The following is a 56,640-nucleotide window of genomic DNA, read 5'->3' on the forward strand; positions in this document are numbered from 1 at the left end:
AAACCAACAGAACGCGGCATTCGACATACCGGACCGCCAACCATCAAACTACAGAGACGAGCAGCTTAACTTAGCGGTATTGCCACTCGGGTGGCCGGTCGCAGCCGGGAAAGCTGCAGCCTTTGTCTCTGGCGATGAGTGCGGCGCGAATGGTGGCTGTGACGGTTCGTTGTTCGCGCCCGACGTCGAGGGGCTTGCCTTCGCTGTTGAGCACGATGGGTGTGATCCCAGCGTCGCAGGCAAGCTGGCGAATGGCTTGTGGTGTGATGAGTGCCCCGAAGTCGCCTCGGCCGAGTCCGATCTGGTCGCGGAGTTGTTCGTAAGAAATCGTGATCGCGAGGTGTGGCCGTCGTCCGCCGTCCTGCGGGAGTGTGTCGCTGTTGAGGATGCGGTGGGCCAACTCGATGAGTGCGTCGGCCCACCTGCGTGCGGCTGATCGGTCGTCGTCTTTCCCGGCGGGTTTCGCCAACGGCGAGAGCGCGGCTTTGAGAACTTCGGCGCACTCGGGTGACAGCCGCCCACGTAGGAGGATGGTGCCGTCGATGTCTTCGACCATGGAGAATTCCATGCGCTTACGGGCGGCTTGTTCTTCCAGGACAACCTGTTCGAGTTGCAGGTGTGCTCGTGTTCGGAGTGCGATCTTGCCGAGTGTCACGGGCTCGAACCGGGTGGCTTCCTCCACCAGCAGTTGCTCGACCTCGGCGTGATGCCCGGCCGGAAGTTTGTCGATCGTGGTGCGCACAACCTGCACGTGATCGCGGCTGATCACCCCCTCGGCGAGCGCTTTCGCCGCGAGGGGTAGCTGTGCCTCGATCGGCTGCCCGGTCAACGTGGTCGACCCGAACAACGCGTTCGCATCAGCCACCCTTCGCCGCGCATCAGCGGGTGAGATCCGCACAGCATCCCGCAAAAACGACGCCGTGGAGTAGCACCCCATTTCTTTCGCAAGACCTAGCTCATCGATTTCGTGAACGACCTGGAGCCGTTCGTAGTCGAGCTGCCGCGACTCGGTTTCGATTTCGCGTAGCCGCTCGATTAGTTGTTGTCCCCTCATACTTGTATTCTACCGAATTCGATCGACCACTATGGGGTGAACAATAGGAGCAAGGTGGCGGCGCGGAACAAATGGGGCAGGCCCCCGGCCTGCCCCATGTTCGCCTGCCGTTAGGGCCGATCGAGGCTCGCAAGTCCAGGGCGAACCCCGCCAGGGGTGAGTCGGCGAAGCCGACGCCGAAGGCGCCCTTGACTTGTGAGTATCGGCCCGCACAATTCCGCGCCGCCACACCCCAAGCCCCCACGACGGTGCGACTCGCAATCACGACGGTGGGACTCGCGGTGCAGAGCGTGGAACTCGCGGGTGCAGGGCGCGGGACTCGCCGATGCACAGCGCGGGACTCGCGCTAGTCCAGCCGGAATCCGTACGGGAGTTCGAGGCGGTGGCGCGCGAGCAGCTCGGTATCGGCGAGCAGCTCACGAGTCGGCCCGTCGGCGACCACCACACCGTCGTCGATCAGCACGCTGCGCGGACACAGCTGCGCCGCGTACGGCAGATCATGCGTGACCATCAGCGTCGTGCGGTCCAGCCGCAGCAGCACCTCGGCCAGCTCCCGCCGGGCGACCGGCTCCAAGTTAGCCGACGGCTCGTCCAGCACCAGGATCTCCGGGTCACAGGCGAGCACAGTCGCGAGGGCCACCCGTCGCCGCTGCCCGCCGGACAGGTGCATCGGCGAGCGGTCGGCGTGCTCGGACATGCCGACGTCGGCCAGCGCGCCGGCCACCCGCGCGTCCAGCGCCTCACCGGTGACGCCGAAGTTCGCCGGCCCGAACGCCACATCCTGCCGCACGGTCGGCATGAACAGTTGATCGTCCGGATCCTGGAACACCACGCCCACCCGCCGGCGGATCTCCCGCAGGTGCGCCTTCTCCACGGTCAGGCCCGCGACCTCGACCGTCCCGGAACCGCCGGCAAGCACGCCGTTCAAGTGCAGCACGAGCGTGGTCTTGCCGGCGCCGTTCGGCCCGAGCACGGCCACCCGCTCGCCGTGCTCCACCCGCAGGTCCACCCCGAACAGCGCCTGCCGCCCGTCCGGATACGCGTAGGCCAGCCGGTGCACGCGCAGCGCGGGCGGCCGGCGGTTCAGCCCGCCCACAGCGCTCCCACGAGCATCGCCGCCGCCAGACCCGCCGGCACCAGCCCGGCCAGCCAGTCCACTGTGGACACCCGAGGCGGGTTCGGCTCCGGCATGGCGCCCGTCCACCCGCGCGACAGCATCGCCAGGTGCACTCGCTCCCCCCGCTCGTAGGTGCGCACGAACAGCGTGCCGATCCCACGCGCGGTCGCGCCGACCTGCCAGAGGAACCGGGGATCGTGCCCGCGCGCGATGCGGGCCAGTCGCATCCTGCGCGCCTCGGCGGCGATCAGCTCGACGTAGCGCAGCATCAGGGTGGCCACCGTGATGATCAGTTTGGGCACACGCAATCGTTGCAGGCCAAGGAGAATCTCACTCGGCGAGGTGGTCGCCGCGAGGGTGAGCGAGGCCAGCACGCCGAGCGTCCCCTTCGCCACGATGTTCCACCCGGCGAGCGCGCCGTCCACCGAGACGCTCACCCCGAGCATGTCCGTCCGCGTGCCGCCACCGACGAACGGCAGCAGTACGGCAAGCGCCACGAACGGCACCTCGATCAGCGCGCGCGGGGCGAGCCAGCGCGGCGGGATCCGCGCGATCACCCACACGCCGGTGAGCACCACGAGATACGCCCCGAACGCGGCGAACTCGGTGCGCGGCGTGGCCACCACGCACACCACGAACAGGAACGTCGAGACGATCTTGATCTGCGGCGCGAGGAGGTGTGCGGACGTGTCGCCCGGTCGGTGCAGAGCGTGCGCGCTCATGTCTCCGAGGACGGTTCTGGGCGGTCGGATCGCTTGCGCAGCAACCAGAACAGCCCACCGGCGACGGCGAACGTGGCCACCACGCCGACCACTCCGGCGAGGCCCGTGAGCCCGTCGGACCCGCCCGGCTTGTAGTCGGCCATCGGCCCGTCGGCGAGCGCGTGGTCCTTGGCGGACTGCGCGACGCACTGCCCGTCGAGCTGCTCCTTGCCGTCCACCTCCGACACCGTGCAGCCCTTCTGGGTGGCGTGGTCGAGCCCGTCGGGGTCGGAGTCGGCCAGGTAGGACACCGCGCCGGCGAGCACCAGCGCGACGAACGCGAACCCGGCGAAGAACACCGTCAGACCGCGGCGTTTGGCGTCACTCATGCCGTGCTCCCTCGCGGATCTCCAGCGGCTTCTCGTTGCCGCGCAACAGGTACACGAGATCGGGCCGGACCGAGGCGACCGCGCCGACGGTGAGCGCGGTGATCACGCCCTCGCCGATCCCGATCAGACAGTGCACGCCGAGCACCGTGCCGGCCACACCGCCGAACGACACGCCGCCCGCGTCGCCGCCGATCGCGAACTCCAGCACGAAGCCGGCCGAGGCGACCACGGTGTTCACGAAGGCCGCGACGAACGCCACCCCGACCAGACCGGCGCGGGACCGACGGGCGAGCCCGCGCAGGGCGACCGCGACCACGTATCCGACCACAGTGCCGATCAGCGCCATGTTGGTCACGTTCGCGCCGAGCGCGGTGAGCCCGCCGTCGGCGAACAGCAGCGACTGGATCACCAGCACGATCGTCACGCACAGCGCGCCGACCCACGGTCCGACCAGGATCGCGGCCAGCGCGCCACCCAGCAGATGGCCGGAAACCCCTGGCAGCACGGGAAAGTTGAGCATCTGGGCGGCGAACACGAACGCCGCGACGAGTCCGGCGAGTGGTGCCGTCCGGTCGTCGAGGTCGCGTCGTGAACCCGCCATGGCGACCGCGACGCCGATCACCGCGACGGCCCCGAACAGGACCGAGGTGCCGGCGTTCAGCAACCCGTCGCTCATGTGCATGGCTAGAGGTGACATGCGCTCAGGTTAGTTGCCAGCATGGGGCTGTCACCAGATGCTTGCAACTGCCTACGAATAGTTCTCCCCAAGCAGGGCGTGACGTCCTATGTTGGAGTGGTGGAGCACACGTCGATGATCAACACCACCGAGCTGTACTCCCTCATCGCCGGGCAGCCGGCCTTCACCGAAGGTCCCGAGTACGAGTCGCGAAACCCGGCTCGGCCGAGCGATCTGGTGGCCAGGGTCCGGCTCGCGCCGCCGGAGGCCATCGAGCAGGCCTGCCGCACGGCCAAGACCGCACAGGCCGACTGGGCACTGGTGCCCGCGCCGGTCCGCGGCCGCATCGTGGCCAACCTCGGACGGCTGGTCGAGGCCAACAAGGAGGCACTGGCCGCGCTGGTCACCCGGGAGAACGGCAAGCCACTGCCCGAGGCGCTCGGCGAGGTGCAGGAGATCGTCGACACCTGCGACTTCTTCCTCGGCGAGGGCCGGCGGCTCTACGGCCAGACCGTGCCGTCGGAGATGCCGGACAAGCAGCTGTTCACCTTCCGCGTCCCGGTCGGCGTGACCACGGTGATCACCGCGGGCAACTTCCCGGTGGCCGTGCCGTCCTGGTACCTCGTCCCCGCGCTGCTCTGCGGCAACGCGGTCGTCTGGAAGCCCGCGGAGTACGCGTCGGCGAGCGCGCGGGCTTTCGCGGAGCTGGTGTGGCGCGCCGGGCTGCCGTCCGGGGTGCTCAATCTCGTGTTCGCGACCGGCGACGACACGTTCGAGGGCCTTTCCCGAGCACTCGAAGCCGGTGTCGTCGACAAGGTCGGATTCACCGGCTCGACCGCCGTCGGCGAGCGGATCGGCGAATTGTGCGGCCGGCACCTGCAGACGCCGTGCCTGGAACTGGGCGGCAAGAATCCGATGGTGGTCACGCCGCGGGCCGATCTCGACCTGGCCGTCGAAGGCGCGCTGTTCTCCGGTTTCGGCACTGCCGGCCAGCGATGCACCTCGCTCGGCACGCTGATCGTGCACGAGGACGTGCGCGACGAGTTCGTGGACAGATTGGACAAAGAGGTCAACGCCGCGGTGATCGGCGAACCGACCGGCGACGTGCTGTACGGCCCATTACTCAACGACCGGTTCGCCGAGTCGTTCGAATCGGTTCTGGGGTGGATCGACGAGCACCACACCGTGCGCGGATCGACCGGAATCGGGCGCATCACCGAGGACAACCCGCGCGCCGGTTTCCAGGGCGACCTCAGTGGTTTCTACTACCACCCGGTCATCGTGGACGGCGTGCGGCGGACCGATCGCCTGTTCCTCGAGGAGACGTTCGGCCCGCTGGTGTGCCTGACCACCTATCGGGAGCTGGACGAGGCGATCGACCTCGCCAACGCGTCGGGCTACGGCCTGTCCTCCTCGATCTACACCTCCGATCCGGCGACCGCGTTCCGTTTCCGGCAGCGCGTCGGCGCGGCGATGGTCAGCGTCAACAACTCCACGTCCGGTGCGGAGGCACACCTGCCGTTCGGCGGAAATGGACGCTCCGGCAACGGAAGCAGGCAGTCCGGTGTGTGGGTTCTCGACCAGTTCACCCGATGGCAATCGATGAACTGGGATTTCTCCGGGAAGTTGCAGAAAGCTCAACTCGATGTGGCGACGGTCGAGCCGGATTTGTCCTACCGGCTGCCAGACCGATTTGTCTGATGCGTGGTGGCGAGGCGTTCGCAACATCTGACGGGCGCTACGGGTCGGTAACCGTTAGTATTCGAACGGTGATCCCCGCCCACCACGTGCGCAGAGGTGCTCGATGCGCCGGGAGTTGAGCAGCCGTGGATCCTTTGGTGCGCTATTACGACATCTCAGGGTTGCCACCGGGTTGTCACAAGAAGAATTGTCGGAGCGCTCCGGGCTGAGTGTTCGCGCCATCCGGAATCTGGAAAGCGGTCGCACGAGCCGGCCGTACGGCCGTTCGGTCCGCGCCCTCGCCGACGCACTCGGCCTCGACGAACCGGCGCGCGCCGAGCTCCTGTCCGCGGCACACAGCCACGTCGCTCCGAGCACGCAGGAAACGGAGCCAACGACCGTGTGGCAGACACGTCCGGCTCAGCTGCCCGCCGACCTGCCCGACTTCACCGGCCGCGAGCAGCTGGTGACCGAGCTGCGGAACTGTCTGGTCGACGCGGGCCGGACGGTCCCGGTCGCCGCGATCACCGGAGCCGGCGGGCTCGGCAAGACCGCGCTCGCGGTGCACGTCGCCGGCCAGGTGGCCGAGCACTTTCCGGACGGGCAGCTGTTCGCCCAGCTGCGCGGGACCTCGGCCGAGCCGCTGGCGCCGTCCCGGGTGCTGTCCCGGTTCCTCGGCGATCTCGGCATCAACGCGCAGGCGCTGCCGGTGGACGAGGCGACGCTGGTCGGGCTGTACCGCACGCTGCTGTCCGGCCGGCGGGTGCTGATCGTGCTGGACGACGCCGCCGACGCCGGCCAGGTCCGCCCGCTGCTGCCGGGCAGCCCCGGCTGCGCGGTGCTGGTGACCACCCGCAACCGTCTCGCCGATCTCGAGGCCGGGCGGCCGAGAAGCCTGCAGGCGCTGGACGATCGCGAGTCCGCGGAGCTGTTCCACACGATCGTCGGGCCGGAGCGCGCCGCCGCCGAGCCGGCCGCGGTGCGGGAGATCCTGCAGGTCTGCGGCGGGCTGCCGCTGGCCATCCGGATCGTCGCCGCGCGGCTGGCCTCCCGCCCGACCTGGACGATCGCGGGGCTCGCCGCCCGGCTCGCCGACGAGCGGCACCGGCTGGACGAGATGAGCGTCGGCGACCTGCACGTGCGGGCCAGCTTCGAGGTCAGCTACACGGCCTTCGCGATCCGCAACCGGGTGGTGGTCACCACGGCAGCGAGCCTGTTCCGGCTGCTGGGTGTGTGGCCGGGCGTGGACATCAGCGTGCCGGCCGCGGCGGCACTGCTGGACTGCCCGGTCGCGGAGATCGCGCCGGCGCTGGAGGAACTGGTCGACGCGAGCCTGATCGAGTCGGCCGGCGACGACCGGTACCGGTTCCACGACCTGTTGCGGCTCTACGCCGCCGAGCGCACGCGCCACGAGGATCCGGCGACCACCCGGCGGGACGCACTGCGCCGCCTGTTGACCTGGTACCTGCACACCGCCGCCGAGGCGATCGCCGTCATCGAGCCGGCGCGCAGAAAGGCGCGGGTCGATCCGGCCGAGTTGCGGGCGATGGGAATCGAGAAGCTGACCTTCGCCGACCACGATTCCGCGCTCAATTGGTGCGAAACGGAACTCGACAACATCGTGACGGCCACAAAATTGGCGTCGTCCGACGGATTCCACGAAATCGCCTGGCGCCTGCCGACCATAATGTGGCGATTCTTCCAGCGCCGATCGCACTGGACGGAATGGTTCGAGACGCACCGCATCGCGCTGGACAGCGCACGGCGGCTGGGAAATCGTTCGGCCGAAGGCTGGCTGCTGAACTATCTCGGCAGCGCACATCTGCAGAAACACGAGGCGGCCGAGGCCGAAACGTGCCTGCTGCAGTCCCTGGAGATCGTCCGCGAGGTCGGCGAACGGCATGCCGAGGCGCGCACGATGACCAACCTCGGTGCGGTCGCATTGCAACGCGCGCACTGGGACGAGGCGATCGACTGGCTCAACCAGGCACTCGCCGTGTGCAAGGAGGTCGGCGACCTGTTCGCCGAGGCGGCCACCCGCAGCGTCCTCGGCGACGCGCTCGGCCAGACCGGCGAGATCGAGGACGCGCTCGCGATGCTGGAGGCGAGCCTCGACATCCGCAGCAGGATCGGGCAGAAGGCCGGCCAGGCCGACAGCCTCGACCTGCTCGGCGACCTGCACCGCCGGATCGGGCGCCCGCACGACGCGCTGGGTTATCTCAAGCGGGCGCTGACGCTTCGCGAGGAAACCGGGGACCGGCATGGGCAAGCGATCTCGTTGAGTAATCTCGCGCAGGTGCAGTTGGCGCTCGGCGCGCCGAGAAAGGCCGCGGCCAACTTTCACCGGGCGGTGGCCATCCAACGCGAGATCGGGCACGTTCCCGGCGAGCGGGAGATCCTCGGCAAGATGGCGGCCATCCCGCCTCGGGCCGGCAAGGACTGACCCCGTCGGCGCGTTCTCCAGTGGTGCACTAGGTATTCCCTAGGTGTCCCCTACCTGGTGTCACCCACACCGGCACAACGACCGGCACTGTGCACTCAGGCTGCCGGCAGAGTTCCCCCTGAGTTCCTGGCCACCACCCCTGTGAACAGATTGGCTTAATGGTGTGCGTTACACAGGGGTCATCTCCACGAAACCACGAAAGGTGGCTACGTCACAGTGGACAGCGATAGGGCCGTTGTCGACTATGTCGGCGTCGGAATCGGACCAGCGAACCTGAGTTTGGCCGCTCTTGCGGAGGGGGTTCCTCAGCTCACTGGTCTGTCGTTCGACAAGAAGAAGGAATTCCGGTGGCACCCGGGCTTGATGCTCGAAGGCGCCACGATCCAGGTGTCACCGGTGAAGGACCTGGTCACACTCGTCGATCCGACCAATCCGTCGTCGTTCCTCGCGTACCTCGCCCATCACAAGCGGCTGTACCGGTTCCTCACCGCCGGCTTCGACTGCGTGCTGCGCGCCGAGTACGACGATTACTTCCGGTGGGCCAGCAAGCGACTGCCGGGGCTGCACTTCGGCAACGCGGTGGACTCGGTCGAGTTCCTCGACGGTCCCGGTGTCTTCGAGGTCACCACCTCGTCGACCAGCGTCCGCACCCGCAACGTCGTGCTCGGGGTCGGCCTCGCGCCGGCGACACCTGAGCAGTGCCGGCCGCACCTCGGCCCGACCATGATCCACGCCAGCGACTACCTGAACGTCCGGTCCGGCCTCGCCGGGAAGAACGTGCTCGTCGTCGGCGGCGGTCAGACCGGTGCTGAGATCTTCCTGGACCTGCTGAATCTGGACGGCAGCGGCGCCGGATCGGTCACCTGGGCGAGCCGGCGGTCGAACTTCTTGCCGCTGGACGACTCGCCGTTCATCAACGAGCTGTTCTTCCCGAACTACATCCAGCATTTCTTCGCGCTGCCGGAGGACATGAAGTCCACGCTGCTCAATCAGCAGACGCTGGCCAGCGACGGAATCGACATGGACACCTTGAACAAGGTGTACAAGCGGCTGTACGAGATCCAGTGCCTGCACCGGCCGGGGCCGACTTCGTCCCTGATGCCCGGACACGAACTGGGTGCGGTCGTGAACAACGGCCAGTACTGGCAGGTCGATCTCCGCAACAGCATCTCGGGCGCGGTCGACGCCGTGACCGCCGATGTCGTCATCCTCTGCACCGGATACCGCTTCGCCATTCCGAGTTTCCTCGACCCGGTGCGCGACCGGCTGGCGACGACCAACGATCTGCTGGACATCGACGAGAACTACGCCGTCCACTGGGACGGTCCGCGCGAGAACCGGATCTATCTGCAGAACGGTGCCCGGCACACCCGCGGCATCGCCGATCCGAACCTCAGCCTGCTCTCCTGGCGCAGCGCGAAGATTCTCAACGACATCCTCGGATATCCGCTGTACGACACCGAGAGTTGCGACTCGGCGATCGACTGGGAAATGCAGAAGCCCGCCACGTCCCTGTCGGAATACCGCGGCAGCGCCGCCTGACCCGGACCACGGAGGCCACCGATGACTGCACCATTTCTGCCCGAGGAACCATACGCACCCGGACTGTCGGTCATTGAGGTCGACTTCGCTCGATCGGCCACCCAGGGCGCGCCATTCCAGGCCACCAGGATCGTCGTGGACCCTGGCGCGCACTCCCCGGTCGACAAGCACGCCGTCACGGAATGCTGGCTCGCATCGACCGGGACCGCACGCATGACGCTCGGCGACGAGGAACTGACGCTGACACCCGGCGACATCATCGCCATCGCTCCGCACGTGCCACACCAGGTATTCAACGAATCAGACGACGATTTCGTCTTCTTCTCGGTGTGGTGGGACGCGAACAAGGAGCAGGCCGTTGAAGCCGGCGAAGGTTGATCAGTTCGACCTGGTCGTGGTCGGGGCGGGAATCGTCGGCACGATGACGGCGTTTCTCGCCACCGATCGGCGGCCGGACGCGCGGGTCCTGCTGGTGGACCAGGGGCTCGTCGGAAACGGCGCGTCCGCGTTCTCCGCGGGATTCGACGTGCCGCTCGTCGGGTCGGAAGACCACCGCGAATTCGTCCGGCGAGGTACCGCGATCTACGGCGAACTCCGGGAGAGCATGCCGGATCTGCCGGTGCGGCAGTTGGACGTCTTCGCCGTGGTCGACGCCGGTCGGGTGGCCGCACTGGAAAAGCGCGTCGAGGGAACCGAATTGCGGCCGGCGACCGACGACGAATCGACACTGGTTCGGGAGAACTACCCGGATCTCGTCGTTTCCGACGAGCAGACGCTCCTTCGCATGACGGCCGGCGGATACTGCGGTTCGGTGCGGACGGTCGCGGAACGGCTCGTCGCCGTATCGCGGAAGTCCACCGGATTCGCCTCCTGGGCCGGAATGCGGGTCGCCGGTGTCTTCGGCCGGGACGAGACGACGATGCTGCGGTTCGGCGGCGGCATCGAGGTCGCCGCGGATCAGGTGGTGTTCGCCACCGGACCGTGGATCGCCGACGGCTGTGCCGGCATCACGAATACCGGAATACGGGTCAAGAAGGTGGCGGCGCTGCACATCGAACGCCGCCCCCGGCCCGACGCGCCGGCTCTGCTCTTTCCCGACGAGGACGCTTTTCTCCTGCCGCTGCAGGCCGAGGGCCGGTGGTTGTTCAGCTTCGCGTCCCGCGAATGGGACGTTCGTCCTCGCGAAGAGGAATTGACGATCGACGACGACGACCGGCGCCGCGCGTTCGAGACGCTGCACCGGTACGCGCCGTCGTTCGCGCGGGCCGTGCGCGGCGGCCGGGTCTGGTGCGACGGCTACAGCGTCGACCGGGTCCCGCTGATCCGGCGGGTCACCGACCATCCCCGCGTGGTGCTGGCCGGTGGGTGTTCCGGTTCCGGTTTCCGCCTCGCGCCCGCGATCGCCGAAAAGGCCCTCGAATTGTCGGGGGCCCCAGCCATGCCCAACACAGCCACGCCCGACACAGCCATGACCAACACGAGTGACCAGGGAAGTCCAGAATGATCGCGCCATGGGAGCGAGCGCAGAATCGCCGCCGCCACCTGATCGTCCCGCTCATGCCCACCCCCAACGGGAGACTTCACCTCGGACACATCGCCGGCCCATTCCTGCGTATGGACGTGCTGGCGCGGCATGTCCGGCGGCGCGGCGACGACGTGGCGGTGATCTTCGGCACCGACGCGTACGACTCCTACATTTCGCTGTCCGCCCAGAAGGACGGCGGGAATCGTTTCGACATCTGCCAGCACTACCACGCACTCATTCTCGACGACCTGGAGAGCATGAATATCCAGGTCGACGCGTTCATCAATCCGCTGGAGCCCGAGTGGCGGGAGTCCTACCACCAGTTCCACCAGGGGTTCGCGAAGCACCTGATCGACAAGGGGCAGGTCGAGATCGTCCGCGAGAAGGTGCCATACAGCCCCGCTGACGGCCTGTACATGGTCGGCGGATTCCTCTCCGGCCGGTGCCCGGACTGCCTCGCCGAAGTGGCCAACTACCTGTGCGAACGCTGTGGCGGGCACCTCCGCCCGGAGTCGCTGCTCTCGCCGCAGCCCCGGTTCAACACCGGACCGATCGAATGGCGAACGGTGGAGAGCGTCTTCATTCGGATTCCGGACAAGCCAGAACTGCTGCCCAGGCTCGTCGACGCCGGAATTCCGCCGGACCTGATCAACCGGGTCGGCGAGTACATGCAGCGACACGGAAACCTGGTCCGGCTCACCACGCCAGGCACCTGGGGCGTGCCCATCGACTCGGAGGAGCGCGTTCTCTTCTCCTACACGTCGCTGCTGCCCTATTCGCTGTACTGCGGCCAGGTGTACGCGGAAATGAATTCTGTCGACTATCCGTTCGCCCTCGATTCCGACGTGCTGACGACCGCGAGCTGTGGCACCGACAACCTCGTCTCCGGCCTGGCATCGGTGCTCGGCGGCGCCATGGCACACGGCGACGTGAAACCGTTCGACCGGCTGCTCCTGAACCATTTGTACAACCTGGAGGGCCAGAAGTTCTCCACCAGTCGCGGCCACGCGATCTGGGTGAACGACATCACCAAGGTGCCCACCGTTCCGGTCGATTCGATCCGCTACTTCCTCGCGCTGGTCAATCCCGAGGACGAACCGGCGAGCCTGAATGTCAGCGAGTTCATCGACACGCACAACAACGACCTGGCGACCGCGCTCACCGCGAAGGCGGAGATCGCGGCCGGCAAGATCCGCCAGGGGATGACGCCTGAGCACACCATCGGCGGCACCATGGCGACCGAGTTGGCGCTGCTGTTCGACCGGCAGGAGAAGGCGCTCGACGCGCACCACGTCTCCACCGCGACCGCGGCCCGCTCGATTCGGGAATGGGTGCACAGCACGCCGCCGAGCAATTCCGAAGACGCCTACTGGTGGCTCAAGGGGCTTGCCCTGCTGAGCTCGCCGATCATGCCGGACCTCGCCGGCGAGTTGTGGCGCAGCCTCGGCCACTCCGGCGAACCGACGCTCGCCCACTTCCCCATCCGCACGGCGCCGTGGACGCCGGCACTACCCACGTTCACCACGATCAGTCGCGCTGACCTCGCGTCATGCCTGCCCGAGTCGCTGAACAACGCCGACCTCGCGGAGTCCGTATCCGAGAAGACGGGAGCGACCAGCGATGTCTGATCAGCAGTCGGCACCGGAAGCACCGGCAGCGGCACCAGAACCGGCGCCGAGCAGGCAGCGGCGCACCGGGTTCTTCGTGCTGTACGCCGGCTGTCTGGCGATCGCCGGCGCCTACGGGCTGACGCTGCTGTTGCCCGCGTACGTGAAGTCCACCGGAGGCAACGAGGCCGACGCCGGTCTCGTCTACTGGTGCGGCGCGATCGGCGCGGTGGGCTCGCTGGTCATGGCCGGCCGGCTCGCGCAGCGGATCGGGCCCAGCATCGCGGCCGCGATCGGATCGGGTTGCTACGCCGTGGCGACGCTCGCCATCTCGCTGACCGCGTACCAGCCGGTGGTGCTCGGCGCCGGCGTACTGCTGGGCACCGGGTGGGCGCTGTTCTTCACGGCCGCCCCGATCGTCATCTCCTCCTGGGTGGAACCCGAGAAGCGCGGGTTCTACTTCCTCGTGCTGGCCGGCTTCAACGCGCTCGGCATGGGCATCACGCCGGTGATCGGCAACCGGCTGGTCGGCTCCGGGGTGGAGTACCGGACGGTGTTCGGACTGGCCGCCGCGCTCAGCGTGGCGTCGGTCGTGGCATTCGTGATTCTGGTCCGCGGCAACAATCGTTCCGAGGAACGCCGGGAGAACGGCACGGCAACGCGCGAGGGCAGTGTTCTCGGCCCGATTCGTGAGGTCCTGACCTCGCCGGCGTGGCCGTTCCTGCTGATGGTTCTGCTCGGCGCGTGCGTGTTCACCGCGATGAACACGTACCAGACCACGTTTGCCGACAGCCGCGGCCTCGACTCGGCGTACTTCTTCATCTCCTACACCGCGGGCGTCATCATTCCGCGGTTCACCGTCAGCAAGTGGATCAGCAACGGCGATCCGGCGCGCACCTCGGCGATGTTGCTCGCCGGAATGTGCGCCGCGCTGATCATCTTCCTGTTCGTCGGCGACAACGTGGCGGTCTACAGCATCAGCTCGGCACTGCTCGGTGTCACCTACGGTCTCGTCTATCCGCTGATTCAGGCGCAGGCGGCGAACAAGGTCTCGGCCGACTTGCGGCACTGGGCGCTCTGGTATTTCAGCCTCGCCTATTTCATCGGCGTCTACGGCTTTCCGCTCATCGGTGGCTGGATCATCGTCGCGGGCAGCTACCAGGTACTCACCGTGGTCCTGTTGGTCATCGCCGCGGCGGAACTCCTCATGGCGATCTGGGTTCTCAGTGGACGAGTTCCGGCAAAGCAGCAAGCACAGCAAACGCAGCAGCAGTAATCATTTCGGGAGGGAATAATGGACGCGTTCTACAAGGTAATGGACCTGCCGGCGGCCGCACCCGAGGTGCTGGCTGAATTCGACACACTGCCGTTCGACCCGTACACCGGCGGACGGCAGCGGTACCGCCGGTTCTCCCAGTACCGGTTGAGCTGGCAGACCGAGACCGAGTCGTGGTCGATGGAGCGGCTGCCGCACCGCCCGTTCCTGCAGCCCAAGGCGGTGAACACGTTCGTCGGCGGTGTCCCGCGCGAGCTGGAGCCGCTGCGCATCGACCCCACCCCGCAGATCGACGCGGCGGCGAAGGGCATTGGCCTGGACACCGAACACGACTGGCACAGCAACGTGCACCAGTGCCGGGTCGTCGTGGGGCCGGACGTGGAGGGCGTTTCGGTGCCCGAGGGTCCGCACCGTGACGGTCACGACTACGCGATGCTCGTGGTGTTCGACCGCAAGAACATCACCGGCGGCGAGAACCAGCTCATGCCGATGGGCGGCGGCGAGCCGTTCTTCCGGGTGACGCTGCAGGCCAATCAGGCGATCGCGTTCGACGACACCAACATGTGGCACACCGCGACCGACCTCGAATCGCTCGACGGCGGCCCCGGCCACCGCGACCTGTGGATCGTCGTGTTCAACCGGTGGGACCGCCGCAAGTACGGCGAGGAGTACGAGAAGGCCGCGATGGAGGAAACGGCCGCCTCATGACGCATTTCGAGACGCGTGCCGCGCGCGTCGGCGCGAACGATCAGATCGAACCACGGTCGATCAGCGTGCCCATCTTCCAGAGTTCCACGTTCTCGTTCGACGATCCGCGGGCGGTCGCGGAAGCGCTTCGCCGGCCGGACCGCGGCTATGTCTACAGCCGGCTGCGGAATCCGACCGTCGCGGTTCTGGAGAAGGCGGTCGCGGACCTGGAAGGTGGCACCGACGCCCTGGCGGCCGGCTCCGGAATGGGTGCCATCAACACCGTTCTGCTGTCGCTGCTGCGTGCCGGCGACCATGTGATCGCGCAGACCCGGCTCTACGGCGGCACCTTTCGCGTGCTGAGCGATCTGGCGGAACGGTTCGGCGTCGAGATCACCTACATTTCGGGAACCGACGTCGACGAGTTCGACGCCGCCGTCCGCCCGGAAACGAAGGTGCTCTACCTCGAGACGATCGCGAATCCGACCACCGCGATCAGCGACCTGCCGGGGCTGCTCCAGGCGAGTCAGAAAGCCGGAGTCACCAGCGTCGTGGACAACACGTTCGCCACCCCGGTGTTGTGCCGGCCGATCGAATACGGCGCCGATATCGTCGTCCATTCGGCGACCAAATACCTCGGCGGCCATGATGACGTGTGTGCCGGAATCGCCGTCTTCGCCGACAACGAGCTCTATTTGAAGGTGTGGAACCACGCGATCGAACTCGGGGCGGCGATCGACCCGTTCGCGGCGTGGCTGGTGCTCCGCGGGCTGAAAACGCTGCCCCTGCGGGTGGCCCGACACTGCTCGAACGCGGCGCACCTGGCGCAGCGGTTGGCCGTCCATCCGGGAGTCTCGGCCGTGCACTGGCCCGGTCTTCCGGAACACCCGAATCACCTGCTCGCGACGCGGGTGCTCGATCACTACGGCGGCGTGCTCGCGTTCGAGGTCGCCGGCGGTCGCGGCGCCGCCGAGGCGGTGCTCGGCCGGCTGACCGGAGTTCTCCTCGCGCCGTCGCTCGGCGGGCCGGAGACGCTGGTGCTCCACCCCGCGTCGACCTCCCATCGCGAGCTGGACTCGGCGGAACTCGAGAAGGCGGGAATTCAGGAAGGGCTGATCCGGGTCTCGGTCGGACTGGAGCATCCGGAAGACCTGTGGAACGAATTCGAGCAGGCGCTCAAAGAATAGGAATCGAGCGGAAGGGCTATTGATGGCATCCACGCCGTTGTTGTGGATCCGGCACGAAACCCGTGACACCGAGCGCCGCGCGCCGATCTCCCCCAAGGACGCGCGCGAATTGGTCGACGGCGGCCTGGACGTCGTCGTGGAGGAATCGCACCAGCGGATCTTCCCGATCGAGGAATACGTCGCGGCCGGCTGCCGGGTGGCCGCGGGCAGTTGGGTCGACGCGCCGAAGGACGCGATCGTCGTCGGTCTGAAAGAATTGCCGGCCGAGCCGGCCGCGCTGACGCACCGGCACGTGTTCTTCGGGCACGCGTACAAGGGGCAGAACGGCGCGACCACGCTGCTGCGGCGGTTCGCCGACGGCGGCGGCCAGCTGCTGGACCTGGAATACCTGACTGACCCGAACGGCCGCCGGCACGCGGCGTTCGGCTACTGGGCCGGCTATGTCGGCGCCGCGCTCGCGGTGCTGTGCCGTAGCGACCGGATCGAGCCGCCGCTGCGGCACACCTCGCTCGGTTCGCTGGACGACGTGGTCCGCGACGCGGGCGCCGAGGGCAGCACGGCGTTGGTCATCGGCGCCCAGGGCCGCTGCGGCCGGGGTGCGCGGGCGGCGCTGTCGGTGGCCGGCATCGACCCGACGTGCTGGGACATCGAGGAAACTCGGAACCTGGACCGCGCCGCGATTCTCGACCACGAGATTCTGGTCAACACCGTATTGGTGAACGAGCCGACTCCGCCTTTTCTGACGCATACGGAGTTGGCCTCGGCGGATCGAAATCTGACCGTGATCGCCGACGTGACCTGCGATGTCAGCTCGGAGTTCAACCTCCTGCCCATCTATTCGGCGGTGACGAGCTGGGAACGCCCGTCGGTCCGGGTGACGACGGATTCCCGACCGGTCGACGTCATCGCGATCGACAATCTGCCGTCGATTCTTCCCCTCGAATCCAGCCTCGCCTTCTCCGCCGAACTGGCGCCGCACCTGGCCGAGGTCCACACTCTGTCGGGACCGTGGTCGCGCTGTGCGGAACACTTCTCCCGCGCGTGTCACTCGGCCGGCATCGAAACGGAGCGTACGAATGCCTGAACGCAAGGCCGCCAGCGGAACCGTGCACTGGATCGGCACGGGTCTGTCCACCGGATCCGGTCTGGCGATCGTCTGCGACATCGCCGACCGGGTCGTGCTCTACGGGCGGACGGTGGCGAAGGCTGAGCACTGCCTGAGCCGCCTCGGTCTGGACGGCAAGGCCGAGACCCGCGCGTTCGACCGCGACACCATCGGGTCTGACGTGCGCGAAGGCGACATCGTGGTGTCGATGCTGCCCGCGCCCGAGCACGTGTCGCTGATCGATATGTGCCTCGAGCGGCAGGCCCACTTCGCCTGCTCCAGCTACGTCTCGCCGGAGATCGCGGCACGGGCGGCGGCCGCCGAGGAGTGTGGCGTGGTCGTGCTGACCGAGTCGGGCCTCGATCCCGGTATCGACCATCTGCTGGCCCACAAGCTCGTTGTCGAGGCGCGGCGGGAAATCGGCGACGAGGCGCGGAACGTCCGATTCACGTCGTACTGCGGCGGTGTTCCGGAAACGCCGAACGAGATCCGCTATCGGTTCAGCTGGGCGCCGCGCGGCGTGTTGACCGCGTTGAAGTCGCCGGCACGATACGTCGACCAGGGCGCGGAGAAGACGGTCGATCTCCCCTGGTCGGCGACGAGCATGTATTCGGTTTCCGGCGAGACGTTCGAGGTCTACCCGAATCGCGACAGTGTTCCGTTCGTCGAGCAGTACGGAATACCGGATTCGTGGCAATTGGAGACTTTCGTACGCGGAACTCTCCGGCTGGACGGGTGGCGCGACAGTTGGTCATCCATTTTCACCGAGCTGGAACACGGTGACGACGCCCGAATCACCGCGCTGGCCGCCGAGCTGGCCGCCCGCTACCCCACCACCGACGCCGACCGCGACCGGGTCGTGCTCGCCGTCGGTCTCACCGCGACGGCTCCGGACGGCGGCACGTGGTCGCGGGAGTACCTGATGGACATGATCGGCGACGCCGAGGAGACCGCGATGGCCCGCTGCGTGTCGGTGCCACTCGCCTGCGGCATCGCCGACATCGTGTCCGGCTCGTCGCCGGCCGGGTTGTCCAGGGCGATCGAGGACCACGCCGGGGTGGAGCGCTGGCTTACTTTCCTTGCCACACACGGCATCCAGGTCGGTCTGGTCGACGACGCGGATCACGACATCCGTACCAGCGAGGCGCGGGCGGCCCGGTAGGCGTCGGAGGGAGACTCGTGCAGAAGCCGGTTTTCCCGCTGACCGTCGACCGTGGGTTGGCGCGGCCGATCTCCACGCAGATCGCCGACGCCATCCGGGCGGCCGCGGTCACCGGCGTCCTCCGGCAGGGCGACCGGCTGCCGTCCACCCGCGACCTGGCCGGCCAACTCGGCGTGAGCCGCACGGTGACCGCCGCCGCCTACGACCAGTTGCACGCCGAGGGGTGGCTGACCGGGCGGCACGGCTCGGGCACCTACATCGCGGCGACCTGCACGACCGCGAAGCCGTGCGGCCGGGAGTTCACACCGACGGACGCCGTCGCGAGCGTGAACGTGATCGACCTGGCGCCCGGCGCGCCGTGCACCGACAGCATCGACGGTGCGGCGTGGCGGCGGGCGTGGCGAACCGCGGGTGACCGCTCGACGTCGGTGCGGCCCGAGCGCGCCGGGCTGCCCGAGTACGGCGACGCGGTGGCCCGGCATCTGCTCCTGCACCGCGGAGTGCGCGTCGGGCCGACGATCGGGCGGGACGACCGGATCGGGATCGTGGCGACCGGTGGCACGACCGCCGCGCTGGCCGAGGTCGCCGCGACCGTGCTGCGGCCGGGTGACGCGGTCGCCGTCGAGGAGCCCGGCTATCAGCGCGCGGCCGAGACGCTGCGGTCGGCCGGCGTTCGTGTCGTTCCGGTCCAGGCGGACGGTCACGGGCTGAACCCGGAGTCCATCCCGGCCGAGGTCAAAGCGGTGTACTGCGCGCCGGCGCACCAGCACCCGCTCGGCTGCCGGCTGACCGCCGAGCGCCGGGTGACACTGATCAAGCGGGCCCGCGACGAGGGCTGGCTGATCATCGAGGACGACTACGACGGCGAACTGCGGCACGACCTGACGCCATCGCCCGTGCTGGCCGCGCTGGCGCCGGACATCGTGATCCACCTCGGCTCCGCGAACAAGATCATCAGCCCGGTCCTGGGCACCGGCTGGATGGTCGCCTCCGTCGAGGTGCTCGACGCCGTGCTGGCGCACCGGCGGGCGCTGTCGGTCGCTCCGGCGGTGGCCGGCCAACTGGTGCTGACCGCGCTGGCGGAGACCGGCGATCTGGCTCGCCACCTGCGCCGGGTGCGGCGCGATCTGTCCGAGCGGCGGCGCTACATCGTGCGCAATCTCAAGCGTGGCACGGTGTCCGTGGACGGCGCCGGCATGGGCGCGCACGTCGTCCTGCCACTGCCCGACGACGACGCCGAGCAGCACGTACTGGCCAACGCGAAGCGCGGCGGAATCCTGTTGGACGGGCTGGGCCGGCACCACGCGGGACCGCCCCGGTTCTCCGGCATCGTGCTCGGCTACGCCGCGTGCACACGTGATCAACTCTCGATCGCGCTGCCGATCGTGGACAGCATCGTCGCGCAGGTCGACCGGCGGTGATCAGCTCGCGTAGCCGTACAGGAAGGCGCGCACTCCGGCCGTGATGCGCTCGGTGTCCACCGTCGCGGTACCGGCCACGACCTTGGCGACCTGACCTCCCACGGTGAGCGCCATCAGGTGCTCGGCGGCGAGCAGCGGATCATCGACCCGCAGCAGGCCGCGCTCGGCGAGCCGGCCCATCGCGCGGCCCATCGCCGCGTGCACCCGGTGCGGGCCGTCACGGTCCCACGCCTCGCGGAGTTCCTCGGACGCGGCCGCCGGATCGCTGTTCAGGTGAGACACCAACGAGAAGTGCTCGGCGTTGTCGATCTTCGCGCGCACCCACGCGGTGCCCAGCTCGATCAGGGACTTCTCCAGGTCGGCGACGTCGTCGAGGTGCTCGGAGATCAACCCGACCAGGGCGTCGGCGACCCGGCCGGTGCTCTCCGCGACCACGTGGGCGAACAGGCATTCCTTGCTGTCGAAGTGATTGTAGATCGTGCGCGTGGACACCGAGGCCCGTTCGGCGATCATGTCGACGCCGGCGCGCTCGCAGCCGTACTCGGCGAACACGGTCCGCGCGGCGGCCAGGATCGCTTCGCGCTTGGCCACCAGTCCGCGTTTCGCCGTCGTCATGGGTGCATCGTCTCATTTACAACCGACGTTTTACAAACTTGCCATCGTCGTTGTACTTTTGACGACATGCGCACCACACCACTCGGCCGGACCGGCCTGACCGCGTCCGCCCAGGGCTTCGGCTGCATGCGGCTGGACGACGCTCGGCCGGAGTCCGAAAAGGTCGTCCACCACGCGCTGGACCTCGGCGTGACGTTCCTCGACACGGCCGCCATGTACGGCACGAAGCCTGGCGACAACGAATTGCTGGTCGGCCGGGCGCTGCGCACGCGACGCGCGGAAGCCTTGCTGTGCACCAAGTTCGGCGTCGAGCTGGGCGACGGGTGGTGGAAGTACCGGGGCGACCGCGACTACGTGCACGCCTCCTGCGAGGCCAGCCTGCGCCGGCTGGGCACGGACGTGATCGACCTCTACTACCTGCACCACCGCATCGACGAGGTCCCGATCGAGGAGACCGTCGGCGCGATGGGCGAGTTGGTCGCCGCCGGCAAGGTGCGCCACCTCGGGCTGTCCAACATCACGGTCGAGGACCTGCGCCGGGCGCACGCCACGCATGCGATCGCGGCGATTCAGCCGGAGTGGTCGCTGATCGATCGTGCCATCGAGGGCGATCTGGTGCCGGTGTGCGCTGAGCTGGGCGTCGGCGTCGTGCCGTACTGCCCGCAGGGGCGCGGGCAACTGTTCGCCGAGCCGGCGGTGCGGCGCGTGGCCTCGCGAAACGGCATTCAGCCGGGGCAGGCGGCGCTGGCCTGGATTCATTCGCGTGCCTCGAAATGGGGCGTCGAGGTCGTTCCCATTCCGGGCACGACGCGGGTTTCCCATCTGGACGAGAACGCGGCGGCGGTTGGCATCGCACTGTCCGACGCGGATCTCGCCGAACTCGAAGAATCGATTGTCAAGGAAGGTACTGACTGATGTCGGAGAAGACGATGAGGCTGGCCGTGATTCTGGGCAGCGTGCGGAAGAGTCGGTTCGGTCCGACGGCGGCGAGCTGGTTCACCGGGCAGGCGCGTGAGCACGGCCGGTTCGAGGTCGATGTGATCGACCTGGCCGAAAACCCTTTGCCCGCAGAGCTTCCGGCCGACATTCACACGCTCGGCGATGCTGACGGGCGGAGCGACGAGCTGGTCGCGCTGTACGAGCGGCTGGCCGCGGCGGACGCGTTCGTGGTGGTGACGCCGGAGTACAACCACAGTTTCCCGGCTTCGATCAAGCATCTGATCGACTGGCACTACATGGTGTGGCGGGCGAAGCCGATCGGGTTCGTCTCGTATGGGGGAATCGCGGGTGGAATGCGTGCGGTGGAACAATTGCGGCTGGTTTTCGCCGAACTGCACGCGGTGACGGTGCGGGACACGGTCGGGTTCGTGAACTACTGGGAGAAGTTCGACTCGGCGGGGTCGCCGGTCGAACCGGAGGCGGTCAACGGGGCGGCGAAGATGATGCTGGACGAGCTGGCCTGGTGGGGCTCGGTGCTGCGGAACGGGCGGGCCGCCATCCCGTACTCCCCTGCCGCTTAGGCTGATCGGATGAGTGATTTTGAGAAGCGGATCGCCGAGGCGTGGGCGTCGATCGATGACTACGACACAGCCGGGTTTCGCGCGCTGATCGACGAGTTGGTGGCGGAGTTGCCGGCGGACAGTCCGCGTGCGGCCTTCGAGCGGGCGTGTGCGTTCGACTCGACGGGTGACTCGGCGAGTGCGATTCCCTTGTATCAGGCGGCTTTGGATGGCGGGATCAGCGGGGAGAACCGGCGGCGGTCGGTGATTCAGATGGCGAGTTCGATTCGGAATACCGGCCGTCCAGAGGAGAGCGTGGCGCTGCTGACGGCGGAGCTGGAGCGGGCGTCTGATGGGTTGGACGACGCGGTGCGGTGTGTGCTGGCGCTGGCGTTGACGGATTTGGGGCGGGAGCGCGAAGCCGTGTCCATCGTGGTGGGGGCGTTGGCGCGGCACTTGCCTCGGTATCAGCGGTCGATGGCGGCCTATGCGCGCGCACTTGTTTGACGGTTGATCTACTGCCTCGTTGCGTGCTCGGCAACTGCTCCGTGAGGGTGGTGTCGGTCGTTCCCGCCACCACGTGGTCACATGGGGCGACATACTGATTCGAGTGAGCGATCAGCCGGGCGCGAGTAGCACGGCGGTGCCTCGGCAGTTGCCGTTGGCGGCGCGGCATTTCACCGGCAGAGTCGAGCATTTGGCCGCGCTCGACGCGTTGTTGCCCGATGAGAGTGATGACACTTGCGCGGGGGTCATCTCGGCGGTGGACGGCACGGCCGGGGTGGGCAAGACCGCGTTGGCTGTGCGGTGGTCATATCGGGTCCAGCATCACTTTCCCGACGGCACGTTGTACGCCAACCTGCGCGGCTACGGCCCCGGTGACCCGGCCACGCCCGGCGAGATCCTCGGTGGGTTCCTCGGGGCGTTGGGGGTGTCGGCCCAGCAGATCCCGGCGGGTCTCGAGGCGCAAGCCGGGTTGTATCGGTCGGAGCTGGCGCGACGGCGGGTCTTGATCGTGCTGGACAACGCCAGCGCCGCCGAGCAGGTTCGGCCGATGTTGCCCGGCGGGCCGGGGTGCGCGGTGGTGGTGACCAGCCGGGCCAGCCTGACCGGGTTGGTGGTCGGCGAAGGCGCGACCCGGGTCACGCTCGGCCTGCTCACCGAGCGGGAGGCGGTGGAGTTGGTGCGGGCGACCCTCGGGCACCAGCGGGCCGATGCCGAGCCGGACGCGGTGATCGAGTTGATCAAGGCGTGCGCACGACTGCCGCTCGCGTTGCGGATCGCCGCCGGGCGTGCGGCGGCCCGCCCGTACCTCACGGTGGCCGACCTGGTGGCGGAGCTGGGCAGTGAGCGGGGACGCTGGGAGGCGTTGAGCGTCTCGGCCGACGAACGCACCTCGGTGCGGGCGGTGTTCGGCTGGTCCTACCACCAGCTCACTGGTGCACAGGCGAGGATGTTCCGCCGGCTCGGCCTGCACCCAGGCCCCGAGATCAGCCTTCACGCCGCCGCGGCGGCCGCCGGCGTCGACGTGCTGGAAGCCCGACGGCTGCTCAATGCTCTTGCCGAGAGTCACCTGATCGAACCGATCGCTCGAGACCGGTATCGCATCCACGATCTGCTGCGGGCCTACGCCATCGACCGCGCCGACCACGATGACACCCCAGGCGACCGCAACCACGCCCTCCGCACTCTGGCGGAATGGTACGCACACCATGCCCGTATCGCCTACCAGGCCATCATTCCCTGGAATGCCGACTGGCATGCCGCGGCGGATCTGGACACTCACGCCCGTCCGGAAATCGCTTTCCCAGGGTCCGTCGAGGCGTGGGCGTGGTTCGACCGCGAATGCGTGAACGTGATCGCCATGGTTCGCGCCGCCACCCGCCACCACGGCTTGTCTCCGCTCGCCATTCTCATGGCGGACGTTTTCGCGCAAGCGCTTTCCCACCTGGCGACTTGGGACGACGCGCTCGAGGTAGCCCGGCTCGGCCTTGCTGCCGCCCGCCGTATCGGTGACCGCGCGGCTGAATGCTATTTGCTGCAGAGTCAGGGCGTGGCACACCAGGGTGCCGCGCACCAACAGGAGGCCATCGACGCTTTCCAGGCGGCGCTGGCGCTGGCCCGCGAGCTTGACGATGTGGAGTTGTGGGCATTGGTACTCAGTTATCTCGGCTGGGTATGCGTCGCGCAAGAACAGTACGCGCAAGCACAGGAATATCTGCGGTCGGCGCTACCTTTGGTTCCTGACCCGAAACGGGGACGCCTTGGCAGCTTCATCGAGTACAATCTCAGCGGGGTGTATATCGGGCTCGGCGATTACGACCAAGCATTCCGGCACGCCGAGCGCAGTCTCGCATACTTTCGGGTGATCGGGTATCGCGACCCGGAAATCTACGCGTTGCATCAAATGGCCCGAGCCCGGCAAGGCGTGGGTGCGCACCCTGATGCGATCGCATTGTGCGAGCAGGCGCTCGCCATCGGCGAACCCCGTTGCCGCGATCCGCAACACCGAGCCGTCCTGCTCGACACTCTGGGCACCTCACTACTGCACACCGGCGACGTCACGCGGGCGATCGCATGCTGGCGCGAGGCTATTGCCATTTTCGACGATCTCGGCGTCGATCGTGCTGACGATCTGCGAGAGCGGCTCGGCGCGCTGGAGACTGGGTAGCGGTTCTCGTGGTTGATCTATCGTCTTTGGTGCACTCCGTCCGTTATTGGCTGCCGCGCTGGTCGCCCTCTTGTGGTTGTTCCGCGTGGGGGTGTCAGGGCGACCAGCTTGCCACCGGAATGGGGGACGCCATTTTCATGGATAGTCCGGTAGAATTGTGGTGTGTTGATAATAGGTGAGGAAATGTCTTGGGACGCGGTTCTCGCAACCGCGCCCCGGGTATTTGGTGAGCCTGAGTTTGATTGGTCGGATGGGCCGTTTTCGCCGGATGAGGCGAGCACGGTAGCGGAGTTGGAAAATGTTCAGCGGGACAAGGCCGCGTTGTGTGCTGATGAGGTTCGGCTGCTGGCTCGGTACAACCAGCTGCGTGGTGGGGTCGAGAACGTGTCCGAGGAGATCGGGCAGGCGTTGAAGTGGTCACCGGGGCGCGCTTCGCATCAGGTCGTGATGGCCGAGGCGCTGGTGACCCGCCTCCCGCAGACCCTGTCCGCGCTCGCCCGGGGTGAGATTGATTGGGCGAAGGCTCGGGCGATGTATGAGGTCACCCGGCCGTTGTCGGATGAGCACGCCGCCCGGGTGGAAGCCGCTGTGTTGGCGGATCCGCCGGACTACTACACCCCGTTCAGCGCAAGGTGCGCTATTGGGTGAACAAGGTCGACCCCGACGGCGCGGAACAACGCCGACAGCAGCGCCGCAAGGATCGGTGTGTCACCTTCAAGCAGGACGACGACGGGGAGGCCTTCCTCGGTATCCGGGACCGGTGGAGCAGCTCTACCCGGCGTATGTGCGGATCGATCAACACGCCCGCCGGTTGAAGCAGCAAGGCGACACGCGCAGCCTGGACAATCTGCGATTCGATGTCGCCGTCGACCACTTCTGCGGGGAGAACCAGTCCCACATCAAAACCATTGTGTGGGTCACCGTCCCCCACACCACCCTGCTCGGAGTGGACGACAAACCGGGCGAACTCTTCGGTGTCGACATACTCCCCGCGCAAGTCGTGTGCGAGTTGGCCGCTGACAAGAAATCCACGTGGCGGCGAATACTCTATGATCCGCCGAGCGGGATGATCACCGACGTCGGGCGAAAGCGGTATCCGCCGGCGGCGATGGCCGAAAACATCCGATTGCGGTTCCGCCGATGTACTCATCCCGGGTGTGACAGGCCGGCCACACGGTGCCAGATCGATCACACTCTCCGGCACGCGGATCATGGCCGAACCTGTTTGTGCAATCTGAATCCGCGCTGCGAACGGCACAACCTGTGCAAGGAGAAGCCCGGCTGGCACGTCGAACAACCCGAACCGGATGTGGTGATCACCCGCAGCCCATTGGGACACGAAGTCGCCGTCCGGGCCGAACCCATCGCCGACCCGGACCCTCCGCCCTTCTAGAAGCGCACGAGTGTCCGCGCGCCCTTGCCGGCGATCATGTCCTGGAAGGCGTCGTTCACGCCGTCCAGCCTGATCTCGCCGGTGACCAGCGAACCGATCTCCAGCCGTCCGGCGCTGAGGTGCTCCAGCAGCTTGGGCACGTCGGCGTCCGGGTCGCTGTTGCCGTACACGCAACCGTGCAGCGTGCGCCCGAACCAGTACAGCTCCAGCGCGCTGAACTCGACCGGCGCCTTCGCCGACCCGACGCCGACCACCACGACCGTGCCACCGCGACGGCTGGCCGACCACGCGGTCCGAATCGTCTGTGGCAGGCCGACGCACTCGAACGCGTAATCCGCTCCCCTGCCCTCGGTCAGCTTACGAACCTGTTTGCTGGCAACAGCATCCGACACGACGAAGTCCGTGGCACCATGCGCCCGGGCAATGTCCTCTTTGGACTCGACGGTGTCCACCGCGATGATCGGGCCGGCGCCCGCGATCCGCGCCGCCTGCAGAACCGACAATCCAACACCGCCGAGGCCGACGACCACGACTGACTGTCCAGGTTGGACACGGGCGGTGTTGTGTACGGCGCCGAATCCGGTGAGCACGGCACAGCCGAGCACCGCGGCCTGCCCCAGGGGCACGTCGTCCGGAATGGGCACCACGCCCTTCTCGGCGACCACGGTCTCTTCGGCGAACGCTCCGGTGGACAGGCCCGGATACACCACTGTGCCGTCCGCGAGTGTCCCGTGTGGACGGTTGGCACCCTCCTCGCCGTGCGCGCACAGGTACGGCTCGCCCTGCTGGCAGAACCAGCAGTCACCGCACGCCGGCGTCCAGTTCAGCACCACGTGATCACCTGGCCGCACCCGTGTCACGCCGTCGCCGACGGACACGACAACGCCGGCACCCTCGTGTCCGAGCACTGCCGGCAACGACAACCGCAGCGTGCCGTTGGCCAGCGACAGGTCCGAGTGGCACACGCCGACAGCGGCGAGCCGCACCCGTACCTGCCCCGGCCCCGGCTCGGGCAGGTCGATCTCGAGCACCTCGAGCGGCTTGCCCTGCTCACGCAGCACCGCGGCCATCACCATGGAGAATTCCTTTACTTCACAAAGAAGGCGCCGCGGTCGAGGACCACGTCACCATCACCGTCACGGGTCTGGAACAGCGCGCCTCGCTCGGTGAGCCAGGCGTGCACGATCAGCTCGGCACCGGGCAGCACCGGCTTGGTGAACCGACCGTCCATTCCGGACACTCGGCTCACGTCACCGCCGGTCAATTCGTTGATCAACAGCCGGGCGGTGATCCCGTACGTGGCGAGCCCGTGCAGGATCGGCCGCTCGAACCCGCCGCGCGCCGCGAACGCCGGGTCGGAGTGCAACGGATTGCGATCACCGGTCAGCCGGTACACCAGCGCCTGGTTCACCGCGGTCGGAAACCGCGCCACCACGTCCGGCTCGCGCTCTGGTGCGGTCCACTTGTGCGAGGCCTTGCGCTCGCCGCCGAAACCACCCTCGCCCTTGATGAACACCGACGTGCGGGTGGACAGCAGGTGCTCCCCCGACTCGGCATCGTCCGCCGTGTACTCGATGGCGACCAGCGCGCCCTTGCCCTTGTCCTCGATCTCCGTCACGGTCCTGCGCACCTTGACCGTGCCGGCCGGCGGGATCGGGCGATGCAGCGCGAGCGCCTGCTCGGCGTGCACCAGCAGCGCGGGATCGAAGTCACCCCACTGCCGCGGCGGCCCGCCGAACTGCACCAGCGGAATGCCGAACGTGGGCAGCACCTGCTGTGTCACGTCGGCCGTGTTCTCCGTGGTGAACGCCAGCTCCGCGGTCGGATCCTGTTGTCCCGCACCGATTCCGACCGCGTACAACAGCGCGTCGTCCGCCGTCCAGCTCGCCGTCCACGGGCCTTCGGTCTGCCCGATGATGTTGTGATCAAGCCCCATGTGCCCGCTCCCTCAGCCGATTTTGCGACCGCCGTCTACGTAGAGAGTCTGGCCTGTGATGAACGATGAGGCATCCGAGACGAAGAAGGCGATCGCGTTGGCGATGTCGTCCGGCTGGCCGACCCGGCGCACCGGGGTGACCTCGGCGGTCGCATTCTGCAACTGCTCCGGCGTGACGCCCAGCCGCTCGGCGGTGGCGGCGGTCATCTCGGTGACGATGAACCCGGGCGCGACCGCGTTCACGGTGATGCCGAACGGACCCAACTCGATCGCCAGCGTACGGGTGAAGCCCTGGATGCCCATCTTCGCCGCGGAGTAGTTGGCCTGCCCCCGGTTGCCGAGCGCGGACACGCTGGACAGGCTGACGATCTTGCCGTACTTCGCCTTGACCATGTGCTTCTGCGCGGCCTTGCTGGCCAGGAACGCGCCCTTGAGATGCACGCCGAGCACCGTGTCCCAGTCCTGCTCGGACATCTTGAACAGCAGGTTGTCCCTGGTGACACCGGCATTGTTGACGAGGATGTCGATCGAACCCAGCTCTGCGACCACCTGGTCAACGGCCGCGTCGATCGCCTCGGCGTTGGTGACGTCCGCGCCAATGGCGATCGCCTTCCCACCGTCGGCGACGATCGCGTCCACAGTGGACTGACCGGCCGACGCGTCGAGGTCCAACACCGCCACCGCCGCGCCGTCGGCCGCCAGCCGCTTCGCCACCGCCGCGCCGATGCCCCGCGCGGCTCCGGTCACCAGTGCCGCACGCCCGTCAAGTGCGCCCATCAACATCCTCCTCGTCGAGGTTTCCTGTCACACGAAGGCGTTCACGCCGGTCAGCGCACGCCCGATCAGCAACTTCTGCACCTGGCTGGTGCCCTCGTACAGCGTCATCACCCGCGCGTCACGCAGGAACTTCGCCACCGGGTACTCGTCCAGGTAGCCGTAGCCGCCGAACACCTGGATCGCCAGGTTGGCCGCCTCCACGGCGTTCTCCGACGCGAACAGCTTCGCCATGGACGCCTCGGTGGAGAACGGCTTGCCCCGGTCGACCAGATCGGCCACCCGCCACACGAGCAGCCGCGCCGCGTCGGTCGAGACCGCCATATCGGCCAACATCTGTTGCACCAGTTGGAATCCGGCGATCGGCTTGCCGAACTGGGTGCGCTCGGTCGCGTACTTGACGCTGGCCTCCAGCGCGCCGCGCGCCAGCCCGACACAGCCCGAGGCGACCGACATGCGTCCCTTGTCCAACGCGGACATGGCGAGCTTGAAGCCCTGCCCCTCCTCGCCCAGCCGCGCGTCGTCGCCGACCCGCACGTCGTTCAGGATCAGCTCGCCGGTGGACTGGCCGCGCAGGCCGAGCTTGCCCTTGATCTCCCGGTGCTCGAAACCCTCGGCGTTGGTGGGCACAACGAACGCGGTGATCCCCTTCGGGCCGAGACCGCCGGTGCGCGCGAAGATCAGCGAGAGGTCGGCCCAGGTGCCGTTCGTGATGAACATCTTGGAGCCGGTGATCACCCAGTCGTCACCGTCGCGCACCGCCTTGGTGGCCAGGCTCGCCGCGTCCGATCCGGTGTCCGGTTCGGTCAGCCCGAAACACGCCAGGGAGTCCCCCGAGCACAGGCCGGGGAGCCAGCCCTGCTTCTGCTCCTCGGTGCCGTAGCCGGCGATCGTCTTGCCGACTAGCCCGAGCGAGACGGAGACGATGCCGCGGATGGCGGAGTCGCCGCGGCCGAGTTCCTCCATCATGAGGCAGTAGGACAGGTGATCGCCGCCGGAGCCGCCGTACTCCTCGGGGATGGTCATGCCGAGGAAGCCGACGTTGCCGAGCTTTCCGACGATCGCGCGGTCGACCTGCTCGACCCGGTCCCACTCGCGGACGTTCGGCACGACCTCGGTGTCGATGAAGTCGCGGGCGAGTTCGCGCAGCGCGGCCTGTTCGTCGGTCAGCTCGAGGTCCATGCGGTACTCCGTCGTGCCGGGGTCGGATTCCTTGACACTATGCCGTCGGCGGGCTGCTGCCGAGGGTGTGGGCGGTCCACGTCACACCGACGGCTGATCCGGCATGCCAAGCGCCTCTGGGGTGGTCCGATCGCGTCTGACAAGTTCCACGTACTTTCGGCAACGTGAGCGGTGAATCGCGCCGTGGCGTTCTTTCTGGGGTGGCACTTGGTGATCGGCGTTGGGGCTTGGGGTGATCGGCGGCGCGGTATTGTGCGGGCCGATTCTCACAAGTCAAGGGCGCCTTCGGCGTCGCTTCGCGACTCGCTTCGCTCGCCCTGGACTTGTGAGCCTCGATCGGCCCTAAACGGCTGGCGCTACGGGCAGGCTCCGCCTGCCTTTTGCCCGTACCGCGCCGCCTCTGGAACGGTGATCGACCAGCGGGTTTCACCTGGTCGGGTGACGCTTTCCGGGGTCGCGATCCGGTAGGCTCGAACACATGTTCGACACGACGATGGCGCGGCTGCTCGACGCGCTCGCTGACACCGAGCGGGTGAAAGCGCGGGCCGAGGCGGAGCAGATGCGACTCCTCGCCGAGATTCAGGAACTGCGTGCCGGCACGCACCTCGAAGAATTCACCACCGATGAAGTTGCCGCACACATGCGGTGGTCCACCCGCACCGCACAGAACCGAATCGATGATGCGATGTCGATTGTGACACGCCTGCCCGGGACATTGGCAGCCCTGGAACGCGGTGCCATCGACCGGATCAAAGCCGCCGCCATCAACGATGTGACGGCAAAACTATCTGTCGAGCACGCCGGGGTGGTCGAAACCCAAGTACTGGAGAAAGCACCCGAGGTGGTGGTGTCCACACTGCGAGGCCATCTGCGCAAGCACGTGGCCATGATCGACCCCGACGGGGCACAACGTCGTCATCGGGAACGTGCCCAGGGGCGGAAGGTGTGGGTGGTCGCCGAAGAGGACGGCATGGCCACCCTGTCCTGCTACACCACCGCCGCAGCAGCCGAAGCCTGCTACCGGCGAATCATGGAGTTGGCGCGCAAGGCGAAGACCGAGGGCGATGAGCGCACCGAGCCCCAGCGGCAAGCCGACGTGTTCCAAGATGCCTTGTGCGGCAAGGATTTCGAGCACGTGCAGGTGGTGTTGACCCTGACCGGCTCAACGGAGGAGCCGTCGGTGGTCGAGTTGGACGGCCACGGACCGCTCACCCCAGACGCCGCCACAGAGTTGTTGTCGCAAGCGACAGTGATCCGCAAAGTCGCGACCACACCAACCAAGAACAACAAGCCACTCAACCGCAAAGCCCGCTGCTACCGGCCACCACCAGACCTGGTCGAACACGTCCGATCACGCGACAAAACCTGCCGCTTCCCCGGATGCCACCGCAAAGCCGAACGCTGCGACCTCGACCACACCACCCCCTTCCACCAACACGGCGACACCGTGCCCGAAAACCTCGGCCCACTATGCCGACACCACCACCGACTCAAACAACAACAAGGCTGGACCCTCCTCCAACCCAAACCCGGCGTCTTCGTCTGGCAAACCCCCACCGGCACCACCATCACCATCGAACCCGACACCCAACAACAACCCGACCCCATACCAAGTCCCGGTGGTAGCCATGACCCACCCAACTAACCCAACCACCCACGAAACAGGCGTGCCCCGGCTCTCGGTGGCAAGCCGGTCGCCGGACCACCCCAACAACGACCAACCCGCAACCGGCGACCGGCGCGGCAGCACCCCACCACGCCCTGCGCCTGACCGCGATGCGAACCGTCCACAGTGGACCGCCAGTAGCCTGACCCCCGATGCACCTGATCAACGTCCCACCCGGCACCGTGACACTGTCCGACCGCCGCACCCGCCACACCTGGCCCGTCGAGATCGCCCCATTTCAGCTCACCGCCACACCCGTCACCCAGGAGCACTACGCCCAGATCACCGGAAAACGGCCAAGCGAGGCGCACGGCGATCAGCTCCCCGTCGAGACGGTCTCCTGGTGGGACGCCGTCCGATTCTGCGACGCCCTGTCGATCAGCGAGGGCCTGACACCCGCCTATCACCCGCACGAAGACGACGAGTCGATCGAATGGGACACCGCGAGCGACGGCTACCGGCTGCCGACCGAGGCGGAATGGGAGCACGCCTGCCGAGCCGGCACGACCGACGCGCGGTACGGCCAGCTCGACGACATCGCGTGGCACCGGCGCAACTCCGGCGAGCGCCCGCACGACGTGGCCACCCGACAGCCCAACGCATGGGGCCTGCACGACATGCTGGGCAACGTCTGGGAATGGTGCTGGGACCTGTACGACCCCGACGTCTACGGCACCTACCGCGTCCTGCGCGGCGGCGGCTGGTTCGATGAGCACTGGAGTTGCCGCGCCTCGGTACGCCGACGCAGCCACCCCACGCTGGCGATCGACGACGTCGGATTCCGCGTCGCGCGCTCGCCCAGTCGGGAAGTGCTCAGCCCGTAGGCGCCCCGTTCGTGGCGATCAACGTCTCCATGGCGTACTCCACGAGCGTGATCAGCGTCTGCTTCGTGGACTCGCGATCACGCGCGTCACACCGCACGATCGGCACGCTCTTGCTGATCACCATCGCGTCGCGCACGTCCTCGATCTCGTGCCGCAGCACGCCGTTGAAGCAGTTCAGCCCCACGATGTAGGGCAGCCCCCGCTCCTCGAAGAAGTCCACCGGCGCGAACGAGTCCGCCAGCCGCCGCGTGTCGGCGAGCACCACCGCACCGATCGCACCACGCACCAGGTCGTCCCACATGAACCAGAACCGCTGCTGGCCCGGTGTACCGAACAGGTACAGGATCAGGTCCGAGTCCAGCGACACCCGGCCGAAGTCCATCGCGACGGTGGTGGTCGCCTTGTTCGGCGTCGCCGCGAGGTCGTCCACGTCGACACTGGCCGAGGTCATCACCGCCTCGGTGGTCAGCGGCATGATCTCCGATACCGAACCGACGAACGTCGTCTTGCCGGCACCGAACCCTCCGGCGACCACGATCTTGGCCGACGTGGTCGCCGATTTGCTGCCGGGAGCCGCCACTGAGCTCCCGGTGTCATAGCCGACGGAGTCCACTCAACACCCTTTCCATCAACATGAGCTGTGCCGTGGCGCCCTCATCCGCGGCTGTCCGATGAACGGTGACCAGGCCGAGATCGGCCATGTCCCCCACGAGCACCTTCGCCACACCGAGTGGCACGCCGAACATCGACGCGATCTCGGCGACCGATCGCGGTTGCAGGCAGATCTCCGCGACCGATCGGTGCTCGGCATGCTTCACACTCGACTCGTCGCGACCACGATCTGTCGTCGTGACGAGTGTTTCCAGTTGCAGTTGGACGGTCGACTTGGTTCGGCCGCCCGTCCAGGCGTACGGCCGCACGATGGACGCGTCGTCCACCGCCGGTTCTCGGGACTCGTCGGGCTCCGGTGCCACGTTCGCACTGGGTGCGGGAGTCGGTGACGGCGACGGCGCTGGAGTCGGGGGCGGACGAAGCCCTTCGTCCGCCTTGTCTCTGCGCTTACGCCGTCCGCGTCTGCCGCTGCCGATCGTGAAACCGTGCACGACATCGGCGAAGGTCTCCTCCTCCGCCTGCTGCCGAGCCGCCTTCGACGCGCGCGGTTCGAACGGGTCGATGCCACCCTTCACGCCGGCTGACCGATCCTCCCGCCGGCGCCCTGCAACTGCGCACGGAGCTCCGGCGTGAGCATCTGGCCGACCCGGTCCACGAGCAGCGTCATCTCGTAGGCGATCTGCCCGATGTCGGCGGTGGGCGCGGCGAGCACGGCGAGACAGGACCCGTCGCTGATCGCCATCAGCAGCATGATCCCGCGATCCATCTCGACCACGGTCTCCCGCACGTCACCCGCGTCGAAGCAGCGGGCGGCGCCCTGGGTGAGGCTGATCAGGCCGGACGCCACGGCGGCCAGCTGATCGGCGCGGTCGATCGGAAGTCGCACCGACGAGGTGAGCAGCAGTCCATCGGCCGACACCACCACGGCGTGCGCGACGCCGGGGACGCGCTCGGCGAAGTCGTTGACCAACCAGCCGAACTGGCTGGGCTGGATCTTCGGCGAAGTCATTCACTCTCCCGTTCATGGACCTTGTCGTGAGCACCCGCGGGCGAGTGCCGCGCGAGGTTGCGCCGTCCTCGATCAATCCCGCGCTGCAGGCCGGCGAGCCGGTTGCGCAGCTCCTCGGCGTCCCGGTTGGCCGGCCGGTCCTCACCCGGCGCTGACCGCACGCTTCCCGGCAGCAGCCGTTCCTTCGGGTTGCGCCTCGGCAGCCCGGACGTGGTGTAGTCGGACGGCTGGTACGCGGAGGCCGCCTCGGCGGCGTGCCACCCATCGTCGGCCGGCGACTCCCACACCCGTGCGGCTTCACTGTCCAATGTGGACTGTTCAGGCGTGGACCCGTTGGTGTCGTTGGACTTCCCGTCACGCGCACGACTGACACCGGCCTGGTACCTGTTCAGCCGGTTGCGCAGCGCGTCGGCGTCCCTGGGCGGCGCGGTCGCCGGCAGCGCGCTGTCGGAGTCGGCGACACTGCCGGGCAGCAGTTGCTCCCTCGGCGTCCGCCGTGGCAGCCCCGCCTCGGTGAACGAGGACGGCTCGATCTGCGACGCGGCCTCCACGGCCTGCCAGCCCTCGTCGGCGGCGAACCGCCACGAGCCGGTCGCATCGGTGTAGCCGTTGGAGAACAGCTCGTCCGGGCTCTTGGCGCTCTCGGCAGCCTTGGCACGCTTGGCACCCTTGGCTTTCTCCGCGCTCCCGGTGCTCTCGGAGCCCTTGGGCTCCACCGGATCGCGGAACCACGCCGAGAGCATCTCGTCGAAGATCGGCGTCGTCTCGTCGTTCTTCTGCTCGGCGGGCCCGGCACCGGTGGCCGGTGGCGGCGGGCCGGCGTCCCACCAGTCCGGCTCAGCGCCGTTGACGTGCTCGGGCGCGAACAGCGTGTGCTCGGCGGTGCCGTTGACCCGACCGTTCGGCGGCGGCTCGGCGCCGTTCTGCTCCGCCTCGCCGAACGCCTTGCGCGGCACCCGCCTCGGCAGTTCCTCGGCCGGCTCCTCGGACCTCGGCTCCTGCGTCGGAACATCGGCACCCTGGCCAGCCAGCGCGGCCAGTTCGCCGTCCAGGTCCTCGTACCCGGGCGGTCCGGTCAGGCCGGCGGCCAACCCCGGCACGGCCGACCCGTTCGCCTTGCGCCTCGGCAGGTCGGTACCCGGCAGCGTGCGCTCGACACCCGGCAGCGGCTCGGCGTCGGTGACCAGCGGGGTGACGCCGGTGGACGTCATGCCGGCCGCCGAGATCACCAGCTCGGCCGGCACGGTCACCTCGGCGCGCACGCCGGAGACCACACGACCGCCGAACAGCTCGACGCCGATCCCGTGCCGGCCGGCGAGCCGGCCGACCACGAACAGGCCCATCCGGCGGGAGGTGGACGCGTCCACCGATCCACCCTCGGCGAGCCGCTGGTTGACGGTGGCCACGTCGTCCTCGGTCATGCCGATGCCGCGGTCCATGATCTCGATCAGCAGCGAGCCGTCGTCGGCGCGCTTGCTGCCCATGAGCACCTCGGTGTCCGGCGAGGAGTACGCGGTCGCGTTGTCCAGCAGCTCGGCGAGCAGGCGGACCAGGTCGCCGGAGGCGTACCCGACCACGAGTGCCGGCGGGCCGGGCTCGATCACCACCCGCTGGTACTGCTCGATCTCCGACACTCCGGCGCGCAACAACTCGGCCAGCCGCAGCGGCTGCTGGTTGTTCCTGCGCGCCGGGTCACTGCCGGACAGCACCATCAGGTTCTCGTTGTTGCGGCGCATCCGAGTGGCGAGGTGGTCGAGCTGGAACAGCGTGGCGAGTTGGTCCGAATCCTCCTCGTCACGCTCCAGCCGCTCGAGCAGGCGGAGCTGCCGCTGCACCAGGCCCTGGCTGCGGCGGGACAGGTTGACGAACACCGCGCTGTAGTTCGCGCGCAGGCCCGCCTCGTCCGACGCCAGCCGCAACGCCTGCCGGTGCACCTCGTCGAACGCCCGTGCCACCTGGCCGACCTCGTCCTTGCTGCGCACCGGCACCGGTTCGACGACCGGATCGGCGGACGGGTCGAGCCGGCCGGACCGGATCTTGCGGACCGCGTCCGGCAGCTCGGCGTTCGCGACGTGCAGGGCGCTGGACCGCAGCACGCGCAGCGATCGCAGCATGTGCCGGGACAGGAAGAACATCACGCCGCCGGCGACCACGATCAGGCTCAGCAGCAGCACCGCGGCGATACCGGCGCGGTCGGAGGCGTCGTCCTGTTGTGCGGTGGACGTCGCTTTCAGCTCGCCGCCGATCTGACCGGTCGCGGACAGCACCCGCACGAGGGTGAGCTGGGCCGACCGGTTCCACTCCTCAGGAGCGATCGGCAGGCCCGGCCCTAAGTGGCCGACGGCGACCTGGAACAGGCGCGACCTGGTGGTCACCTCCTGGCTCGCCAGCCCGCGGTTCAGCTCGTCGCGCCGCTCCGGGGTGGCGACGGCCTGGAAGTCACCGATCGCCTGCCACAACCTGGCCTGCGCGTCACGCAGCGCCGCGGTCTCGGCCGGGGTGAGCGACCGGCGAGCGATGCCGACGGCGACCAGGGTCTGCTGGTAGTACAGCTCTTCCTTGATCAGCTCCAGGTCGTGCAGCGAGGCCGCCTCGTTGGCCAGCGCCGGGTCGCTGATCTCGGTGCCGAGCGCGCGGTCGAACTGCAGCAGCGCGCGGATCATCGTGCCGTACCTGGCGATCGCGGCGGTCGCGTCGATCTGCGAGGTGTTCACCTGCTCGCGGACCGCGCCGATGCTGCCGACACCGGTCCGCACGTCGTTGTACGCCGATGAGGTGATGGGGTGCGCGAAGGTGACCCTTCCCGCGGCCTTCTGCAGAGCGGTCCACGAGCCGTCGACGGCCTGGCGGACCCTGGTGAACCCGGCCGCCTCGGCGACCTTGCCCGAGGCCAGCGCGACCGCCGACTCGTGCCGCTCGTTCTGCAGGTTCGTGGTGAGGGTGCGCAGCTCGGCGTTGGCCGCCACACCCCGGTCGATGTTCTCGTACGAGCTGGAGCGCTCCGTCTGCTGGGCGATCTCGAGAACGCCGAGCACGATGGCGAAAAGCAGGGGAACCAGGATCACCGCGAGGAACTTCGTCGACAGGTTCCAGTCCTGCCAACGGGTGATCGCGGCCAGCCGGGAACGGCGTTTCGCCCCGGAGGTCCTGCCGCCGGGAGGCGGCTCGCTCGATTTTGTTGGTGTCTCGGTCACCGTCACGCAAATTCCTTCGCGACAGACGTCATTCGGCCTTCAAGCACGGTCACCGTGCGGCTCCTTCGCGCGCGGCGGTAAACCACATGGTGAGCGTTCAGCTGTCTCAAGGTCGTTCCTGTCAGGCGCAAACTCTGGCAAGCCCTCGCGGCGATCAGAAAGACCGACGCCAGATGATCTTCTCGTCCAGCCTCGACCGCTCGGGTCACGAGCCGACGAAGGTTAGATCGTACATCGCGAATACGTAACATCAAGTGGAACGAACTTAGCGCTCTTGACCTGCGCTAACAGTTCACCGGTGGTCGCACTGGGCGGACAAACACCGCCCAACCGGGTTCAAGATTGATTTCTTGCTACATCACGTAGACATCAAGAAGGTTCATCTTCACCCGAACGGGCTAACGCTTGGAAATGCGACTATCTGGCAACAGCGTAAGTTGATGTCCATCATCGCAGGTCAGAGGCTTGCTTGCGGCCCGCAACGAGAGACCCGACCACTTTTCCACGATCATGGTGAATTGGTCACCGTTCGAGCGCGAAGTGACGCTGTGCGACCCCGAATTCACCTAAGGGTGGACCGAATGACGCTGCTCCGACCGGTGTAGCGGCCGGCTGCCCGTTCGCTCGTTTCGGTGTTACCCCAATGGGTGGCTACCATGTCGCACTCCAGGCGCGCCTCGACCCACGGGTCCGCGCGAGCCGCACCTTCCCGGAGGGAAAGCATGACCGAGGTGGCACGGTCCACGACCGCTGCTCGCTCATTCGGCGTCGAGACGTACGAATCCTCGTTCGGCGGTTTCGAACACCCTCGTGAATCGCTGCCGAACCGCGAGATCGACTACGCGAAAATCTACGCGAGCGACGACTTCAAGGAGCTTCGAAGCTCCGCTCGACGGTTCATTCTGCCAATGAGCCTCCTGTTCTTCCTGTGGTACTTGACATATGTCCTTCTCGCCGCCTATGCGCGCGACTTCATGAGCCAGCGAGTGGTCGGTTCTATTACGGTCGCCCTGCTGCTCGGCGTGCTCCAGTTCGTGAGCACGATCGTCATCACTGTCCTTTATCTGCGTTTCGCCAGGAAGCACCTCGACCCACGGGTCGAGGCAATCCGGAAAACGGCTGGAGTAGCCGACAAATGAGCATGGACTTCGCAGCGGCGCCCTCGACCGGGAACGCCGCACTCAACACGGTGGTGTTCGGCGCCTTCGTCGTGATCACCCTGTACGTGGTGTACCGGGTGAGCAGCCGAGGCAGCTCCACCGCCGACTACTACGCCGCCGGCGGCCGGTTCAGCGGACCGCAGAACGGCATCGCGCTGTCGGGCGACTACCTGTCCGCCGCGTCGTTCCTCGGCATCGCCGGCGCCGTCGCGGTCTACGGCTACGACGGCTTCCTCTACTCGATCGGATTCCTGGTCGCGTGGCTGGTCAACCTGCTGCTCATGGCCGAACGGGTGCGCAACATCGGCCGGTTCACCATGGGCGACGTGCTGGCCTTCCGGATGCGCCAGCGGCCGGTGCGCGCCGCGTCGGCAACTTCCACTCTGGTTATCTCGTTCTTCTACATGCTCGCCCAGATGGCCGGCGCCGGAACGCTCGTCGCGCTGCTGCTGAACGTGCACGGCAAGACCGGCCAGGCGGTCGTGATCGTGGCCGTCGGCCTGATCATGGTCTTCTACGTGCTGGTCGGCGGCATGAAAGGCACCACATGGGTGCAGATCATCAAAGCCACGATGCTGCTGCTGTGCGTCGCGCTGATCACCGTGTTCCTGCTCGGCAAGTTCGGTTTCAGCATTTCCGCGCTGCTGGACGAGGCCGCGAGCAACAACCCGAAGGGGAATGGCATCCTCGAGCCGGGCGCGCAATACGGCAAGAACGAGCTGAGCAAGCTGGACTTCGTTTCGCTGTCACTCGCCCTGGTGCTCGGCGCGGCCGGCCTGCCGCACGTGTTGATGCGGTTCTACACGGTGCCCAATTCGCGCGAGGCGCGTCGTTCGGTCGTGTGGGCTATCGGCGCGATGACGGTGTTCTACTTGTCCACCCTGATCATCGGCTACGGCGCGGCGGCACTGGTCGGTTCGGACGTCATTCAGGCGTCCACCGGTAAGGAGAACGCCGCCGCCCCGCTGCTCGCCTTCGAAGTCGGCGGCACGGTGTTGCTCGGCATCGTCGCGGCGGTCGCGTTCGCGACGATTCTCGCCGTGGTCGCCGGCCTCACCCTCACCGCGTCGGCCTCGTTCGCGCACGACGTGTACGCCAACATCTTCCGGCGCGGCAAGGCCGACCCACGCGCCGAGGTGCGGGTCGCCCGGCTCACCGCCGTGGCGGTCGGCGTGCTGTCGATCGTCGGCGGCATCATGGCCAACGGGCAGAACGTGGCCTTCCTGGTGGCGCTGGCGTTCGCGGTGGCGGCCTCGGCCAACCTGTCGACGCTGCTGTACTCGCTGTTCTGGAAGCGGTTCAACACCTCGGGCACGCTCTGGGGCATGTACAGCGGACTGATCTCGTCGGTCGTGCTGGTGTTCTTCTCCCCCGTCGTGTCCGGCGCGTCGACCTCGATCTTCAAGGGCGTCGACTTCGCCTGGTTCCCGCTGACCAACCCCGGTCTGGTGTCGATCCCGATCTCGTTCATCTGCGGGTTCCTCGGCACGATCCTGAGCAAGGAGCCCACCGACAGCGACAAGCACGTCGAGATGGAGGTCCGCGCGCTCACCGGCATCGGCGCGAAAGGTTCCGCCTAGCGGAACGAAACGTAGCGCTCCCGCACCGGTTGGCGATTCACTCACGACGTGTGGATCGCCAGCCGGAGCCGTGTGCCCGGCGGACGGATGGAGACGGGGATGCGGGGGAATCGAATCGCGGGGCGGATCGCCGCGGCCACGATCGGGTTGATCATCACGCTCGGGTGGCCGGCGGCCGCCCAAGCTCAGACACAAGCTCAGTCGACCGCGCCAGGCCTGAGTGGCACAGCGTCCAAGGACACCTATCAAGACGGTGAACCGTTGGCGCTGAACTTCACGGTGACCAACAACGGTCCGGCGCCGTGCAAGATCAGCTCGCTGGCGGACGGCGTCCTGTCGATCACCGCGATGAGCGTGGACGGCAAGCCGGTCCAACCATCCTTGGGATATGTCGCGTATACCGACAGCCTCACCTCCCAACTGACCGGCGCGCTGCGGACGGTGGCGCCCAAGGGCACACAGGCGCTGGCCGTACGTCCGTCGAACGACGCGACCCTGCAGTCCGTGTCGTTGTCACCGACCGGTGAGAACATCGCGGCGCGCTGGCCGATGGCACAGCACGGGAAGTACGCGGTCAGCGCCGCATACCTGTATCCGCCCTCGCTCGCCGCACCGGATGTATGTCGCGGCGTGAGCGTGCCCGCGACTGTGTCGTTCACCGTCGGTGCGGCACGCGGTGACACCACCACATCGTTCCCGCTCCTTGCGGTGATCATCGGCGCCGCGGTCCTGCTGCTGTTGATCGTGCTCATCGTGTGGCTGTCGCGCCGGAAGTCACGAAACAAGGCCGCGCTGATCGCGGTGATCGCGACCGCCATGGTCGCCGGCCAAATGGTGCTGATGGTGGTGAGCCCGGCGCCGGCCGACGCGAGGATCGTGATTCATCCTGAACCGTTCCCGGGGTCGGTCAAGGATCCGATGTTCACCGGCCAGGTGCAGGGATGTATTCGCAGCTTCAAGGCGGAGGACGGCAGCGGCGATCCCTCGGGGATCATTCCGTGGCTGGAGTCCCTGCCACAGCAGATCGATATCTGGAAATACGACGGACAACGCTCGGAAACCGTCGGAGAATCGGCCGCCGACGCGCAGAACGGAAAGGGCACCAACTCCGGAGTCGCGTGGAACCCGTACGAATCGGCACCGTATCTCGGCGGCGTCGCGCCACAGGACTGCTCCGAGCTGTACCACGAGCTGTTCCACGCCTACCAGAACGCACGTGGCCAGAGCCGTGCCGGCAGCTGTACCGCGAAGGACGGAAAAGAGGTCCCGCTGTCCGAGCTGGACGCGACCAACGCGGAGAACGCGTACCGGCGCTACCGCGGCCTTCCTGAACGCCAGGGCTATGGCACCACGCCGTTCTCCGCCGTCCCGGACAAGTGCCAGCCGTCCAAGCCGAAGCCACCGACGAAGCCCAAGCCCAATCATTCCGACGAGGACCCGAACACCGACACGGCGTGCGCGGACACGGCGAACTGCGGCGGCAGCAACGGTGACCCGCATCTGACCACATTCGACCGACACCATTACGACATGCAGGCCGCCGGTGAATTCGTCGCAGCGAAGTCGGCGAACGGTGATCTGGAGATCCAGGTGCGGCAGATGCCATATCCCGGCTCGTCCGACGTGAGCCTGAATCGCGCGGTCGCCATGAATGTCGCCGGTGACCGGATCGGCATTTACCAGGACGGCGATCAGCCGCGATTGCATGTCAATGGCAAACCGGCGACGGTGAACGGCGTGCAGCCGCTCCCCCGTGGCGGCCGTATCGCACATGTCACCGGTGACGGCCGCGATGCCTATTTGATGACCTGGCCGGACGGCTCGCGGGTGTGGACCGGAGCGATCGGCGGCTGGGGCCTGCGTATGGACACCGAACTCGCCCCGGCGCGCAAGGGCGCCGTCCAGGGTCTGCTCGGTGACTTCGACGGCAAGCCGGAGAACGATCTGCGGCCGCGCAACGGGCAGCCGCTCCCGGAGAAGCCGAGCTACGACCAGCTCTACAAGGAGTTCGCGAAGAGCTGGCGGGTCACACCGGCCGAATCGCTGTTCGAGTACGAGCCGAATCAGGACACGCGCACCTTCACGATCGAGGACTTCCCCGCCCGTGAGATCAAGGCCGAGTCACTGCCAGCGCGCGCCGCCGCCGAGTCGATCTGCCGCTCGATGAACGTTACGGAACAGCCGTTCTTGGACAACTGTGTTGTCGACGTGGCGCTGACCGGGCACGCCGACTTCGCCGCGACGGCGGCCGACGAGCAGGCGGTGGTCAAGCCGGTCGACACACCGTCACCCGACAAGCCGATCGCGCACGGCACCGGCGTGGTGCTGCGGGACGGAAACGTGGTGGCCGACGCGCTGCACTCGGCAGACGAGGCACACGAGTACAAGATCGAGACGGGCCCGGCCACGGTGATCCGTCTCGCGAACCTGGCGGACGAATACGTTCGTATCGATCTGCTCGGGCCCGCGGTGCCGGACGATTCACCCGGGTTCACGATCACCAGCAACTGGCAGTACCGGGTGCTGCCGAATACGACGTACACGCTGAAAGTGCACCGGGACAACGGAAAGGCCGGCGGGTACGGCTTCCGCGTGGTCGCCGCGAAGGAGCGCACTCACCAGGTCAGCGTGGGCGACACGATCAAGGGCACGATCGACGTGCCCGGACGGCTCGACCGGTACGCGTTCACCGCGACCACGGACAGCCAACTGGAGCTGGAGAACGGCACCGGCTGCAAGCTGACCGTGGTGCTGGTCGAGGACAAGCCCGCCGTGCGCGCCTACACCCCGTACGGCGTCTGCTACGGCATCCCGATGGGCCGACTCGAAACCGGCAAGCGCTACCAGGTCGTGGTCTGGTCCGACACCTGGAAGGCCGGCGAAACCTACTCGTTCCGAATCAGTGCGAACTAGGCGCCGGTGATCAGGTCGGTGGGCAGGTGCGCGACCTCGCCGCACCGAAACGTGCCCTTGCCGCCGGCGTCCAACCGCAGGTGGACGATCGCCGTGTTGGGCAGCTCGTACGTGACGACGAATGACCGGAACAGCCGCATCTCCCCGGCGGTCGGCGAGGCCGTTCCGGTCATCAGCGCCCACAAAACCGCCCGGATGAACATGCCATGGGTGAACACCGCGACCGGTCCACTCGCGCACTGCCGAAGCCGGTGAAGAAAGGCATCGGCTCGGCGGAGCAGGCCAGCGAACGATTCCGCACCAGGACCGTCCACATGAGACGGATCGGCCCGCTGCCAGTACTCCTCCACCATCGGCCGGCGTTGGGCGACGGTGGTCGACTGGCCGTGCAGGCTCTGCAGGTAGGTGAACTCCTCGACCGGCCATTCCTGGTGCGTGACGTCCGGGAAACGCGCCAGCGTGGGGCGCGCGGTCAGTTTCGTCCGGACGTAGGGAGAGGTCACGATCAGCGCGGGCGGCCGGGGAATCGCGTTCGCGAGATGGTCGGCCTGCGCCTCGCCCCGCTCGGTGACAGGGATTCCCGACGGATCGTCGGTCGCCGCGCCCGCGTTGGCCACGCTCTCCGCGTGCCGAATCAACCACACCAGCATGCCGAACCTCCGGTCGACGCCAGGTTAGCCTGCGGCGGTGAGCACCGAGCGGATTCGCGCGTTCCTGGAGGAGAAGCAGCCGGCCACGCCGTGCCTGGTGATCGACCTGGACGCGGTGGCGGACGGGTACCGAAGGGTTCGTGACGCGTTGGCGCCGGCACGCGTGTTGTACGCGGTGAAGGCGAATCCGGCGCCCGAAGTGGTGCGGGTGCTGGCCGCCGAGGGTGCCGGGTTCGACGTGGCCAGCCCGGGTGAGATCGACCTGGCATTGGACGCCGGCGTGCGGCCGGACACGCTGTCGTACGGGAACACGATCAAGAAGCCGGCGGACATCACCCGGGCGTATGAATCAGGCGTGCGAAGGTTCACCTTCGACTCCGAGAGCGACTGTGACACCCTCGCGGAACGCGCGCCACGATCGGGTGTCTGGTGCCGGATTCTGGTCGACGTCCCTGGCGCGCAGACGCCGTTCGGACGCAAGTTCGGCTGCTCCCCCGACCTCGCCGTGCGGCTGCTGCGCCGGGCCGCCGACGCCGGGCTGGACGTCGAGGGCGTGGCGTTCCACGTCGGATCGCAACACGTCGACCCGGCCGCCTGGGAAGCCGGGATCGCCAGTGCCGCAACGGTTTCCGCCGAACTGGCACGGCACGGTGTGGAGATCAAGTCGGTCAACCTCGGCGGCGGCTTCCCCACCCGCTACCGCGACGACGTGCCACCGCTGGCCCGCTACGGCGAGGTGATCGGCTCCTCCGTGCGCCGCCATTTCGGCCGCACGCCGCCCGAGCTGTACGTCGAGCCGGGCCGCGCGATCGTGGCCGACGCCGGCCTGATCCGCTCCGAGGTCGTACTCGTCTCCCGGAAGTCCGATGTGGACAGTCACCGCTGGGTGTACCTGGACATCGGCCGCTATCAGGGGCTCGCCGAGACCGAGGCGGAGATGATCGCCTACCGGTTGTCCACCGCGCACGACGGCACCGCGGACGGCCCGGTGATCATCGCCGGCCCCACCTGTGACGGTGACGACGTTCTCTATCAGCGAACTCCGTACCGCCTGCCGCTCGCCCTGCGCACCGGCGATCACCTGGACATTCTGTCGGCCGGCGCGTACACGGCGAGCTACGCCTCCGTGTCGTTCAACGGCTTTCCTCCGCTGGCGACCCATGTTGTCGGTGAAAGCCGGTAACTTCGTAATCATGGCAACCCTGGTCACGTTCCACGCCCACCCCGACGACGAGTGCATCGCCTGTGGCGGAGTCATGCGCAAGGCCTTCGAGGAGGGCCACCGCGTCGTGCTCGTCGTCGCCACCCGAGGCGAGGTCGGCGAGGTCGACGACGGATTCCTCGACGACGGCGAAGAGTTGTGGGAGCGCCGGGTCGCCGAGACGCACGAGGCGGCGGAGATCCTCGGCGCCAAGCGCGTGGAATTCCTCGGCTACCACGACTCCGGGATGATGGGCGAGCCGACCAACGACGCCGCCGGCTCGTTCTGGACGGCCGATGTCGAGGAGGCGGCCCAGAAGCTGGCCGCGATCCTGCGCGAGGAGCAGGCCGAGGTGCTCACCGTGTACGACGACAACGGCGGCTACGGCCACCCCGATCACATTCAGGTGCACCGGGTCGGTGTGCGCGCCGCCGAGATCGCCGGCACGCCGCGCGTCTACCAGAGCACGATGAACCGCGACCACATGATTCGCGGCATGGAGGCGCACGCCGAGCGCGACCCGAACTTCGAGATGCCGGACATTCGCGAGCGGGAGAACTTCGGCAAGCCGGAGTCGATCATCACCGCGGCCGTGGACGTCACCGCCTTCTTGAAGCACAAGCGCACCGCCATGCGCGCGCACGCGAGCCAGATCAGCGAGGAGTCGTTCTTCCTCGCCATGCCGGACGACGCGTTCGCCTACAGCTTCGGCACCGAGTGGTTCATCCGCGAGGGCCAGGGCCCGGGGATCACCGAGACGGATCTGCTCGCCGGGCTCTAGCGTCAGGACACCGAGGACCGGTCCCGCCCGTGCCGTGCTGAGCTGATCCCGTGCGGCCGGACGCGTTCGTGGTACGCCAACGCCTGCGGATCGGCGGGGTTATCAGCGGCGCGTTGCTGGTCGCGAGCACCTACGTGATCTTGCTCGCCGTGCTGACCGTGCCGTGGTGGATCGGCCAGGTTTTCAACGAGGTCAACGGCATCGGGTCGTTCCTGATCACGTGTGCCGGAGTGCTGGTCGTGATCGGACTGCCGGCGGCGGTCGCCGTGGTCGCCGCCAGTAGGCCCGGCAACGCCGCGCTGCGCCGACGCGAACTCGTGCTCGACGCCGACGGCATGTGGATCTACGAGTCGGCGCTGTGGTGGACACCGCCGCGGCTGATCCCGTGGGCCGCGGCGAGCCCGATGCGCGGGGTGCCGTGGGACTACCTCGTGTTCGGCGATCCGCCGCAGGGCGCCTGCCGCCTGGTCTACTTGACGGCGTCACCCGAGGAGATCGTGGCGCACGGCCGGCACTGGTATCCCGGCCTGGAGTTCGCCGACGAGCGCTAGCCGATGTCCGGGCGGAGCGGCTTCATCGCCGGCATCTGTCCACTGTGGACGAACCGCACGTCGTGCTCGTGCTCAGGTGCGCAGAAGTCCAGTAGCCGCAACGCTTCCTCGGTGAGAGCGTCCTGGTCGACGTTCACCAGCGGCTCGATCGTGAGCACGGCACGACCGTCCTGTGTGGACAGCAGCCACATGGCGGCGACCGTGCCGTCCACGAGCACCGTGGACTCGACACCACCGCCGATGATCACCCGCTTGCGGATGTGGTCGGCCATCATCCGGCGGCGGTCGTCGTGCGCGAGCAGCACGTTGTCGAACGACGGCAGAAATCGGACCGGCAATGCCGTGTCCTCGGGCAGTTCGGCGTCCGGCAGGTCGTACAACACCCGGCCGTCTTCGTCGCGGTAGGTCACCAGGTCCAGCCGCTCGACCACCTCGCGCAGCCGCGTCAGGCCGCACCACGCCTGGATGTCCTTTGTGGACGCCGGACCGAAGGCCGCAAGATAGCGCGTGATCAACTCGGCGACGCTCGCCTCGGCGGGCACGCGCCCCAGCCACGACTCGGCCAGCGCGAACGGCGTCGCGCCGCTGCTCCCCCACGTGCCGTTCGGCGGCGGGTGCACCAGCGGAAGGGTGAGCTGGACCGTCGCGGTGAGAGCCGCCGGATCGACGTCCGGCCACCGCTGCACGAGCGCCCGCCGCAACTCCGGCCGCGTCATCGGACGCTCGGCCAGCAACGCCCGTGCCGCCTCGGTGATCTCGGTGGGCTCGACGCCGTCCATCATCCGCCGAAACCCGCCGCGCCAGACGCGGTCGAACACCGGCTGCACGAGGGGCCGCCAGACCAGGTAGTCCTCGGCGGTCACCATGTGCTGAGTGCCGCGCAACAACGAGGAGCGCACGACCGTCCGCTCCTCGAGAGCGCGAGTCAACTCGTCCCGGTCGAACTCCGACAACCTAGCCCACAGCGACAGATACGGCGGCCACGGCTCCTGCGCCTGCAGGCCGGCGATCCGCCCGATCGCCTCGACGGCTGAGACATCGTGGCGCCTCGACAGCAACTGGCGGTCAAGCGTGGCACGGTTCAGCTCACGAAGGGTGAGCGTGCGCGCCACTACAGCTTCTCGCCGGCGCGCACCTTCCGCGTGACCTGGCGCTCGGCGTAGAACGACACGAACGGCACCACGCCGGCCAGCAGCACGAGCACGGTGCCCTTCATCGACCACCGCGCCTTGAGCGCCAGGTCGATCGCCAGCACGAGGTAGACCGCGTACAGGAAGCCGTGCACCGGGCCGATGACCCGCATGTACTGACCCTCGTCGGCGGAGTACTTGGCGATCATCGCGGCGACCAGCGCGAGCAGGCCGACACCGACGATGTACGCCAGGACTCGCCATCGGGCCAGCGCACCGGTTATGCCGGGAGTGGCCGCGTCGCTCAACGGACTCGCCTCGCTGGCGTCGGTCTCGGACGGACGTGGGGCGCTCATCGCGTCTCCTGATCGTTCAGGGATTTGAGGTACCGGTTGTACTCGGCCAGCTCGTCGTCGGGCTCGGCGGGCGCCTGTCTCGGCACCACGGGCGCGACCGGCTCGGGTTTTGCCTGAGGCTTCGGCGCCGCGTCCTGCTCGGCCTGCTGGGCGCGCAGCTTGCGCATGCGCCACACCATGAATGCCGGGAACAGGCCGAACAGCGGCCACTGGAGCACATAGCCGAGGTTCTGCCAGGTGCCGCTCGCCGATTCGAAGCGGTTCCACTGCCAGACCGCGAGCCCGGCGCACACGGCGAAGGCGAGCACGCACCCGATGGCCATGGCCACCCGCTGCCGTTTCACCGAACCGCCTCGCACATGTTCGACGCTAACACCCAGGTGAACGGCCGGATTCAGGGGCGCGTGAGGAACGTGCGCCACGCCTCGCGGCTGAACGCCAGCGGGTTGGCGGTGCTGTTCTTGGAGTCACGCACCCCCACGGCGTCGGTGGAGAGCGCGACCTCGACGCAGTCGCCGTTCGTGCCGTTGCCGCTGCGGGTGCTCTTCCGCCACGCCGCATCGGTGAAGTCCACAGTGGACACTCGGGATCGCCTCTCTCCCAACGATTTACAGCTGCGCGGCGACCCGCTCAATCAGTGCCACCGAGTCCTTGGGGCTCAGCGCCTGCTCGCACAGGCCGTCGAACACCAGTTTACCCTCCGCGACCTCGTCGTCTTTCTCGACGTGGATGGACCCGGTCGTGTACTCGACGTACATGAAGTCCGAGTCCTGCTCTTCCGCGAACCGCAGAATCGTGAAGGCGCCGTCCATCCCATCGTGGGCGCCCAACGCATCCGGGAGGACCTGCACCGTCACGTTGTCCACCTCGGCCATCATCACCACGTGGTCGAGCTGATCCCGCATGATCTTTCGACCGCCGACCAGTTTGCGCAGCGCGGATTCGTCGATGATCGCGTGCAATCGCAGGGCGGAATCCTCGTCGGTGATTCGCCGCTGCCGATACAGCCGAGCCGCGACGTCGTTGTCGAGCTGCTTCTTCGTGCGCTTGACCTTGCCTGACGCGAACAACGCACGCATGTACGCCTCGGTCTGCAACAGCCCCGGGATGTAGACGAGTTGCGAGCTGAGCACCTCGGTCGCCTCGGTCTCCAGGCCGATGTAGCCGCGATCTCGGATTCCGTAGCGCACCCACCAGCCCGGCTTCGCGGCCTGCAGCGCCAGTTCGATCAGCTCGTCGTCCCGGACGTCGTAGAGATCCATCATCGATCGGACCAGGTGTACGTCCGCCTTGGCCCTGCCCTTCTCGATGCGGCTGAGCGCACTGGGCTGCTTGTACAGCGCCAGCGCCGCCTCAGCCAGCGTCATGCCGGTGCTCTTTCGGATTGCCTTGAGCTTCTTGGCGAGCCGTCGTCGCCGGAACGTCGGACTCGGCGTGGTCCCCATGATTACCTCCCGCATGCGTTCAATCACAGCTTGCCAGGTGCGACTGACAGAAACGCAATTGCGAGTGCGTCACCGACACGCCTTCAATCCGATGTGGACACTCATGTGGCATGACGCTTCCGACCGCATGGTCCTGGTCCGACGCGAACCAGAGGAGCCACATGATCGTCGAGGGCACGACGCTGGTCGCCGACGCCGAATTGGGCCCGTGCGTCCGCGCGTTGTGCGGACGCCTTCTGCCGGCGCGCACCGACGACCACGGATTGTCGTGGTGCCCCAAGTGTTCCGACCTACTCGCGGACTGGATTTCGGAGAACTTCGATCTGTCCACTATGGACGGAAGCTAGCCTTCGCGAGGTTCGCGCTGACCATGCCGGCGGCGCGCTGGACGTCCGGACGGCGTGCGGACCGGGGCGGTGACACAGCAGGCCGGGCCGAAGCTTTCGTCGTCGTGGACGGCGACTCCGTTGTCCCGCGCGAGGGTGACGAGCTTGGCCCACTCCCGCCGCGAGTAGAACGACGGCGGCACGGTGCCCTGAGCCGGTCCGCCGTGTTCCGGCGACGACGGTCGAGCACCCCGCGCCCCTTGCTCGCTGTCGGCGTGTCCTCCATGGTTCCCCTGTCCCATCTGACCACCGGCAAGTCTATGAGCATCGGATGCTCCTGCCATGATGAGTTTCGGCCGCGACACGAGTCAGTTGTTGTGGAACGCCCGACACACAACGGAGGACACCCATGACGAGTGACCCGACCGGCCGCCCGCCCGTCGTCGACCTGGCCAACTGGGAGGCGGCGCGCGAGGAGTTGTTGGTCCGCGAGAAGGCGCACACTCGCGAGGGCGACGCCATCGCGGCGGCCCGTCGTCGGCTGCCGATGGTGGAGTTCGACGGGACGGTCGAGGTCATCGGGCACGACGGTCCGGTCCCGTTCCTGGACCTGTTCCAGGGTCGCGACGAGCTCGTGGTCTACAAGCACATGTGGTACGACGGCGCGCCGCACCAGGGGCAGTGCGAGGGCTGCACCACCACGGTCTGGCACCTGCGGGACGCCGTCTACCTCAATGCGCGCGGCGTCTCGTTCGCCGTCTTGACGCCGGGCCGGTGGGACGAGGTGGCGTCCTTCATCGAGTTCATGGGTTACACGCAGCCGTGGTACTCGGTGCGCGACGTGGACGAGCCGGTCGGCGGCGACATGGGGTACCTCGCGTGCTTCCTGCGTGAAGGTGATCGCGTGTTTCTCACGTACTCCACGACGGGGCGCGGCAACGAGCGGGTCAACGGGTCCATGGGTTTGCTCGACATGACGCCGTACGGCCGGGGTGAGCGGTGGGAGGACAATCCTGAGGGGTGGCCCGAGGGGCGCGACGCGAGCGGGTCGTGGCGCACGAACGTGGACGAGAACTCCGACTGGGGCCCAACAAGTCGCCCCGTGGCGCAGTGGACCCGCCCCGGCGCGACCCCCGCGGACACCCTCGGCCGACAGAGCCACTGCCACTGACGCGGCTTCGTCGGCAGCGTGGAACTCGCGGTGCCTGAGCGCGGCACTCGCCGGTGCACAGCGCGGGACTCGCCGGTGCACAGCGCGGGACTCGCCGGTGCACAGCGCGGGACTCGCGGGTGCAGGGCGCGGGACTCGCGAGGTCAGCGGGCGGCGGATTGGGCGGCTCGGGCGTAGCCGTCGGCCAGGCCGAAGACCTTCTGGCCGTAGGGCACGGAGTTGTTGTACGAGAAGACGCCGTCCCACCAGCCCTTGGCGCCGCCCATGTCGCGGCCGTTCGCGCACAGGTAGCGCGCGGCGGCCACCGCCGCGTCGTCGAGCTGGTGCGGGTCGCCGCGCCCGTCGCCGTTGCCGTCCGACGCCCAGCGGCGCCACGTGGACGGGATGAACTGCATCGGCCCGACCGCGCGGTCCACCGTCGGATCGCCGTCGAACATGCCGCCGTCGGTGTCGCCGATCGCCTTCACGCCGGCCGACCCGTCCAGCGGCACGCCGATCACCGGCTTGCTCGGCCGGCCGTCCGCACCCAGCGACGCGCCGCCGTACTGCCCGTGGTTCGACTCGATGCGCCCGATACCGGCGAGCGTCGCCCAGGAGATCCGGCAGGACGACTGTGCCGCACGCATCGCCAGCTCGGCGTTGCCGTAGGACCACAGCGCCCGCGCCGGAATACCCGTCACCGCGGCCGTGCGCGCCGCCCACCCGGACAGTGGGTCACGCCCGTTGCCCGTGCCCTGCGGCTGCGGCCGGGGCTGTGCCACGACCTGCTCGTTGGCCACCTGCGGCGGCAACTCGCCGCCGACGCCGGCCGGCACGACTGTGCCCGGCTCGACCGGTGCCGCCTTCACCTGTGCCGCGGGAATCTCGAGAGCCACCGGGCCGGCCTCGGGCGAGGCGGCGTCGGACAGCAGCCACACGCCACCACCCGCGGCGGCCAGCACCACGAGCACGAGCGCGAGCCGTCCGAGCGCACCCAGCCCCCGCCGGCGGTCAGCCCGCGGGGGCGGTGGTGCGTCGACTTCGGTCTCGATATTCCCCACGTGGCTCCCGCCCTGGTGCCCGGTTCTCGCAGCGTTCTCGATCTGCAAACGAGAACACGAGCCGCCAGGTTACGCGCGGGAGTACGTGGTTCAGGCAACCCCGTCGCGGCGCTGCCGGTTCAAGCGCGCCACACACCACGCGGCGGCGCTGCCGCGACGCAGGTGCTGCAGCACGGTCATCGGCCCAAGGTGACGACTCAAGTCGGACGGCGTCAGCCCGGCTGCCCTCCAGTCCAGCGCACGCTGGTCGAGAGGGCTGATGCCCGCGTCCCACCATTCCTTCGCCTCGGCGAGCCCGCCGCACATCTGCCACCAGGCGGCGGCCGACGCGAGCAACTCATGAGGCACTTCGGGTAGTCGCTCCCGCATGGCGGCCACGAATACCGGGTCGGCCGAGTCGACCGACACGAAACTCTTCGCACCGCCTGCCGCTCGCTGTCCGGGGATGCCGGCGGAGACTGGGGTCTCCGCGAGCCACTCCGACGCGATGCGGTTGATTTCCGCCGTCTCGGCGTCCTGCGAACGCTCCTCGGTCCACTGCTTGACCAGAGCGTCGACACCGGGATCGTCGAGCATCCTGCCTCCCTGCGGGCTGATGATCACTCGATGCGAAGACCGTAAGGGTGGACACCGACAACCCGCCAGACCCAATGTCTGATCGATTCCACGACCTGGGCTTTGTAGGCCACATTCCACCCGGACGGTCCAACCTGGATTGATCAACCGTGTGACGTCGTCACGTTCAGTGAAGACGTCTGATGAACGCGCGAAACCCCGATTTCGTTACGCGAAGAGCTGTTTGATGAAGGTGATGATCGCTTCGGCTCCGTCCTGGAGCCACCCGAGCACCGACTGCACCGCGTTGGCGGACTGTGTCGGCTGCGTGATCAGATAGAACAGCAGCAGCGCCACGACCACTAAGACGATGGCTTTCTTCGCGTTCACCTGCACTCACTCCGTCCGGCTGTTGTCCGGCCCAGTTCGGGGGGCAAGGCCGTGGCTGTCGTTCGAGCTTCCGTTGTCATCGTGCCCGAAACAACGCCCGGCGACACCCCTGTTCACGCAGTTGGCAGTACCACGTCTACCCCGAGTGCGCCAGGTGACGCAGGGTCTCGAACGTGTTTACTGTAAACCCGCTTTGACTACAGAGCGCGCAGGCACGCCGCCCCGCGGGTCACGCGATCAGACCATCGGCACGCAGCGTGTCGATCTCCTCGTCGGCGACGCCCAGTTCGGCGAGCACCTCGGCGGTGTCCGCGCGGGCCTCGTGCGGCGCGTCCGGCACGCCCGTCGGCGTGCGGCTGAACTTCGGCGCGGGCGCCGGCTGCGGATCACCGCCGACCTCCACGAACGTGCGGCGCGCGACGTTGTGCGGGTGGCCGGGCGCCTCGGACGGCGTCAGCACCGGCGTGAGGCACGCGTCGGTGCCCTCGGCCAGCTTCTCCCACTCGTCGCGGGTCTTGCCCTTGATCGCCGCGCTGATCTTCTCGCGCATGTCCGGCCACAGCGACGGATCCATGTGCTGCCCCGGCGCCGGGCCGTCCAGCCCGAGCACGGTCATCGCGTCGGCCCAGAACCGCGCCTCGATCGCGCCCAGCGCCACGTACTTGCCGTCGGCCGTCTCGTAGGTGTCGTAGAACGGTGCGCCGCCGTCCAGCAGGTTCTCGCCGCGCGGGTTCGACCAGACGCCGAGGTTGACCAGCCCGTGCAGGCTCGTGGTCAGCGCCGCCGCACCGTCCACCATGGACGCGTCCACGACCTGCCCCTTGCCCGAGTTCTGCCGCTCGAACAGCGCCGCCAGCACGCCCATGGCGAGCAGCAGACCGCCGCCGCCGAAGTCGCCGATCAGGTTCAGCGGGAGGACCGGCTTCTCCCCCGCCCGGCCGATCGGCTCCAGCGCGCCGGCCAGGCCGATGTAGTTGATGTCGTGCCCGGCGGCCTGCGCCAGCGGCCCGTCCTGACCCCAGCCGGTGATCCGCCCGTAGACGAGCTTCTCGTTGCGCGCCAAGCAATCCGCCGGCCCGATGCCCAGCCGCTCGGCCACGCCGGGCCGGTACCCCTCGATCAGCACGTCGGCCCGTTCGACGAGCTGGAGCACCAGTTCGCGGCCGCGATCGGACTTGGTGTCCACGCCGATCCAGCGGCGGCCACGGGTCAGCGGATCGTTCGGGAAGGTGAGCACGTCCGCGCCCGGCTTGGCCCGGTCGACCCTGATCACGTCCGCGCCGAGATCGGCGAGGACGGTGCAGGCGTAGGGCGCGGGCGCGAGGCCGGCCAGCTCCACGACCTTCATCCCGGCGAGTGGTCCCTGAGGCATGAGTTCCTCTCGAAATCGTTGCGGCGTAAGGGAATCAGAGCGTGCGGGAGATGATTTCCTTCATGATCTCGTTGGTGCCGCCGAAGATCCGCTGCACCCGCGCGGCCGTCCACACCTGCGAGATCGGGTACTCGGTCATGTAGCCGTAGCCGCCGAACAGCTGCAGGCACTCGTCGGCCACCCGGGACAGCCGGTCGGTGGTCCACCACTTCGCCATCGCGGCGGTCGGCACGTCCAGCTCGCCACGCACGTGCTGCTCGATGCACTGGTCGAGGAACGCGCGGCACACCGTCGCCTCGGTGGCCGACTCGGCGAGCTTGAACTTCGTGTTCTGGAACTTGAAGATCTCCCGGCCGAACGCGGTGCGGTCCTTGGTGTACGCCAGGGTGATCTTCACCGCCGCCTCCATCGCCGCGACCGCGGTCACCGCGATGATCAACCGCTCCTGCGGGAGCTGCTGCATGAGCTGGACGAAGCCCTGCCCCTCCTGGCCGCCGAGCAGGTTGTCCGCCGGAATCCGCACGTCGTCGAAGAACATCTCGGCGGTGTCCTGGCCCTTGAGGCCGATCTTGTCCAGCACCCGGCCGCGCCGGAAGCCCTCGCGTTCGGTCTCCACCACGACCAGCGACACGCCCTGCGCCGCCTCCTCGGGGTTGGTCTTGGCCGCGACGATCACGATGTCGGCCTGGGCGCCGTTGGTGATGAACGTCTTCGCGCCGTTCACCACGTACTCCGCGTCGTCTCCACTGCCATCCCTGATCGCCCGCGTCCTGATGTTCTGCAGGTCCGACCCGGTGCCGGGCTCGGTCATGGCGATCGCGCCGACCAGCTCGCCGGAGGCCATCTTGGGCAGCCAGCGCTTCTTCTGCTCCTCGGTGCCGTACCCGGCGATGTAGTGCGCCACGATGCCGGAGTGCACGCTCACGCCCCACGCCGAGTCGCCGGCGTAGGTCTGCTCCTCAAGCAGCACGGCCTCGTGCGCGAAGGTGCCGCCGCCACCGCCGTACTCCTCGGGGATGCTCATGCACAGCAGGCCGACCTCGCCGGCCTTGTTCCACAGCTCGCGGTCGACCTCCTTCTGCTCGGCCCACCGCTCCTGGTGCGGGGTGAGCTCCTTCTCGCAGAACGTCCGCGTCATCTCGCGCAACGCGTCGAGGTCGTCGTTCATCCACGAGGAACGGTGAGTGCCGGGCACGGGAACCTCCAGCGGGGGTGGCAAAACATTCCGCACGGAATGTAAGTTCTACCGTGAAGGTACATGTCGACCGTCCGGCACGTAAAGCGCGGGAGGAACACCGTGACGCAGATACCTGCCCGCACCCACCGAACCCAGCGGGAGCGCAGCGACGCCACCCGCGAGCTGTTGCTGGACGCCACGGTCGACTGCCTCGTGGAGCTGGGCTACGCCGGCACCTCGATCAACGAGATCTGCCGCCGCGCCGGCGTGTCCCGCGGCGCGCAGCAACACCACTTCGCGTCCAAGGCGGAGCTGATGGCACAGGCGGTCGAGCACCTCGTGGTCAAGCTGACCGAGCAGTCCGGCGAGGTGCGGGGCAGCGCCGCCACCAAGGTCAACAAGACCGTCGACGAGCTGTGGGAGAAGCTCTCCGGCACGCTGTTCACCGCCGCGCTCGAACTGTGGGTGGCCGCGCGCACCGACGACGAGTTGCGCGCCGCGATGGAGCCGATGGACCGGATGCTCGGGCGGTCGACCCTCGCCGGCTACCGGGAGATCACCGACGGCGTGATGAAGCCGGGCAGCGTCGACACGGTGTACTGGATGACGATCAACCTGATCCGCGGGCTCGCGCTGGACGCCATGATCGGCGGCGACCCGCGCCGGCACGCCACACTGCTGAACGAGTGGAAGCGGATCGTCAAGACGATCTACCTGGCCTGACCGGCGGTGGTATGTGTTGACCGGCCCGGCCCTCGCACGAGCCGGCCAACACATACATAGATGAGGGAGTTCCGCCCGAAAAATGACGTTCGCACGAGAAAACGTTTCGTGACCGAGACAGCCCGCCGGGACCGGTCCCGGGCCCCGGTGCCACTATCTCGGGGGTGAGCGAATCCACGTCGCGGTGGCCGGCGCTGGCCGCACCACCGCTGTTCTTGATCACCGCGGGCCTCGTGATCTGGGGCTCCTTCGCCAATCTGCTCGTCGAAACCGACCGCTCCGGCGGTGAGATGACCCTCAACATGTGGGGGTCCACGGACAGCGACGAGGGCGTCATCGTCGGACTGAGCGCCGTGGCCGCCGCCGTGTTGCTGGTCGCCGCGGCGGCCGTCACGCTGCTCGCTCGCCGGCCGGGCCGAAACGCCGCCGGTGCCCGCGCGCTGGCCGGGATCGCCGCCGGCTGGACCGCCGGTGCCACCGCGTTCGTCGGCATGATCGTGCTGTTCCAGATCTCCGAGGCGTCCGACCGGCAGAATTCGGGGCGCGAGGTGGACGCCGGGCTCGGCATGTGGCTGCTGATCATCGCCAGCGTGCTCGCGGTCGCCACGGCGATCGCGGTGACCGTGTCGACCAAGGCCGCCGAGCCGGGCACGCACCCGTGGGCCGAGCCGGCGTCCGGCGCGTTCGCCATGATCGGCGCGGCCGTGCTCGCCGTGATCGGCAGCTTCCTGCCGATGTACGACCGCACGGCCCGCCGCTCCGGCGGCGACGTCGAGATCTGGCAGAGCCTGTGGTCGCAGGGCGTGTCCGGCAACATTCGCCCGGCGGGCGACATCGTCCGCTGGGGCATCCCGGTGACGGTGGCCGCGGCCGTGCTGGTGATCGGCGGCGTGTTGATCGCCGCCGCCGGCAACTCACCGGAACGCCGTCTCGCCGGCCTGTTCGGGCGGCTCACCGGTGCGATCGGGGCCGGTGCGCTCGGCGGTCTGGTGACCGGGGTCGCGGTGATGGCGATCGACGCGCTCAAAATCGAGGAGCAGGACCGGTCGCACGGTCGCGAGTCCGACGTGTCGATCGGCTTCGGCACCTACGCGCTGCTGATCGCGACGGCGATCGCCGTACTCGGCGCGGTCTGGGGTGCGCGCTCGGCACGCACCGCACAACACGATTCC

At 67.9% G+C, this 56,640-nt stretch carries 56 protein-coding genes and 1 pseudogene (1 of these 57 only partly in view); 31 read left to right on the forward strand and 26 right to left on the reverse strand.

The annotated features are described in order from the left end of the window. Positions 1-70 precede the first annotated feature (70 nt). From EV193_RS23500 to EV193_RS23520, 5 genes are all read right to left on the reverse strand, one after another. The gene (locus EV193_RS23500; RefSeq protein WP_130346507.1) at positions 71-1,054 is read right to left on the reverse strand and encodes a DUF222 domain-containing protein; all 984 of its coding nucleotides are present in this window, start codon (positions 1,052-1,054) and stop codon (positions 71-73) included. Positions 1,055-1,400: 346 nt separating this feature from the next. Continuing rightward, the gene (locus tag EV193_RS23505) at positions 1,401-2,150 is read right to left on the reverse strand and encodes an energy-coupling factor ABC transporter ATP-binding protein (RefSeq protein ID WP_207222776.1); all 750 of its coding nucleotides are present in this window, start codon (positions 2,148-2,150) and stop codon (positions 1,401-1,403) included. Next, the gene (cbiQ, locus tag EV193_RS23510; RefSeq protein WP_130346509.1) at positions 2,138-2,893 is read right to left on the reverse strand and encodes a cobalt ECF transporter T component CbiQ; all 756 of its coding nucleotides are present in this window, start codon (positions 2,891-2,893) and stop codon (positions 2,138-2,140) included. Before cbiQ ends, EV193_RS23505 begins: the two co-directional genes overlap by 13 nt. Next, positions 2,890-3,261, reverse strand: coding sequence for a PDGLE domain-containing protein (locus EV193_RS23515; RefSeq protein ID WP_130346511.1), 372 nt, complete (start codon positions 3,259-3,261; stop codon positions 2,890-2,892). Before EV193_RS23515 ends, cbiQ begins: the two co-directional genes overlap by 4 nt. Beyond that, positions 3,254-3,958 carry an energy-coupling factor ABC transporter permease gene (locus EV193_RS23520; protein WP_130346513.1) on the reverse strand — a complete coding sequence of 235 codons (705 nt, stop codon included), beginning with the start codon at positions 3,956-3,958 and terminating at the stop codon, positions 3,254-3,256. Before EV193_RS23520 ends, EV193_RS23515 begins: the two co-directional genes overlap by 8 nt. A 99-nt stretch (positions 3,959-4,057) precedes the next feature. Here EV193_RS23520 and EV193_RS23525 point away from each other — a divergent pair, with 99 nt between their 5' ends. The 13 genes and pseudogenes from EV193_RS23525 to EV193_RS23580 all read left to right on the forward strand — a co-directional run bounded on the left by EV193_RS23525 (position 4,058) and on the right by EV193_RS23580 (position 19,572). Beyond that, positions 4,058-5,638, forward strand: a complete 1,581-nt coding sequence (locus EV193_RS23525; RefSeq protein ID WP_242613613.1) for an aldehyde dehydrogenase family protein — start codon at positions 4,058-4,060, stop codon at positions 5,636-5,638. A gap of 103 nt (positions 5,639-5,741) precedes the next feature. Beyond that, positions 5,742-5,948 (forward strand): annotated as a pseudogene (locus tag EV193_RS34800) (helix-turn-helix domain-containing protein); the annotation flags it as partial. 69 nt (positions 5,949-6,017) lie between these two features. After that, a complete protein-coding gene (locus EV193_RS23530) occupies positions 6,018-8,060 on the forward strand; it encodes an ATP-binding protein (protein WP_242613614.1) in 2,043 nt (680 codons plus the stop codon). A gap of 216 nt (positions 8,061-8,276) precedes the next feature. Then, on the forward strand, positions 8,277-9,602 hold the full coding sequence (locus tag EV193_RS23535; RefSeq protein WP_130346517.1) for a lysine N(6)-hydroxylase/L-ornithine N(5)-oxygenase family protein: 1,326 nt from the start codon (positions 8,277-8,279) through the stop codon (positions 9,600-9,602). A 21-nt stretch (positions 9,603-9,623) separates the two neighbouring features. Beyond that, positions 9,624-9,980 (forward strand): cupin domain-containing protein, encoded by a 357-nt coding sequence (locus tag EV193_RS23540; protein WP_130346519.1) that lies wholly within the window; start codon positions 9,624-9,626, stop codon positions 9,978-9,980. Beyond that, positions 9,961-11,106 (forward strand): NAD(P)/FAD-dependent oxidoreductase, encoded by a 1,146-nt coding sequence (locus EV193_RS23545; protein ID WP_130346521.1) that lies wholly within the window; start codon positions 9,961-9,963, stop codon positions 11,104-11,106. The genes EV193_RS23540 and EV193_RS23545 overlap by 20 nt, the downstream gene beginning before the upstream one ends. Positions 11,107-11,159: 53 nt before the next feature. Next, entirely contained in the window at positions 11,160-12,755 is a 1,596-nt protein-coding gene (locus EV193_RS23550) for a class I tRNA ligase family protein (RefSeq protein WP_207222777.1), read from the forward strand. Then, positions 12,748-14,010, forward strand: coding sequence for an MFS transporter (locus EV193_RS23555; protein WP_130346525.1), 1,263 nt, complete (start codon positions 12,748-12,750; stop codon positions 14,008-14,010). Before EV193_RS23550 ends, EV193_RS23555 begins: the two co-directional genes overlap by 8 nt. 18 nt (positions 14,011-14,028) lie before the next feature. Further along, complete coding sequence (locus EV193_RS23560) at positions 14,029-14,718, forward strand: 2OG-Fe dioxygenase family protein (protein ID WP_130346527.1); 690 nt, start codon at positions 14,029-14,031, stop codon at positions 14,716-14,718. Further along, positions 14,715-15,884: a trans-sulfuration enzyme family protein gene (locus EV193_RS23565; protein WP_130346529.1), complete on the forward strand. Its 1,170-nt coding sequence runs from the start codon at positions 14,715-14,717 to the stop codon at positions 15,882-15,884. The genes EV193_RS23560 and EV193_RS23565 overlap by 4 nt, the downstream gene beginning before the upstream one ends. 22 nt (positions 15,885-15,906) lie before the next feature. Further along, positions 15,907-16,968, forward strand: a complete 1,062-nt coding sequence (locus EV193_RS23570) for a saccharopine dehydrogenase (protein WP_130346531.1) — start codon at positions 15,907-15,909, stop codon at positions 16,966-16,968. After that, positions 16,961-18,151 (forward strand): saccharopine dehydrogenase C-terminal domain-containing protein, encoded by a 1,191-nt coding sequence (locus tag EV193_RS23575; RefSeq protein ID WP_130346533.1) that lies wholly within the window; start codon positions 16,961-16,963, stop codon positions 18,149-18,151. The genes EV193_RS23570 and EV193_RS23575 overlap by 8 nt, the downstream gene beginning before the upstream one ends. Before the next feature lie 17 nt (positions 18,152-18,168). Beyond that, positions 18,169-19,572 (forward strand): aminotransferase-like domain-containing protein, encoded by a 1,404-nt coding sequence (locus EV193_RS23580; protein ID WP_130346535.1) that lies wholly within the window; start codon positions 18,169-18,171, stop codon positions 19,570-19,572. Here the strand turns inward: EV193_RS23580 and EV193_RS23585 are convergent, their stop codons facing one another. Continuing rightward, the gene (locus tag EV193_RS23585) at positions 19,573-20,187 is read right to left on the reverse strand and encodes a TetR/AcrR family transcriptional regulator (protein ID WP_130346537.1); all 615 of its coding nucleotides are present in this window, start codon (positions 20,185-20,187) and stop codon (positions 19,573-19,575) included. Between the two features lie 66 nt (positions 20,188-20,253). Here EV193_RS23585 and EV193_RS23590 point away from each other — a divergent pair, with 66 nt between their 5' ends. The 6 genes from EV193_RS23590 (at position 20,254) to EV193_RS23615 (ending at position 25,750) form a co-directional block, all read left to right on the forward strand. Further along, positions 20,254-21,102, forward strand: coding sequence for an aldo/keto reductase (locus tag EV193_RS23590; RefSeq protein ID WP_130346539.1), 849 nt, complete (start codon positions 20,254-20,256; stop codon positions 21,100-21,102). After that, entirely contained in the window at positions 21,102-21,707 is a 606-nt protein-coding gene (locus EV193_RS23595; RefSeq protein ID WP_130346541.1) for an NADPH-dependent FMN reductase, read from the forward strand. The genes EV193_RS23590 and EV193_RS23595 overlap by 1 nt, the downstream gene beginning before the upstream one ends. A gap of 9 nt (positions 21,708-21,716) precedes the next feature. Then, complete coding sequence (locus EV193_RS23600; protein ID WP_130346543.1) at positions 21,717-22,193, forward strand: tetratricopeptide repeat protein; 477 nt, start codon at positions 21,717-21,719, stop codon at positions 22,191-22,193. Between the two features lie 103 nt (positions 22,194-22,296). Then, a complete protein-coding gene (locus EV193_RS23605) occupies positions 22,297-24,357 on the forward strand; it encodes a tetratricopeptide repeat protein (RefSeq protein ID WP_242613615.1) in 2,061 nt (686 codons plus the stop codon). Between the two features lie 183 nt (positions 24,358-24,540). Beyond that, positions 24,541-25,005, forward strand: a complete 465-nt coding sequence (locus tag EV193_RS23610; RefSeq protein WP_130346545.1) for a DUF222 domain-containing protein — start codon at positions 24,541-24,543, stop codon at positions 25,003-25,005. A gap of 112 nt (positions 25,006-25,117) precedes the next feature. After that, positions 25,118-25,750 carry a hypothetical protein gene (locus EV193_RS23615; protein WP_130346547.1) on the forward strand — a complete coding sequence of 211 codons (633 nt, stop codon included), beginning with the start codon at positions 25,118-25,120 and terminating at the stop codon, positions 25,748-25,750. On the opposite strand, the gene EV193_RS23620 is transcribed toward EV193_RS23615, so the two are convergent. Genes EV193_RS23620 through EV193_RS23635 form a run of 4 tightly spaced genes read right to left on the reverse strand, consistent with a single transcriptional unit; the run spans position 25,747 to position 29,642 of the window. Continuing rightward, entirely contained in the window at positions 25,747-26,826 is a 1,080-nt protein-coding gene (locus EV193_RS23620; protein WP_130346549.1) for an alcohol dehydrogenase catalytic domain-containing protein, read from the reverse strand. The genes EV193_RS23615 and EV193_RS23620 overlap by 4 nt on opposite strands. An 11-nt stretch (positions 26,827-26,837) precedes the next feature. Continuing rightward, positions 26,838-27,686 (reverse strand): MaoC/PaaZ C-terminal domain-containing protein, encoded by an 849-nt coding sequence (locus EV193_RS23625; RefSeq protein ID WP_130346551.1) that lies wholly within the window; start codon positions 27,684-27,686, stop codon positions 26,838-26,840. Between the two features lie 12 nt (positions 27,687-27,698). Next, positions 27,699-28,463: a 3-oxoacyl-ACP reductase FabG gene (gene fabG / locus EV193_RS23630; RefSeq protein ID WP_130346553.1), complete on the reverse strand. Its 765-nt coding sequence runs from the start codon at positions 28,461-28,463 to the stop codon at positions 27,699-27,701. A gap of 27 nt (positions 28,464-28,490) precedes the next feature. Then, positions 28,491-29,642 carry an acyl-CoA dehydrogenase family protein gene (locus tag EV193_RS23635; protein WP_130346555.1) on the reverse strand — a complete coding sequence of 384 codons (1,152 nt, stop codon included), beginning with the start codon at positions 29,640-29,642 and terminating at the stop codon, positions 28,491-28,493. A gap of 478 nt (positions 29,643-30,120) precedes the next feature. Between EV193_RS23635 and EV193_RS23640 the strand changes: the two genes are divergently transcribed. After that, entirely contained in the window at positions 30,121-31,287 is a 1,167-nt protein-coding gene (locus EV193_RS23640; protein ID WP_130346557.1) for an HNH endonuclease signature motif containing protein, read from the forward strand. Between the two features lie 173 nt (positions 31,288-31,460). Beyond that, a complete protein-coding gene (locus EV193_RS23645; RefSeq protein ID WP_130346559.1) occupies positions 31,461-32,132 on the forward strand; it encodes a formylglycine-generating enzyme family protein in 672 nt (223 codons plus the stop codon). Here EV193_RS23645 and EV193_RS23650 read toward each other — a convergent pair. The 4 genes from EV193_RS23650 to EV193_RS23665 are packed head-to-tail and all read right to left on the reverse strand — an operon-like array spanning position 32,122 to position 36,953. Next, entirely contained in the window at positions 32,122-32,745 is a 624-nt protein-coding gene (locus EV193_RS23650) for a GTP-binding protein (RefSeq protein ID WP_423202215.1), read from the reverse strand. The two genes, EV193_RS23645 and EV193_RS23650, sit on opposite strands and share 11 nt — an antisense overlap. Then, positions 32,726-33,319, reverse strand: coding sequence for a DUF742 domain-containing protein (locus tag EV193_RS23655; protein ID WP_242613616.1), 594 nt, complete (start codon positions 33,317-33,319; stop codon positions 32,726-32,728). The genes EV193_RS23650 and EV193_RS23655 overlap by 20 nt, the downstream gene beginning before the upstream one ends. Next, positions 33,316-33,753: a roadblock/LC7 domain-containing protein gene (locus EV193_RS23660; RefSeq protein WP_130346561.1), complete on the reverse strand. Its 438-nt coding sequence runs from the start codon at positions 33,751-33,753 to the stop codon at positions 33,316-33,318. Before EV193_RS23660 ends, EV193_RS23655 begins: the two co-directional genes overlap by 4 nt. After that, a complete protein-coding gene (locus tag EV193_RS23665; protein ID WP_130346563.1) occupies positions 33,750-36,953 on the reverse strand; it encodes a sensor histidine kinase in 3,204 nt (1,067 codons plus the stop codon). Before EV193_RS23665 ends, EV193_RS23660 begins: the two co-directional genes overlap by 4 nt. A gap of 716 nt (positions 36,954-37,669) precedes the next feature. On the opposite strand from EV193_RS23665, the gene EV193_RS23670 reads away from it, so the two are divergent. The 3 genes from EV193_RS23670 to EV193_RS23680 all read left to right on the forward strand — a co-directional run bounded on the left by EV193_RS23670 (position 37,670) and on the right by EV193_RS23680 (position 42,600). Beyond that, positions 37,670-38,086, forward strand: coding sequence for a DUF485 domain-containing protein (locus tag EV193_RS23670; RefSeq protein ID WP_130346564.1), 417 nt, complete (start codon positions 37,670-37,672; stop codon positions 38,084-38,086). After that, on the forward strand, positions 38,083-39,687 hold the full coding sequence (locus tag EV193_RS23675; RefSeq protein WP_130346565.1) for a solute symporter family protein: 1,605 nt from the start codon (positions 38,083-38,085) through the stop codon (positions 39,685-39,687). The genes EV193_RS23670 and EV193_RS23675 overlap by 4 nt, the downstream gene beginning before the upstream one ends. Positions 39,688-39,786: 99 nt before the next feature. Continuing rightward, a complete protein-coding gene (locus EV193_RS23680; protein WP_165401482.1) occupies positions 39,787-42,600 on the forward strand; it encodes a VWD domain-containing protein in 2,814 nt (937 codons plus the stop codon). Here EV193_RS23680 and EV193_RS23685 read toward each other — a convergent pair. Continuing rightward, positions 42,597-43,250: a histidine phosphatase family protein gene (locus tag EV193_RS23685; protein WP_130346569.1), complete on the reverse strand. Its 654-nt coding sequence runs from the start codon at positions 43,248-43,250 to the stop codon at positions 42,597-42,599. The two genes, EV193_RS23680 and EV193_RS23685, sit on opposite strands and share 4 nt — an antisense overlap. A gap of 37 nt (positions 43,251-43,287) precedes the next feature. Between EV193_RS23685 and EV193_RS23690 the strand changes: the two genes are divergently transcribed. The 3 genes from EV193_RS23690 to EV193_RS23700 are packed head-to-tail and all read left to right on the forward strand — an operon-like array spanning position 43,288 to position 45,783. Continuing rightward, positions 43,288-44,433: a type III PLP-dependent enzyme gene (locus EV193_RS23690; protein WP_242613617.1), complete on the forward strand. Its 1,146-nt coding sequence runs from the start codon at positions 43,288-43,290 to the stop codon at positions 44,431-44,433. A 10-nt stretch (positions 44,434-44,443) separates the two neighbouring features. Then, complete coding sequence (locus tag EV193_RS23695) at positions 44,444-45,232, forward strand: PIG-L family deacetylase (protein WP_130346571.1); 789 nt, start codon at positions 44,444-44,446, stop codon at positions 45,230-45,232. A 50-nt stretch (positions 45,233-45,282) separates the two neighbouring features. After that, positions 45,283-45,783: a hypothetical protein gene (locus tag EV193_RS23700; RefSeq protein ID WP_130346573.1), complete on the forward strand. Its 501-nt coding sequence runs from the start codon at positions 45,283-45,285 to the stop codon at positions 45,781-45,783. Here EV193_RS23700 and EV193_RS23705 read toward each other — a convergent pair. The 5 genes from EV193_RS23705 to EV193_RS23725 all read right to left on the reverse strand — a co-directional run bounded on the left by EV193_RS23705 (position 45,780) and on the right by EV193_RS23725 (position 48,729). Beyond that, the gene (locus EV193_RS23705) at positions 45,780-46,895 is read right to left on the reverse strand and encodes a winged helix DNA-binding domain-containing protein (protein WP_130346575.1); all 1,116 of its coding nucleotides are present in this window, start codon (positions 46,893-46,895) and stop codon (positions 45,780-45,782) included. The genes EV193_RS23700 and EV193_RS23705 overlap by 4 nt on opposite strands. Beyond that, positions 46,895-47,269 (reverse strand): DUF3817 domain-containing protein, encoded by a 375-nt coding sequence (locus EV193_RS23710; protein WP_130346577.1) that lies wholly within the window; start codon positions 47,267-47,269, stop codon positions 46,895-46,897. Before EV193_RS23710 ends, EV193_RS23705 begins: the two co-directional genes overlap by 1 nt. Then, positions 47,266-47,592 (reverse strand): hypothetical protein, encoded by a 327-nt coding sequence (locus tag EV193_RS23715; protein WP_207222790.1) that lies wholly within the window; start codon positions 47,590-47,592, stop codon positions 47,266-47,268. The genes EV193_RS23710 and EV193_RS23715 overlap by 4 nt, the downstream gene beginning before the upstream one ends. A 71-nt stretch (positions 47,593-47,663) precedes the next feature. After that, a complete protein-coding gene (locus EV193_RS23720; RefSeq protein WP_341273192.1) occupies positions 47,664-47,852 on the reverse strand; it encodes a DUF397 domain-containing protein in 189 nt (62 codons plus the stop codon). A gap of 25 nt (positions 47,853-47,877) precedes the next feature. Continuing rightward, positions 47,878-48,729 (reverse strand): helix-turn-helix domain-containing protein, encoded by an 852-nt coding sequence (locus EV193_RS23725; protein ID WP_242613618.1) that lies wholly within the window; start codon positions 48,727-48,729, stop codon positions 47,878-47,880. Between the two features lie 95 nt (positions 48,730-48,824). Here EV193_RS23725 and EV193_RS23730 point away from each other — a divergent pair, with 95 nt between their 5' ends. Next, positions 48,825-49,061 (forward strand): DUF3039 domain-containing protein, encoded by a 237-nt coding sequence (locus EV193_RS23730; protein ID WP_130346581.1) that lies wholly within the window; start codon positions 48,825-48,827, stop codon positions 49,059-49,061. On the opposite strand, the gene EV193_RS23735 is transcribed toward EV193_RS23730, so the two are convergent. Further along, entirely contained in the window at positions 49,058-49,342 is a 285-nt protein-coding gene (locus EV193_RS23735) for a hypothetical protein (protein ID WP_130346583.1), read from the reverse strand. The two genes, EV193_RS23730 and EV193_RS23735, sit on opposite strands and share 4 nt — an antisense overlap. 107 nt (positions 49,343-49,449) lie before the next feature. On the opposite strand from EV193_RS23735, the gene EV193_RS23740 reads away from it, so the two are divergent. Then, a complete protein-coding gene (locus EV193_RS23740) occupies positions 49,450-50,211 on the forward strand; it encodes a DUF899 family protein (protein WP_130346585.1) in 762 nt (253 codons plus the stop codon). A 143-nt stretch (positions 50,212-50,354) separates the two neighbouring features. Here EV193_RS23740 and EV193_RS23745 read toward each other — a convergent pair whose 3' ends face one another. The 5 genes from EV193_RS23745 to EV193_RS23760 all read right to left on the reverse strand — a co-directional run bounded on the left by EV193_RS23745 (position 50,355) and on the right by EV193_RS23760 (position 54,736). Further along, positions 50,355-51,251, reverse strand: a complete 897-nt coding sequence (locus tag EV193_RS23745; protein WP_130346587.1) for a lytic transglycosylase domain-containing protein — start codon at positions 51,249-51,251, stop codon at positions 50,355-50,357. A gap of 90 nt (positions 51,252-51,341) precedes the next feature. Next, complete coding sequence (locus tag EV193_RS23750; RefSeq protein ID WP_130346589.1) at positions 51,342-51,827, reverse strand: helix-turn-helix transcriptional regulator; 486 nt, start codon at positions 51,825-51,827, stop codon at positions 51,342-51,344. A 207-nt stretch (positions 51,828-52,034) separates the two neighbouring features. Next, positions 52,035-52,196, reverse strand: a complete 162-nt coding sequence (locus EV193_RS33490) for a TcpD family membrane protein (RefSeq protein ID WP_165401479.1) — start codon at positions 52,194-52,196, stop codon at positions 52,035-52,037. 229 nt (positions 52,197-52,425) lie between these two features. Continuing rightward, positions 52,426-53,568, reverse strand: coding sequence for a CaiB/BaiF CoA transferase family protein (locus EV193_RS23755; RefSeq protein ID WP_130346591.1), 1,143 nt, complete (start codon positions 53,566-53,568; stop codon positions 52,426-52,428). A 34-nt stretch (positions 53,569-53,602) separates the two neighbouring features. Continuing rightward, positions 53,603-54,736, reverse strand: coding sequence for an acyl-CoA dehydrogenase family protein (locus EV193_RS23760; RefSeq protein ID WP_130346593.1), 1,134 nt, complete (start codon positions 54,734-54,736; stop codon positions 53,603-53,605). A gap of 129 nt (positions 54,737-54,865) precedes the next feature. Here EV193_RS23760 and EV193_RS23765 point away from each other — a divergent pair, with 129 nt between their 5' ends. Next, positions 54,866-55,468, forward strand: coding sequence for a TetR/AcrR family transcriptional regulator (locus tag EV193_RS23765; protein WP_423202216.1), 603 nt, complete (start codon positions 54,866-54,868; stop codon positions 55,466-55,468). A 164-nt stretch (positions 55,469-55,632) separates the two neighbouring features. Beyond that, a protein-coding gene (locus tag EV193_RS23770; RefSeq protein ID WP_130346595.1) for a hypothetical protein crosses the window boundary here: on the forward strand, positions 55,633-56,640 show its 5' portion. Its footprint extends 27 nt past the window's final position; only the first 1,008 of its 1,035 coding nucleotides appear in the window; the start codon lies at positions 55,633-55,635; its stop codon lies beyond the right edge, outside the window.

This window comes from Herbihabitans rhizosphaerae (assembly GCF_004216555.1).
In the GTDB taxonomy this organism is placed as follows: Bacteria; Actinomycetota; Actinomycetes; order Mycobacteriales; family Pseudonocardiaceae; genus Herbihabitans; species Herbihabitans rhizosphaerae.

What these genes read in the sequence shown, in the direction of transcription:
- EV193_RS23500 (WP_130346507.1), bottom strand. Translation starts at nt 1,054, where the DNA reads ATGAGGGGACAACAACTAATCGAGCGGCTACGCGAAATCGAAACCGAG.
- cbiQ (WP_130346509.1), bottom strand. Translation starts at nt 2,893, where the DNA reads ATGAGCGCGCACGCTCTGCACCGACCGGGCGACACGTCCGCACACCTC.
- EV193_RS23515 (WP_130346511.1), bottom strand. Translation starts at nt 3,261, where the DNA reads ATGAGTGACGCCAAACGCCGCGGTCTGACGGTGTTCTTCGCCGGGTTC.
- EV193_RS23520 (WP_130346513.1), bottom strand. Translation starts at nt 3,958, where the DNA reads ATGTCACCTCTAGCCATGCACATGAGCGACGGGTTGCTGAACGCCGGC.
- EV193_RS23540 (WP_130346519.1), top strand. Translation starts at nt 9,624, where the DNA reads ATGACTGCACCATTTCTGCCCGAGGAACCATACGCACCCGGACTGTCG.
- EV193_RS23550 (WP_207222777.1), top strand. Translation starts at nt 11,160, where the DNA reads ATGCCCACCCCCAACGGGAGACTTCACCTCGGACACATCGCCGGCCCA.
- EV193_RS23555 (WP_130346525.1), top strand. Translation starts at nt 12,748, where the DNA reads ATGTCTGATCAGCAGTCGGCACCGGAAGCACCGGCAGCGGCACCAGAA.
- EV193_RS23560 (WP_130346527.1), top strand. Translation starts at nt 14,029, where the DNA reads ATGGACGCGTTCTACAAGGTAATGGACCTGCCGGCGGCCGCACCCGAG.
- EV193_RS23565 (WP_130346529.1), top strand. Translation starts at nt 14,715, where the DNA reads ATGACGCATTTCGAGACGCGTGCCGCGCGCGTCGGCGCGAACGATCAG.
- EV193_RS23570 (WP_130346531.1), top strand. Translation starts at nt 15,907, where the DNA reads ATGGCATCCACGCCGTTGTTGTGGATCCGGCACGAAACCCGTGACACC.
- EV193_RS23575 (WP_130346533.1), top strand. Translation starts at nt 16,961, where the DNA reads ATGCCTGAACGCAAGGCCGCCAGCGGAACCGTGCACTGGATCGGCACG.
- EV193_RS23585 (WP_130346537.1), bottom strand. Translation starts at nt 20,187, where the DNA reads ATGACGACGGCGAAACGCGGACTGGTGGCCAAGCGCGAAGCGATCCTG.
- EV193_RS23590 (WP_130346539.1), top strand. Translation starts at nt 20,254, where the DNA reads ATGCGCACCACACCACTCGGCCGGACCGGCCTGACCGCGTCCGCCCAG.
- EV193_RS23595 (WP_130346541.1), top strand. Translation starts at nt 21,102, where the DNA reads ATGTCGGAGAAGACGATGAGGCTGGCCGTGATTCTGGGCAGCGTGCGG.
- EV193_RS23600 (WP_130346543.1), top strand. Translation starts at nt 21,717, where the DNA reads ATGAGTGATTTTGAGAAGCGGATCGCCGAGGCGTGGGCGTCGATCGAT.
- EV193_RS23610 (WP_130346545.1), top strand. Translation starts at nt 24,541, where the DNA reads ATGTCTTGGGACGCGGTTCTCGCAACCGCGCCCCGGGTATTTGGTGAG.
- EV193_RS23620 (WP_130346549.1), bottom strand. Translation starts at nt 26,826, where the DNA reads ATGGTGATGGCCGCGGTGCTGCGTGAGCAGGGCAAGCCGCTCGAGGTG.
- EV193_RS23625 (WP_130346551.1), bottom strand. Translation starts at nt 27,686, where the DNA reads ATGGGGCTTGATCACAACATCATCGGGCAGACCGAAGGCCCGTGGACG.
- fabG (WP_130346553.1), bottom strand. Translation starts at nt 28,463, where the DNA reads ATGGGCGCACTTGACGGGCGTGCGGCACTGGTGACCGGAGCCGCGCGG.
- EV193_RS23635 (WP_130346555.1), bottom strand. Translation starts at nt 29,642, where the DNA reads ATGGACCTCGAGCTGACCGACGAACAGGCCGCGCTGCGCGAACTCGCC.
- EV193_RS23640 (WP_130346557.1), top strand. Translation starts at nt 30,121, where the DNA reads ATGTTCGACACGACGATGGCGCGGCTGCTCGACGCGCTCGCTGACACC.
- EV193_RS23645 (WP_130346559.1), top strand. Translation starts at nt 31,461, where the DNA reads ATGCACCTGATCAACGTCCCACCCGGCACCGTGACACTGTCCGACCGC.
- EV193_RS23660 (WP_130346561.1), bottom strand. Translation starts at nt 33,753, where the DNA reads ATGACTTCGCCGAAGATCCAGCCCAGCCAGTTCGGCTGGTTGGTCAAC.
- EV193_RS23670 (WP_130346564.1), top strand. Translation starts at nt 37,670, where the DNA reads ATGACCGAGGTGGCACGGTCCACGACCGCTGCTCGCTCATTCGGCGTC.
- EV193_RS23675 (WP_130346565.1), top strand. Translation starts at nt 38,083, where the DNA reads ATGAGCATGGACTTCGCAGCGGCGCCCTCGACCGGGAACGCCGCACTC.
- EV193_RS23680 (WP_165401482.1), top strand. Translation starts at nt 39,787, where the DNA reads ATGCGGGGGAATCGAATCGCGGGGCGGATCGCCGCGGCCACGATCGGG.
- EV193_RS23685 (WP_130346569.1), bottom strand. Translation starts at nt 43,250, where the DNA reads ATGCTGGTGTGGTTGATTCGGCACGCGGAGAGCGTGGCCAACGCGGGC.
- EV193_RS23695 (WP_130346571.1), top strand. Translation starts at nt 44,444, where the DNA reads ATGGCAACCCTGGTCACGTTCCACGCCCACCCCGACGACGAGTGCATC.
- EV193_RS23710 (WP_130346577.1), bottom strand. Translation starts at nt 47,269, where the DNA reads ATGAGCGCCCCACGTCCGTCCGAGACCGACGCCAGCGAGGCGAGTCCG.
- EV193_RS23715 (WP_207222790.1), bottom strand. Translation starts at nt 47,592, where the DNA reads ATGGCCATCGGGTGCGTGCTCGCCTTCGCCGTGTGCGCCGGGCTCGCG.
- EV193_RS23725 (WP_242613618.1), bottom strand. Translation starts at nt 48,729, where the DNA reads ATGCGGGAGGTAATCATGGGGACCACGCCGAGTCCGACGTTCCGGCGA.
- EV193_RS23730 (WP_130346581.1), top strand. Translation starts at nt 48,825, where the DNA reads ATGACGCTTCCGACCGCATGGTCCTGGTCCGACGCGAACCAGAGGAGC.
- EV193_RS23735 (WP_130346583.1), bottom strand. Translation starts at nt 49,342, where the DNA reads ATGGGACAGGGGAACCATGGAGGACACGCCGACAGCGAGCAAGGGGCG.
- EV193_RS23740 (WP_130346585.1), top strand. Translation starts at nt 49,450, where the DNA reads ATGACGAGTGACCCGACCGGCCGCCCGCCCGTCGTCGACCTGGCCAAC.
- EV193_RS23750 (WP_130346589.1), bottom strand. Translation starts at nt 51,827, where the DNA reads ATGCTCGACGATCCCGGTGTCGACGCTCTGGTCAAGCAGTGGACCGAG.
- EV193_RS23755 (WP_130346591.1), bottom strand. Translation starts at nt 53,568, where the DNA reads ATGCCTCAGGGACCACTCGCCGGGATGAAGGTCGTGGAGCTGGCCGGC.
- EV193_RS23760 (WP_130346593.1), bottom strand. Translation starts at nt 54,736, where the DNA reads ATGAACGACGACCTCGACGCGTTGCGCGAGATGACGCGGACGTTCTGC.